We start from the raw sequence: 57671 nt of genomic DNA on the forward strand, positions 1-57671 counted from the left end.
CTATGCTCAACTCAGCATCTTTCAACGTACCAGTGACCACTTCAAATTGCACCTCGATGTTATACAGGTCGTTATGGTTGCCTGCCACGGGTTCGGACATAGCTAAAGGTAGTCCCTGCCTTTCACTAAGGTACAGAGCATTGGTGGTTTTATGTTTCTTACGGGCTTGGTATTCTACTTGTTCCCCACCCCTGATGGCCCAGGTATGACTACCATCCAGGTCCACACTGGAAAGGTCGAGTTTTGATTTATGCCGGTTCAGGAAGATTACCCAACAGTCCTTCCAAAACCCGCACAGGCACCATTTCCGGTAATGGTAGTAAACGGATTGCCAACTGAGCACTTTACTGTCGAAAAGGGCTTTTACAGGCAATTGATGCCACTGGACACCCGTTTTGAGCTTGTAAAGGATGGCGTTAACAATCTCAACCAATGGAACCGTCGGAGCAAATCCTCGATGAGTCTTAGGTATGTATGGCACTATTTCCAATTCTATCGTATCTTTGTCAAGTACAGAGTACATAAAGGGTTGGTTTTGATAATTGTATGTTTCGCAACACAAATATCTTCAACCCTTTTATATTTTTAAAAAAAGTTTAAATCACTTCAACAAGCTACAAGGAAACTCCAACAAATAATGGAGAAAAGAAATGAAAGAGAATATGAATGGGTAAAACATACACTGACGATTATCGCAACAGTTTTTGGTTTAATCATAGCTTTGAAAGATGGATCCTCAAAAACGCAATTAGAGCAAGTTATTTTCATAGTCACGATTATATCGACTGCGCTTTGCATTCTATGCGGATTAATATTTTTATATGCAGATACGGATACACGACATTCCTTGGCGGTCCAATACGCGGAACACATATTTCATCCCTTGTATAATGGCGAATCATTCCCGGAGGAAGTCGTACCAAAAAAGATTTTCTCCATTTTAAGAGTCTGTTTTTTTGTCTTTCTTATTTTGTCCATCTTAAGTTTGTCCATCTTAAGTTTGTCCATCTTAAGTTTGTCACTATATGCCATATTTCAGGATTCAATTTTACAGTAAAGCCATTACTTTACGAAACCGGAAGGATTTCATCTTTCATTGAGGTTCATTTACATTACCGGAAGCAATTCGGAGATTATTTTTAATTATGTAAAATTCTGATATATAATACAAAATAGTGGCGTGGAGTCATCCTGCCACTAAAAGCTTATTACATAAAAAATCAAAGCAATTTTTCCAACCAAATTCCTTATCGTACTACTAAGAACATCACAACTTCACCATCTCCGGGATCAGCGCAAAAGCCATTCCCATCCGATTTTCGACCGTTTTTACGGAAATATTGAGTTTTTCGGTGATTTCCTTATATTTCAGCCCCTCTCCAATTAACATGTGATAAAAATTTCTATCCACCTGGGCGGGAGTTCCTTAGCTTTTTAAAGTTCCCCAAGCCGTTGTTCTATGGTTTAATTCCCCCCAGTACTATGACCAACCAAAGGCATTCTGTTTCTTGATCCTTTTGGTAAATCTGGAAAGTATATAAATATCTATTTGTGATCATTATATTTAATGAGCTATGGCCTCAAATGAAAGTAAACAGGACTTAGAAATGTTAAAATTTAAGCTTTAACACAATGTTGTACCTATGTTGTACCCAAGGAAAAATTTGAGCATAAAAAAAGGCCTTCAATTTCTTGAAAGCCTTGATTTTACTGGGTAGCGAAGACGGGATTTGAACCCGTGACCTCAGGGTTATGAATCCTGCGCTCTAACCACCTGAGCTACCTCGCCATTTTTTAAAGACCGCTTTTTCGCTGAAGTAGCGGCAAAACTGCCTTTGCGGCTGCAAATATAGAAACAAAATCGGGTACGGCAAACACATAATGAAAAAAAAATATTTTATCATTTTCGGTTAGGTTTTTTGTAAGAAATAATTATATTGTCATTCTTTAAAAACGGAACAGATATGCAGGATAAAATAAAATACGAACTTGAATTTCAAATACATTCTTCGCCCCAGCTCTTGTATCAATATATCTCCACACCATCAGGATTGTCCGAATGGTTTGCCGATAATGTGAATTCCCGGGGAGAAATATATACGTTTATATGGGACGACAGCGAAGAACAGGCTAAAATGGTGCGGAAAAAAAGCGGGGAATCCGTGAAGTTCAAATGGCTTTCGGCCGAAGATGATGCCTTTTTCGAATTTAAGATCGTAGTAGATGAGATTACCAAGGACGTATCGCTTATGATCACCGATTTTATCGAAGAAGACGAGCTTGACGAAGCAAAAATGCTGTGGGAAAACCAAGTCTCCGATCTGAAGCACGTTCTGGGTTCTGCGTAAGGTTATTTATGTTTTTACCAGTATATTTGCCCTGAATAAATTTTCAGGGCTTTTTTTATGATCAATTTCAACGGCGATTTACTGCCTTCCACATCACACTTCTTAAACCAGGAAAACCGGGGATTGCGCTATGGAGACGCGCTTTTTGAGACCATACGGGTAGTAAATTCGAAGATATTCTTTTGGGAAGAACACTATTTAAGGTTTATGGCCTCTATGCGGATTCTCCGCATGGAGATCCCGATGAACTTTACCATGGAGTATCTGGAGAATGAGATAAAGAAAACTCTCGAGGCCAATGCCATGTCGGGCAAGGCAGTGAGGGTAAGGCTGGGGGTGCACCGTGAAGGGGGAGGACTGTATCTGCCGGAATCCGGAAACGTGGCTTATATTATTGAAGTACGTGAACTGGATAGTCCCTTTTATACGCTGAGTGGGGAAACCTGTACGGTAGAACTCTTTAAGGACCATTGGGTGAATTCCGGTTTATTATCTACATTAAAAACAAACAACAGGATTATTAATGTTCTGGCGGCGATTTACGCCGAAGAAAACGGTTACGACAATTGCCTTCTCCTCAACGAAAAGAAAAGTGTCGTAGAGGCGGTTAACGGGAATATCTTTTTGGTTAAGGGCAATACGATTAAAACACCTCCGCCGGAAGACGGCTGTATTAACGGGATATTGCGAAAACAGCTGTTAAAAATACTGTCCAAACTGGAGGGATATGCCGTGGAGGAAGCTTCCGTTTCTCCGTTTGAATTACAAAAGGCAGATGAGTTGTTTATCACAAATACGATTACGGGAATACGTCCGGTAACCAACTACAGGAAAAAGCAATTCCAAACGAATGTAAGCAGGGACCTTCTCGGAAAATTAAACCTGCAGGTACGCCTTGGCGGCGGTAATTAAACCACTGCGGGCTGCAAATCCGGAGGTTAGGGAAATGACCATAGTCCGGTTATCAAGTCAACACTCAATAACCCGGTAACCTAATTAACTTAACAACAATAAAGCAGGGGGGTAGTAACTTGCTTTCGGTAATCAGTTGAGATTAGGATTTTCGGGGGCATTGGACCATAAAAGGTAATCCCCTCCGAATTCCACCATTTTTTCCTTCCAGAAGGAAGAAGCCGATTTGCGGATGACACTGCTTTTGTATGTGTTTTCCGACACGATCCAGGAGTTGGATTGTAATTCCTTTTCGAGTTGGAGCGTCTCCCAACCGGAATATCCCAGGAAGAATTTTATATCGGAATTTTTAATTCCGCCGTTGTTTATCTGATCCACTATGACCTCAAAATCACCTCCCCAGTAGATCCCGTTGGATATTTCGATGCTATTGGTGATGAGTTGCGGCACTTTATGGATAAAATAAAGATTATCCTGTTCTACGGGACCTCCGTTGTAAATTTTAAAGGATTTGACAACTTCCGGAATGAGTTCGTTCAGGCGAAAGGAGAGAGGTTTATTGAGAATAAAACCAATAGACCCTTCGTCATTGTGTTCTGCTAGCAGGACTACGGACCGGTTAAAAGAAACATCCCCTATGATAGAAGGTTCGGCGATCAGTAAATGTCCTTTTTGTGGCTTAAGAGCAATCATAGGCATTTTGTTTCTTTAAATCTAAAGAAAAAAAAGATAAAAACAAATATAAGTTTGGAGAAATTGAGATTGAGATATAAAAAAACACCTGCTTTTACAGGTGTTTAGCATTTATTTTAAAAAAGGAGATGACTAATTAACCGCTTTGCTAAGTTCAGCTCCCGCTTTAAATTTAACTACTTTTTTAGCAGCAATTTTGATGGTTTTTCCAGTTTGCGGATTTCTCCCTTCTCTGGCAGCTCTTTTAGAAACTGACCATGAACCGAAGCCTACCAAAGACACTTTATCTCCCTTTTTTAGGGTTTTTTCAATACTTCCCAGGAAAGACTCCAGGGCCTTCTTGGCCGCGGCTTTGGTGATACCGGCATCAGCAGCCATGGCATCAATTAATTCTGTTTTGTTCATAATATAAGAATTTAAAAAATTAATTGTTGGTTAAACATCGTTTTTAAAATGGTTACACAAATTTATACGGATTTCATTATAACGCAAGTAAAATAAGGGGAAATCCCTTTTTTTGTTAATAACTTCGGAAAATTGTTGATAAAGTGTAGCTTTTTTCTTTGCATTTGCTGAGCCCAGTAATTATAAGCCCTTAGCTTACATTGGCTTCCGGTCCGAAAGCATATCCGTTAAGTACATCGGTAATGTGCATTTTTCGTTTTCCGGGAAGCTGGATTTCCAGCAGCCGTATGAACCCGTCTTTAACGGCAATTTTCACTTCGTTCTTTCCGGTAATGACCTTTCCGGCAGGTTCGGAGTGCCCTGTTTTTTCTTTTTCTGCACGGAATATTTTTACCTGGTCTTCCTTTTCTCCATCGGTAAGTATGGTCCATGCTCCAGGATAGGGACTAAGTCCGCGTATATGATTGTAAATTTCGTCGATGTTTCCGTTCCAGTTTATCTTACAGGTATCCTTATGTATCTTGTTGGCTGTTTTCAGTATTTCCGGTTCTTCCTGTTTTTGGGTTACCACTTCACCTGCTTCTATCTGCCGTACAGTAGCAAGTACGAGTCCGGCTCCGGCATCCATCAGTTTGTCGTGCAGGTCTCCTGCATTTTCTTCGGGACCAATATTGGTTTTCGTTTGCATAATGATTTCGCCGGTATCTATCTTGTCATCGATAAAAAATGTGGTTACCCCCGTAACCGTTTCGCCGTTCATAACAGCCCTGTTGATGGGAGCGGCTCCCCGGTAGTCGGGGAGGAGTGAAGCATGGAGATTAAAGGTACCGTACCGGGGCATTTGCCATACGGCACGGGGAAGCATGCGAAAAGCGACAACCACCTGCAGGTTGGCTTCCAGAGACTGCAACCCGGAAAGAAATTGTTCATCCTTTAAGTTTTCGGGCTGCAGGATGTTAAGATTTTGTGATGCGGCGTATATTTTTACGGCAGACTCCTGAATTTTTCTGCCTCTGCCCGCAGGTTTGTCCGGGGCGGTAATAACACCTACTATATTATAATCGTTTTCTACCAGTTTCTTTAGGGTTCCCACGGCAAAATCGGGAGTTCCCATAAATACAATTCTCAAGTTTCTCATTGTTCTTGATATTAGATTTGAAGTTCGGGAATACACCTTAGCGTATTCATATCCCTTGTTTTACTCACTAAGTGAGATTTGAAATACTACGGCGTCTGCGCCGAAACTCTTTTATAGTATTTTACAGGATGTTTAGTCGCTATCCGGATACTCCGGACTGGTTAACTTCGTATTCGTTTTTATCGTTTATACGTATCTTTCCGGCTTCCAGAAGTTTCTTTAAAACATCCAGCACATATTTTTCTTTGAAGGTAAGTATTTCCGTCAGTTCTCTCGAGGTCATACCTTTTTGCCTGAGGGCTTTCACGGTTTCTTCTTCAATGATCTTTAGTACTTCACCGGAAATACCGTTTTGTTTTTTACGGATGCACACGGAGCATATACCACAGTCCGTACCGTTATTTTCGTCGAAATACGAAAGTATCCGGATACTTTTGCAGGTTTTATCGTCTTCTATATACCGGATAACCGAGTCTACCTGTTCGTATTTCTGTTTATTCTGTTTTTTAATGCCCTTGGCAATGATGTTTATGGTAATATCATCTTCACGCGGCACGAGAAAGGTAATACGGGCGTCCGTGTGTTCCGCGTTATAGGAAATGATTTCGTCTTTAGCCAGTTGTTCCAGCACCGCGATCACCCTTTTTTCTTCCGAAGCGGTTTTTTGGGCTATCAGTTGCGGGTTCACCTTGATTTCGTTATCAAATATACCGCCATATGTACGGAGGATAGCCTGGATTATGTGTTCCGAACGCTGGTTTTTGTCCATGTACTGAAATAACCGGTGATTGGTTACTGTGAATTGTACGGTGGTTTTCCTTTCGAATTGTTCGGAAAGCGAGATAACCGAATTGCGGTCCAGCAGTTTAAGTGCGTTGTACGTAAGTACCGGGTTTAGATGGTAGGTAGAGCAAAAATGGTTGAAGTTAAAGGAAAAGGTAGTGTTTTCTCCTTCGCCATAAGATATCTGAAAATAGTTGTTCAGTTTTTTGTACAGTAGTTTAATAAAAGCGACATCGGGCAGGTTATCCAGGAACTGTTTTTTCAGGTGTTGTTCGTCCTGGCTGTTTTTGAGGATCACGGCAAACGCTTTTTCCCCGTTTCTGCCTGCTCTGCCTGCTTCCTGGTAATAGCTTTCCATATTTTCCGGCAGGTGCATGTGGATAACTGTTTTTACATCCGGCTTGTCAATCCCCATGCCGAAAGCGTTGGTGGCCACCATTACCTGTGTGGTGTTGTTCAGCCACCGGCGAAGTTTATCGCTTTTCTCTTCGGCGGTGATTCCGCCGTGGTAATAATCGGCGGTGATATTATTGGCATTGAGATGCGCCGCTATTTCCGATGTGGCTTTGCGGTTGCGGACGTATACGATAGACGAATCCCTGTTTTTACGCAGTATTTGTTTGAGCCTGTACAGTTTGTCTTCTTCTTCGAAGACCATATAGGCGATATTGGTGCGTGCAAAGGACTTCCGGAACACGGTAGCCTCCTTTATCTGCAGGTTTTCCAGTATATCGTCTACAACTTTTGCCGTTGCAGATGCTGTAAGGGCTACTGTTGGTACCTGCGGAAACATCTCTTTCAGTATGGCACAGTTGCGGTAAGCGGGACGGAAATCGTTACCCCACTGGGAGATGCAATGTGCTTCATCGATAGCAACCAGGTTTACGGGCATCTGCCGGATCCTTTCCAGGACTATTTCCTGTTGCAGTCGTTCCGGGGAGAGATAGAGAAATTTATAATTCCCGTAAATACAGTTGTCCAGTATACTGTCTACTTCGTCGTATTTTAATCCTCCTGCCAGGGCCGCGGTTTTAATGCCTTTGGCTCTGAGGTTTTCTACCTGGTCGCTGATAAGGGCCACCAGGGGAGACACCACAATACAAATGCCTTCCCTGGCCAGTGCGGGGACCTGGAAACAAACAGACTTTCCACCGCCTGTAGGAAGGAGCGCAAGAGCGTCCTGTCCGTCCAGTAAAGCATTGATGATCTGCCTTTGCGGATGCCGGAAGGAGTCGAACCCCCAGTACTTGTTCAATATTTGAAGCGGTTCTATCGTAGCGCCGGGTTTTAAGGTTGTATTTTCGGGTTATCTCCCGTATTTATTTTGAAATGCCGGAAAAATGCACTCCCGGCAATCTCTTTATCTGCTCATTTGCGGAGGATCATTTCCAGGTGTTCCAGTATAAAATCCGCCCTGTAGGGTATGGGCCCCGTAGGGACTTCTATAAAGTTGTATCCGTAATTTTTATACGTAGCTTTTATAAAACGGTGAATGGCCTCGGCCTGTTTAAAATCTTCATAGCGTTCCTTATCAGACACATAAATAGCTTCCCACGGAGGGAGTAAAAATACTTCATCATATTTACAATGCCGGCACACTTCCCTGAAAAAATCCGGATAGGACGAACCTGCATAGTCCATATAGGCCAGGACATCGGGCACGCCGCGGTCTATAAAAACCCTTTCGATACCGAGCGCTCCGGCATCCGTAAATTGCTTTTTTCGCCCTTCCAGCAGTTTGGTACTGAACAACAAAGGCTCCGTCAGGAATAGTTGATCTATACCTTGTTCCTGTGCTTCGGCCGTGACCTGTCTCGATATTTCCGGAAAACAGGTGTGTCCTCTCCGGGTAAATTCATCCAATACAGATGATTTTCCCGTTCCGGGTCCACCTGTTATTACAATCTTCTTCGTATTCACCGTATTTTATTGGTCTCGGTTTGCGGGTTTAAAACCCTGTTTCCGATAGTTATTGGGTTATTTAGTTAATGGGTTATTAGGTGTTTCCTAACGGATGGAATAACCTAATAATCTTATTTTACCATCATTCCTGTACCCGTGGCCAAACGGACTTTCGGTCTGTTCCAAACCTATGACGGGTATTAACCTCATGATAGTAGTATTTCCATAAAAGATGCAAAATAAGGAAATGCCGGTGTAACTAAAAAATGAAAATGCCTTCCGGGGCATATATTCCCCCCGGATTCCCTGTTTTTTTACTCCCGGGCCTCAAAATCTTGTTCTGTGACCGGTACAAGTTGTGAATTGCAAGTTACAAATTACAGTTAGTTGCATGAGCGTAAGCGGCTGAGTGCCCCAGCGCAGCGATGGGTGTATCGAAGCCCCGGGCGTTCCGGTTTGTAATTAAAGTTTTTTTAATGCGTTTGCCCTGGGTTTAATGTAATATAGCGGAGAAAATTCCGTTAGAAGATGTATCTTTGCGATATACGACACTTAATATTTGGAAATTCAGACATGGGTTCGGAAAAGGAAGAGCAATTCTACGAAAGATTAAAAGAAGAACTGAATAATACCACTACCTGGCCATCCAGTTATTTATACAAATTCATAATCCCGACGGACAAGGAGAAAATAACGCGGATCGAAGACATTTTTGACAACAAAGGGGCAGTGATAAACAGTAAGAAATCTTCTAACGGGAAATATACCTCGGTTTCGGTTCAGTTGATCATGGAAAGTGCAGATGCTGTGATAGAAAAATATAAAGAAGTGGGTGAGGTAGAAGGAGTAATCTCACTTTAAGAGCATGTTTAAAAAGAATTCAATTGGAACAAAAATCATCATTTCCTGCCTGCCGGCAGGTTCGCTAGAATCAATCCTTTTTAAACATGCTCTAAGAGGGGAAAAAAAGAAATTCCGGATTCCGTTATTCTTTTTTATCGGTTGTTTATTTGTCGGATAATAAGGAATCTTAATCCGGTTTTGGAAAAAAATTAGTATTTTGCACTCCGTTATTTCACTTCGCCCCATAGTTAGTCGTACTTCAATAACATAAATTATTTAATACCTTATAATATTTTGACGGACAATTTAGAATATAATACAGAGCGTGAGAGGCTCATAATTCCCGAATACGGGCGGCATATACAGAAGATGATCGATTATGCCATATCCATAGATGACAGGGATGAGCGCAATAAGGTTGCCAGGGCCATTATCGGTGTTATGGGAAATCTTAACCCTCACCTGCGGGATGTTCCCGATTTTCAGCATAAACTCTGGGATCAACTTTTTATCATTTCCGATTTCCGGCTCGATGTGGATTCCCCGTACCCGAAACCGGAAAGAGAACTCCTGGAGCAAAAGCCGGAACCCCTGGAATACCCGCAAAACCATCCGAAATACCGTTTTTACGGCAATAATATAAAAAGGATGATCGATGTGTGTAACAGCTGGGAAGATAGCGATCTGAAAGAAGGATTGAAATTCACTATTGCCAATCACATGAAAAAGAGCTTCCTGAACTGGAATAAAGACACGGTTGAGGATGATGTTATTTTCGGACATCTTTACGAACTGAGTGATGGTAAAATCAACCTGGCCAAATGGGACGAAGATCTTTCGGACAGTGATGATCTTATGCGTGGAAAAACCAAGCACAGCACCGGAAAAACCAATCCGAAGAACCGAAGTAACGTCAACGGGAAGAATAACCGTAATAAAAAACGCTACTAGAACATATTAGTCAAATCCCGATTTCAATTTTATTTTCTTTACGGTAAGCGGAAAGGGGAGGAGTTGAAATTTTTTAAATACCATGGTCTTTAAATGGGTATATTCAAAATAGAAGGAGGTCACGCCCTGCAAGGGGAAATCATCCCGCAAGGTGCAAAAAACGAAGCTTTACAGATATTATGTGCCGTTTTACTCACGGAAGAAACGGTTACCATTCACAATATTCCCGATATACTGGATGTCAATAAACTGATAAACCTGCTCGGAAGCCTGGGAGTGAAAACCGAAAAACTGGGCAAGGGAGCGTATAGTTTTACGGCAGACAATGTAGATCTGGATTATTTACAGGCGGAACAGTTTAAGGAAGACGGCAGGGGACTCCGGGGATCGATCATGATCGTTGGCCCTTTACTTGCCAGGTTTGGCATGGGATACATACCTAAACCGGGCGGGGACAAAATAGGCCGCAGGCGACTGGACACGCATTTTGAAGGACTCATAAAGCTCGGTGCGAAGTTCCGCTACAACCGGGAAGAGTATTTCTACGGTGTGGAGGCCGAAAAACTTTACGGGACGTATATGCTGCTCGATGAAGCCTCTGTGACCGGTACGGCCAATATAGTTATGGCCGCTGTTCTTGCGGAAGGTACTACTACTATCTACAATGCGGCTTGCGAACCTTATTTGCAGCAACTCTGCAACATGCTGAACCGCATGGGAGCCAAAATAAGCGGAGTAGGTTCCAACCTGCTCACCATTGAAGGCGTGGAAAAATTGCACGGCACTACGCATACCATGCTCCCTGATATGATTGAAATAGGCAGCTGGATAGGCCTCGCCGCCATGACGCAAAGCGAACTGACCATTAAAAATGTCGGTTGGGGAAGCCTGGGGCAAATTCCGAATGTGTTCCGTAAACTCGGAATTACACTAGAAAAAAGGGACGATGATATTTATATTCCGGCACATACGGAAGGATATGAAATACAGAGTTTTATCGACGGTTCCATACTAACCATTGCCGATGCACCCTGGCCCGGTTTTACCCCGGACCTGTTGAGTATAGTGCTGGTAATAGCAACACAAGCCAGGGGAAGTGTGCTTATACATCAGAAAATGTTTGAAAGCCGCCTGTTTTTCGTGGATAAACTCATAGATATGGGGGCCAAGATCATTCTCTGCGACCCGCACCGGGCTACGGTGATAGGCCATGATTTTCAGTCCAAACTGAAAGCAACCACCATGACATCTCCGGACATACGGGCGGGAGTAGCCTTGTTGATCGCAGCGCTTTCCGCCAAAGGAACTTCAACAATACACAATATAGAACAAATAGACCGCGGATACGAACACATAGATGAACGCCTGCGGGCCATAGGTGCACGTATAGAGCGTATATCGTAGTTTTTACAGGATAGAAAATTTAAGAAAAGCCGGATGATCTTTGGAAAGAAAGGTCATCCGGCTTTTTGTTGAATGGAATGCGGAGTACAAACTTATTTATGGGATGAATCTTTTAGGGAGGGGCCTTATTATGTAAAATAGAAGAAAAGGAGAAAGTTCACTAAAATTATAATTTCCGGGATAGTGAGTTAACCGGAATATTCTTTCGGATATAAAAGATCTAACATTATAGACCAGTGCATAATTTTCATATTCCGGATAGTTTGTGCGGAAACTTTCAAATACACAAGTTTTGAGAAAGTGTCTTTAAGGGTGAAAATTTTAAGAAATCAGGATTTGAGAAATTTGCATACAAAATGATTCACATAATCATTACTACGGTCATTTGGCATAGTGCTCATATTTTTGATATTCCGTACCAATGGCCGGAAATTTTCAAATACGCGAATTATGAGAGGGTTGTTTTTCTGTCGTAATTTATGCGTCTTATTAAAATTCCAGGTATAGAGTAGTATTCGAAATATTCTATTTTACATAATATAAATTATAGTTCAAATACCTGTATCTTGTAATTTACCCAAAAAGATCGGGCTTTCCTGAGCGTTTAATCTTTTAAAGAAAAAAGTCAAATTCGGCTTTTTAAGAACGACCGGAATTTTAACTATAATTTGCCGTGGCGCCTGTGCTGAGTTTATCGAAGTATAAAAATGCCGCTTTGCCGACGTGCTATTGCTTTGTAAAAATTAAATGCTTTAGGCATTTATTTTCACACACAAATGCGAAGCATTCACGAACTCCTATAAAAAAACAAATGGAAACAATGTGAGTAATTTCCAGCCGCCTGGCCAGCGCTAAAAAAGCAGAACGTTTTGGCTGTTGCCTGATAATTACGCTATACTAAATATTTTGTCCGTGAAAAGTTTTAAGCAAGTTATGGCCCGGGTGTCCGTAACCGCTAAAAATTTTCCCTGCCGCATTTTCCCTTGTAAAATTTCTTAGCCGTTATTCGTTCTCGCTTCTGTTGGACGTTTCCCAATTTTGATACATCCTAATAGTATGTCAAATAGAAATTACAATCTGTTTTTGATGTTCTGTATTTCGTATTGGCTTAATTCCTTATTGATTATTCTTGTGTAACGATATTTTCTTCATCGAAGAAAGGTTGCACGTTGTGTAGTTTCATGTACTTGTCAATCTTCTCAATTTCATTCAACGGAACAAATTCAAGAAAATCGGAATCATGAATAGTTTTCCAGGTCTTATGCTGATTCGGATGAGTCTTTTTCGAGGGTTCCTTTCCAATTACGTAATACTGACCATTGTTATTGCCGTTCAATTCAAATGCTTTGGTAAGTCCTATGAATCTTGCTACATCATTATCAAGAAAATAATTTCTCTTAAAGAAATCGAATGTATGACCGGCAACAGGTTTTTCATTTTTACCAATAAAATCAACGTCTGTCGATGCAAACAGATTAGGAATCTCGTTTGATGTCAGGTGGCGGTCAATATTTACGTGGGTTTGAATCTTGGGATAGAGGTTTTTCCTGACTTTCTGAAAAATGGTTTGCTTTTTCACAACTTCTTCCAGGTGCTCCAATTCAAATACATATTTCTCAAACAGCTTTTCAAACAGTTCCTTGTTTACTTTAAGATTGATCGGCTTTGGTTTTGAGAATGAAAGCAGATTATTAGAGTATTGAGACAAATAGCTGAAGTAACTTTCTTCAATGAAGCGTACCGATTTTTCATCATTTAACCGGAGCTTTCCATTTTCAACCTTACCATCAAGTTCCGTGATTTTGCTTTCAATGTTTTTCAGGTAGGATTTCAACAAACCAAAAGCCGGAGTAGGAATTAACTGCTTGACAATATTGAGCTTTGGAACGGAATAATGGAAGAAGACCTCACTGTCCTGCCTCAAAAACAAGGCAATACTCACCTTCTCGTCCAGTGATGGACGAATAGGAACATACAGTATGGAATAAAATGTGCTCATCTTTTCTATTAATGAATGCCAAGTTGTACGTATTGTCTGAATATTTGTTCGGTCTGTTGCAGCCAATTCTTATCAAAAATCTGTTCAATGTAGTTTCTGACTTGTGCTCTATCTATGCCCCAAGAATCCGGCAGATCTGCCAAAATATCCTCCAAGTTTTCATGACATTCGTTACTACAAAGATACAAATCTTCGGCCAAATTGTCTAACGCTGCGTTTAATTTCACTCCCTTGCTGAATAGAATCTTGGCTGCATCTGTTGTCAGAAGCGTTTCATCCTGAGTAAGATGGTAGAGAGGCATGTTCAGACCACCACTGTTAAAGCAAGCCACATGGTCAATAGCATTAAAGGTATATGTTCCGTCCTGTTCGGGCTTCAAAATCAGGTTGTAGTTGTTGTGGTTCCTGTCCTCATTAGAAATCCATAAATCAAACAAGCCAATCTTTAGAAAATCTTCCCGGGAATTGATCTTGGCCAGTTCATAATAGTTACTCTTAAAGATCTCAAAAAACTCATCCACCTCCTTTGCATGAAGAAGGAGTTTTGAACCAAAACAATGCTTCCGAAAAAAGCGAGTTTGCAAACGGCCTCCAATCATAGTATTCGGTATATGTTCAGGTAATACCGTTACCAAGCTCATTGGAGGGGTGGACAGCCCCCAAAGGTTTAGGAATCTTGAAGCAATAAACTCATTGAACAGGGAATTAACCGATTGATCGTATTTACATACCCAATCTTCAATATCATCACAGGTAACCAATACCGGACTGCTGCCATTGGTATCATAAACTTTGTGTATAGCTTCTATGGATGTACGGTACTCTACCACTATTTAACCCTGTTTGAATCTTGAAATCAAGTACTCCAGTCTTTTAAAATGAGATAATCTTGTCTTCTTTCAAATATATAGAATTTTAATATATAAATGATTTACGGGAAATCGCATTAAAATCTTTAAAACATTATATTCTTCAATTTTGAGATATTTTTACTTAACACAATTCGTATATTTGAAATTATGAACGCACGTCTTACCCAGGAACAAAAAATAAGAATTTTAAACTCCGATGATGTTTATAAGGTCATGCAGCAAGTTTTGTTGCGTGAAAATAAAATTAGGCGAAATCAGGAGTATTTTGGGGTGGTCGGGTTAGATGCCATTAAAAATATACCGGTATTAATAATTTGTTTATCAGTAAGTTATGGAGATTTAGATATCCTGCCACAAGACCGTATGCCCTAACCGTTAGCTACAATCAATAATAAACGTATGAGAAAAGTATCTTACTTGATATTATTAATATGTATAACAAGTTGCTCGAATAATGATGACAATAATATTGATGACAATAATGAAGAAATATCTATTTGCTTGGAAAAAAAATTCCTAGAATCTTTTGTTATTGAGCCCAATGACTGCGTTATTTTTAATGATAACCCGAATATGACTTTTACATTTCTTGGGTTTGAACCTTATACCAAAACACACCCCACTAATGTTCCTCATGCTAGAATAAGTGCAAGGTTAGTCGAAGAAAACGATACTTGGGAGTTCCATACGGGAATGATTTATGAAGATTATGAATTGGAAGGAGCTTCGTTTTCAGGAAGAGTACATACTGGAATTAATAATGTTAGCTATACAATTTTTTTCGATGATATTGAGTTTACAGAAACTGAAACACAAATCATATTTCATAAAGCAACAATAAGATTTGGATACTATGATTCTGAATTTGATTAAAAACTCGCATAAACCAATAAAAAAATACAGTTGTAATATCACTATTTTCTACTGATTTTAAAGTGGTGTTAAATATTCCATTCTGTATTTTTTCATTTCTTCGGGGTACAATTCAGACATCAGGCTAAGATAACGTTCCATATTCATTCCTGTATTACCAAGTCCCGTTGATCTCAGTATAATTGTGTCTTTCTCTTTCGGATTTGTAATAATAAAAAACGGGCTGGCTGTTTTCTTGGTATAGTTAATGTCAAAATCCAACATCATCTTTTCCAGATTGAGGGTGTCGTTTTTAAATTTATAGAGAACTTTCGGAAAGCGAATGATAGTATCGTCTTCCATCACAAATTTTTCTTTTAGCTGTAAATATATACTGTCATTGCTTTTCGTGATTTCAATTTGATCAAATTCCTCCCACAAGCACATTGATAAATTTACTTCAATATTCAAAGTGTCATTGTTTTCCATTTTATGAGCAAAATCGGTATAATTTTTTACTACTCTAAAATCTGATTTTTTAAGCTCATTTTTTTGTTCACAACCAAATACAAATGCCAGACTTAGAATCAATATTTTAAATCTTTTGGTTTTCATCTACTTGAATTATTAATAAGGAAATGTTTAGCAACCGTAAATTATAGAGGAAGACATCAAAAGTTAGGCCAAATAACCCATTCCACACACATTGCCCTCCCCTCCTACTACCACTCCCGGCAAACCTGCCTGCCGGCAGGCAGGGAGTGTTCCATTACATTTTTAAGGAAGTTCAGAAAGGAAAACTTTTCAGAAGATCATAAAAGGCAGGATGCTTTTTTCTCAAATCGACGATAGGAGATTAGCTGTGCTGAACCACTGCGTTAGGTTTCACGAACTCCGCTTTATTCAAACAATAAGAGTGTGAGTAAAGCAAAGTCACCCTTCGGCTTTAGTGGTCTCAGTAAAAGTCAAACCTATGCACTTTAGTGCATCTCGCTTTAGCTTCTAAAAATTTTTATCTTTGAGTATGGGAGATCAGCGAGTCAATGGTCATACGGTATCACGTTTAACAGTACACATAGTGTGGAGCACTAAATATCGTTTCGGCGTTTTAACGGGGGATATCCAACGCCGTTGCCGCTCCATTTTGATCCAGGTTTGTGACGTAGAAGGCGTACAGATTCTCAAAGGAGTTGTGAGTAAGGATCATGTTCATATGCACCTCGAGTATCGTCCCTCACAATCTATCAGTGGCTTAGTAAAGAAGTTGAAAGGGCGCAGTTCCCGGAAATTACAAGAAGAATTTCCCTCCTTGAGGAAGCGTTATTGGGGTCGTCATTTTTGGGCGATCGGATTTGGATGTTGGAGTACAGGCAATATTACGGATGAGATGGTCAATGAATATTTGGAGCATCATCGCACTTCAGATAATGATAGCGATGCTTTTATATTAGAGTAATCACGTACTGCTGACTTTAGTCAGATTTAAAAACCTATGGACTTCAAGTCCATAGTGGTTTAGTTTATCCTTAGCTTGTCGAAAGGCTAAGGGAAGGTACCGTGCAAGTAATTGTAGTTCAGATAAATAACTTTTATCGGCTAAAAGTGACCAATACCCATGTTTGCTCATGGAACTTATTGTTTGTTAGCATTCTTTTTTAGTTTTTCCAGGTGATTCAAGTATTGTTCCGAACTCGGTAATTCCAGTTGACGGGAAAGCTCATAGGCTTTGGACAATGTCACCATAGCTTTTTCTATCTGATTATCGTTCTCGTATGCTTTTGCAAGTTCATAAAAAAAATGGGGGGAGTTGGGCCGTAGTTCAACGCATCTTTCTAAAATTTCTATACCCTCCGCTACCCTTTCTTGTTTTATCAGGTAAGGACCAATCAAGCTTAGCCTATTTCCACTATTCCATCGTTCTGCTCTTGGTAAAATCTGGAAGCCATATTTTTTTGATAGCCGTTCATAGTATTTATCCATATTATGCATGGCATTTCCCGGTTCGTTTACGATGTTTCGATACCTGGCAAACCATTCTTTTTTTGGAAAAACCATACCTAAAGCTTCGATCAATGCCGGAAGTGCCACATCGTAGTGTCCCTCATCGGGAAATAGTTTTGAGATATATTTAAAATTTTCCGATTCAAGGGGTGAAAGAATGCTGTCCAGTTCGATAAGGTTCTCTCCGATTTCGGGGGAGTTTCCTCCGCCATCACCATCTGCAGAGGTTACATACAGGTAGTTTTTTCTACCGGGATGATTCTTCACTTCATCCGCAATCAAATCAATAAAACGTTCCCCTTCCGTATAGCCCATACCTAAAATATCTCCGGAAGCAATGGCAATATGAGCGTCAAACAATCCCGGTTCTTTTACAAAAGTGTGATGAACATAAATGGAGGTAAAAGAAAGCCCCATGATGAGTCTGAAATCGTTAGCGCGGTATTTTGATCTGAGATAGGGAAAAAGTTCTTCTTTCAGGTGTTTGGTAAAAGGATCCGGGTTTTGGTCTGCTAATTTCTCCGTTGGCCAAAAGGTACTTCCATTGGTATAGACAGCAGGAATATATGACATGTCCAAAATGCTGACCACTATCGTTTCGGGCATCCTTTCTACTGAACTCAAATGCTTTACCACACCAGAAACCATGTAAAAGAATTCATCTTCAAGAAGTAGAAGTACGGGATATGTATGATCATTTGATACTTCATGGAAACTTTCAGGAAGATAAATATGCATCTTCCGGTTCTCATTTAAGGCCTCTGAATAAAAACTATCCTGTTGGGCAAAACCCAAAGGAGTTGATGAATTTTGTTGACTAACCTGACCTACGAGGACGAGGCTATGAAAATTCAGCAATACGATGCTGAGAAAAAGGTAGTTAAATTTCATCGTTTTCGTTTATGGTAAGCGGTGTCTTAATTTCAGGCCCATAAATCTCTTCTTTTCTTCAAATATACAGAATTTTATAAAGTCCGGATTTACGGGAAACTACATTTGAAATCAGGGCTAAACACCCCATTCCATACACATTACCACTTCGCTCCTATCGTCGCTCCGGGCAAACCTGTCTGCCGGCAATAAAGGCGGGAATCTACCTCTTTTTCTCCTTTTTCTCCGATATGCTCATTATAGCCATTCTTTTTGCTCTTTATCACCAATAAGGGTTGCCCCACCCAAAAAAATATAAAAACCCGGGGTGTGTATGTAGCAGGGTTATTTATAGGTTCGTGTGCCGTGTTTTGTCCACATCGATTTTGCAAATTTTCTAAAAACCTCCGGGGCGTTGCCAAAGGCATTGTCAAAGACATAGCTGCCGCCGAAGGATTCTCCATTCGGGGTTTTTATCGTTTCTTCTCCCCGCATGGCATACTTTTGCCTTCCCTCGTACATGATGATCTTTACGATGTCCGGCCCTATATCGCCCCGGCAGCCTGTCTTATACATCAACCATACTTCACCTGTGCCATTCCCGTCCAGGTCGGTAACTTGTAATGTGCGTTCTATAAAACCGGCAATTATATCTACGGGGCAATTTTTAACATAATCATAGACCTTCCAGGTATGTTTCGTATTGCCAATGCTGTCCGAGAAATGATAGGCGAACAATTCGGCATTGTTACAGCGGTCACATTCTTTAGTTTTTCCGGGGTAAATACCCGTTTCCGTTATAATTACCAGGTTTTCTCCCTTGTTGTCTGTCCAGCGCACGGCATCCTGTATCATCCCTTTGTATAAAATATCTTTGGCAAGGCTCGTGGTATCCACTTGCTGCGGGCTTATCTGCCCCCAACCCGATAATGACCATATCGATAAAACAGCCATGAAGGCCAGGCTTAACAGAATATTTTGTTTTTGTTCAAATCTGCATGTACTTCCGAAAGGTACGATACTGTCTTTTAATTTAGTCCGAAACTTGGAAGCATATATTTTGTCAAATGAGGTCCTGTCAATTTTCATTCCATATTTTTTCAACTTACAGACAACTTGATCATATTCATTACTTTCCCAATGTTTCTGCAATTGGTTTAAAATGTTTCAAATATATAGAATTTCAACAAACATAACGGCGTGAGTAAAGCAAAGCTACCCTTCGGCTTTAGTTTATCCTGAACTTGTCGAAGGGCTCAGGGCAGGCGCCACGCAAGTACATTATAGTTCAAATGATTCAGAGGTCATAGAAATAGCTCTGCTTACACATAATTATAATGTTTTCTTAATTACAGGCTTTCTTCAATTATATTCAGTACCTTACTAAATATCCTAATCCTAAAAAAACAATTATGAGCATAGCAAGTAATTTCAAAGCGCTTCACCAAAACGACACGCCATTATTATTGGCCAACGTATGGGATGCACATACGGCAAAATTAGCACAGGAAGCCGGCTATACGGCATTGGGAACTTCCAGCCATGCCATTGCCAACTCTTTAGGGTTTAAAGATGGAGAAGAGATCAGCTTTGAGGCCTTATTTTTTGTCGTGAAGCACATCGTAGCTGTTGCCAAAGTGCCCGTATCGGTCGATTTTGAAGCAGGATATGCGGACGATCCGAAGCAGGTGGCAAAGTATGTGAAGCAACTTGCGGATATTGGTGTGGCCGGTATTAACCTGGAAGACGGCGTTGTAAAAGAGGGTAAACGTATACTCGGTGATGCGACAGTATTGGCGGCAAAAATTAAAGCCGTTAAAGCAACCACAGCTATTTTTATAAATGCCCGGATAGATACGTATACAACCAAACATCCGGACAGCTTTAACGAATCGGTTTCCAGGGCTCTGATCTACAAAACAGCGGGTGCAGACGGCATATTTTTACCGCTGATAGAAAAAGAAACGGATATTAAATCATTTATAACGAAAGTAGATCTGCCGCTGAATGTATTTACCACACCAAAATTACCGGATTATGAAACATTGGGAAAACTGGGAGTAAAACGTATCAGTCATGGTGCTAAGCAGTATGAATTACTGATGAAAAAATCCGAAGAGATATTTAAAAATTTTCAACAGACGAAGGATTATACCTTAGTGTTAGGCTCATAAGCCATCGTCTTTTCCTGAATTTAAGGGACGTTTTGGAGAGAAAACTTTTCGGAGAAATTTTGGGAACTCTGCTTTATTCAAATAATAAGAGTATGAGTAAAGCAAAGCTATCCTTCAGCTTTAGTTTATCCTGGCTTGTCAAAGGGCTCAAGACAGGCGCCACGCAAGTACATTATAGGGAAAATGACAGCCGATATGGTATAAATTAAAGAGACAGGCTGTTTAGGCCGTGTTTTTTGTCAAGGTAATTGCATAAAACTTGCGCCGATAACTTTCAAAGTGTCGTCAGAACGTTTCCAAACTCTAAAATATCTAAACTGTCCCTCTATAGGTGTTTCCATTATTTTTCCTTTTGCAGTCATTGTTACAATGGAAATTGCAGTGTTGCCTGTTATTTTAATGTCCTCAATTACTGTTGAAGCGTCTTCAATAATCATTGTTTTCACTCTATGAGAGCTTAAGTCCATTTCTTTAGTTATAATTTGCCCTGTTGGTGCAATTGCAACTAAGTCATTGTGTAACAGTTGGTCAAGCAGGTCCACATTACTTACAAGTTGAGCCGAAAAAAGTTTGTTTTCCGCTTCAACGACGTCTTCTCTGGTAATTTTTGTTTTGTTCATATCTGATTTATTTGACAGGTTCGTATCTTCCGGCATACCCTTGCCTTACATACACTCACTTTTCCGATGCATTTTATAAAGGTACGAATTATAACATGTTATTTAGGGCAATCTCAAACTTAGCTGCTTCTGCCTCAGTAAATATAAATATTTGTGGACATCATTATAAATTGTTCGTGTAATCTTCCCTGAATATATAGCCTTTTTTTTGCCCTGATACAAAAGAAGTCATATCACGTGCAGCGTTGAATCAAGTTTTTTTAATATCTGACATCAATATTAAATCCAATCCCCATCTATTCTAATGGCAGGGTGTTTTTGGTTTTTATCCGGGGTGTCCTATTCCTTTCCGTCGCATTAATATCCACACACTAAAGTTCATTTGCTACATTTTCATTTCTTTTCACAGCGAGTTCGGCAACCTTTTCAGCGTGGGTATCCCCCCAGTTCTGCATAGCTTCAATAACCGTAAGAAGGGTTTTTCCGAACGCGGTAAGGGTATACTCAACCCTTAACGGATAACCTTCGAAAGTCTGCTTGGAGACAATTTCATAATCCAATAATTCACATAGTTGCTGGTTTATCACCCGTAAAGTAGCTTGTTTAATGGCTTTTTGAATTTGTGTGGGCCGGTTGATTCCGTTAGCTATACAATCAATGATACAAGGTTTCCATTTTCCACCGATAACTTTCATAGTAACGGTAACACCATAATCAAATGTCTGAGGTATTTTGTTTACATACATAAGCTGTCCCCCGTTAGGATTACCAACGTAAAGTTACAAATAAATCCGGTGTACTTTCTGTGAAGGGATAAGGATAAATTTATCCATAGGATTCTTTCCGCCCATATTTCATATTGTTTTTAAGCCAGGTAGCTTTGTAAAAAAAATCATCAAATATGAAATATCTATTTCTTTTCGGAGCAATTATATCGGAGATTATCGGTGCACTGGCAACAAGGCAATCGAACGGGTTCACCAAACTACTTCCTTCATCCATAGCAATTTTAGGTGTCGTCGGGGCATATTACCTGTTGTCGTTGTCTTTAAAGAGCGGTATGGCCATAGGAGTAGCCTACGGAATCTGGGCTGCAGTGGGTATTTCCACGTTAGCCATATTAGGGGTTTTTCTTTACCAGGAAACATTAACTCCGGTACAGTTAATCGGGATAATACTGATTATAGGAGGAGTTTTAGCATTGGAACTGGGCAAGGGTTCCGTAGGATTCGGTTAATTTGCTGTCACAGTCCAACTATATCAGGCCAGCTGTTGAAAACTAAAAAACTTCAAAAAATAACATTTTGTATTCTTGTATTTAGCATATAAATGTAACTTTATAAAACAGAACAACTCCAGACGAGTTCATATACGCAACAACACCGGGCAAATGGAAGCAGGACAAAAATCAGATAGACAAATAATAGAAGCCGCCCTGGATGATTATGTCACTCATTGGAATAACAACGATATGGATTCCTGGGGAAACCTGTTTACCGATGATGTGGATTACATCAATCGAAAAGGAGGCTGGTGGAAAAACAACAAAGATAATATTGACGGCCATAAACAAATCCACAAAATGTTAATGGAAACGGGGCAGCCCAAAACCTTTGGGTTGAAAGTCGGTAAAATAGAATTTCTAAAACCGGATGTGGCCGTTGTTCAGGCATTGAGTACATGGCCGGGGTTTAAGCCATTGGGATCTGGAGATGAAACCTATACTTTAAAAGGCATTCTTACATGCATTTTTGTAAAAACAAAAGAAAAATGGCTTATTAAGACTCTGCACAATACGCTGAGAGATTAAATCGAAATTTTTAAGAAGGGAAAATAAGACGCAATACACAATGTGGCTTACCTTGTTGCGGCAGGAACCGTATGGGCCGGATGTACAAATAAATCGTATAAAATCAGTAATGGAGAAAATTAATATTGAAAACGAAACCTTTCTGGAAATTGAAGACCAGGGCTCAGGTCCGGTATTAATTCTGATACATGGCTGGCCGATTACTTCATATCATTGGAGAAAAAATATACCGGAATTAAATAAGGCCGGGTATCGAACGATTACTGTAACACTACGGGGACTTGGCGGCCAATCTTCGGGAAAAGGAAATTGGGAAAAAGAGACACTCTCCAAAGAAGTCATGAAGTTGATTGATGTTTTGGAAATAAACGAATTTTCTATCATCGGGCATGATTGGGGAGGAACCATTGCGTATATGATTTCTATGGATTATGCCTCCCGGACCCGGGCATTGATAATTGAAGAAGAGCTTTTACCCGGCGTAAACAGAAATATTCCTTTGCCCGGCAGAAAATTCTATCCCACCTGGCATGCTCCTTTTAACCGCGAGGAAGGACTTGCGGAAAAACTGGTGCCAGGGAGGGAATCCTATTATTACGGTTCATTTCTGGATTCCAGTGCCGGGCCAAACGGGATGGATAAAGAAGCCAGAAATGAATACCTGAAGTCCTATTCCAAACCGGAATACCTGGCGGCTGCAGTTGGATATTACAGAACCCGGGAGGAGGATATTCTGGCATTACAATCGCGGAAATTTAAAACAATTTCATTCCCGGTTTTAGCAATTGGCGGAGAATATGCTATGGGATCTGCTGTTAAAGAAGGCTTAGAGCAGGTTATGAATGACCAGGTGGAGTTTTTGATGGTAAAAGATGCCGGGCATTACCCTGCCGAACAATCCCCGGAAGTAGTCAATAAAAAAGTTATGGAATTTCTGGAAAACGCTTATAACACATCAAAACGAAAAGAGTGAAAAAGGATAAAACTTAGACAGTCTCTTAATATTCTTTGTAGCATACCGCTATATCATTACTAAAAGGATTTCATTTCTTTATTCAGTTCATGTATTAATCTGTCCTCCAATTTTTTTCCTCTAAGGTCTTTTGCTATTATTATGCCTTCAGGATTAATCAAAAAAGTAGAGGGTAAAGCCATAACATCATATAAAGCAGACATTTTACTATAACTACCATTCCTGTCAATAACGCTTGTTCAGGATATGGAATCTTTTTCATTTGCCTTTTTCCATAGTTTTATATTGTCATCGGTAGAAAAACTGAATATTTCAAATCCTTTCTCTTTATATTTATCGTATAATTTAACCAGATTAGTGTTTTCCTTTCTACATGGGACACACCAGGACGCCCAGAAATCCAATAGTACATATTTGCCATCTAATTCTGATAGTTTAATGTTTTTCCCTTCAGAATCCATACCGCTAATATTTCTATACTTATCTCCGATAGTAATGGATTTATTTCGAATGTAAGTTTTTATAACCTCACCATATTTGGAATTTTGATACTTTTCGGGAAATTTATTGAAAAATAATTCAAGTGAATCTTTATTGAAATCGTTCCTTAAAAAAAACAGTTCTTTGATTGTGTAAAATGAGGGAGCTTCTGAAACAATGCTTCTAACCCTGATATCAAACATCTCACTATCAATATCTTTTATTTGAAGATTTAATCTTCCGAACTCTTCTTCGGAACCTTCTGATAGAGAGGACATGGATTTTATTATTAGTGTGGTTAAGCTATCTCTTTTTTGAGCAAGATTTTTTTGTTCATCACGATATCTTGTATAAACTTCATTCAAAGGAGTTCCTTGAATAGTTGAAAAAGCGAAATTTTCATTATTGCCATTTATTTTTATCATTCCTCGCTCAATCCAGAGTACCAATGATTCAATTTTAGCTGCCTGAATTCGCGCACTAAATGGTTCTTTTACACTGCCGGTAAAACTTAATTTGCCATCATAAATTTTTGCCGAATCAATGAATTCATTTTTGTCCAAATTCAAGAGTTTGAAATCCGTACCATCCCGGAATCCATTTAAATTCAATTGGATAGAAAATTCAGGTTCTGTTTTTTTATTACAGGAGATTGTTGTAATGGAAAAAATGATTAATAAGAATACTATTTTATTCATGATTTTTGTTTAGTAGCGATACGTTAATTTTTAGTCCTTTCATTGTAAAGTACTGATTTGAATTTGCCTTTGTGAACTTTGTGCAAATCTTTGTGCTCCCTGTGATTAAATATCAACCACAAAGCGATGTCCTGAGCGATGCCGAAGGAGGTTCCAGGTATACACAAAGAACAGTAAGTTGACTTGTTATCAAAATTTAATGCTTCAGTACTGATTTTTGTTCGTGAGATTTATAACTCGCCATGTATGTACTTAACAAATATACATTTGTACCTCGGCTAAGGTTAAATATACTGAATTTTAAGAAGTAATGGTTTTTATGAGAACCACAACACAGATTAGCTGGCATACTCTATTTTACACCCTCCCTCCTATCACCGTTCCGGACTAAAAGTTTAAAAGAAAGTCCGGGAAGAAAACAGTAAAAACATCATGAAATCGGACTACTTGCAATTTAGATTTAAATAAGTATCTTCGCCGATATTTGAAATGAGTCTAAATAAAATGAAAGCTTTACTATTATCACTTGCTTTGGTTTTTTGTGTAAACGGATATTCCCAGGGATACCAGCTTAAGGGAAAAGTTACCGATATAAATGACGTACCCCTGCCCGGAGTGAATATTTTTGAAACAAAAACCGGTTCCGGAACACAGACGGATGAAAACGGGAAGTTTGTTTTGAACTTTTCTGTAGAGGGTATATGCGAACTTACGATTTCACATATCAGCTTTACTACCCGGAAATTAAAGGTAAATATCGGAAGTTCGGTTTCCGATCTGAATATTGTGATGGAGGAATCCGGTGTTGATCTGGATGAAGTGGTAATCGTTTCCAACAGGGATAAAGAAACTCGCGCCGAAGTACCTTCATCCGTTTCTGTCCTATCGTCAAAGCAAATACAGCAAATGAAGCAGTATTCCAATGTCATTTCCGACATAGTTTCGCGGATTCCCGGGGTTTCGTTAGCCAATAACAGGCAACAGACCCGGGGGCAGAAACTCAGAGGTCGTAATATGTTGGTTTTAGTGGATGGAATTCCCCAGTCCACTCCCCTTTTTGTGACGGATAACCTGAATTACCTGGACCCTTCTGCCGTGGAAAGGATTGAAGTGGTCAAAGGCTCTACTTCCATATATGGGAACGGGGCCCAGGGAGGTATCATCAATTATATAACCAAAAAGGGCAATACCGCTAGAAAGATGGAATCCCATACAAAAATCGGGGCCTCCTCCTTTCTTGTAAAGCCAAACCACACGACAGGAATGGATGTGTCCCAGTTTTTTAACGGACAGGCAGGCAAAATAAATTACACCGTCGGGGGTGCTTACAAGCAATTCGGTATTATGCGTAGTGCAAAGGGGGAGATTTCATCTCCCAAAGACGGGCTGGGAGAAACCGAGTGGTACAACCTTTTTTCCAAAATCGGCTTTGATGCGGGTAATGGGTACAACCTGGAATTGATGTACAACTACTTTGGAAATAACCAGAAATCGGAGCTGAAACAAGTTCCCGGTGTCTATGGCGAAACCCCTGCCCTTGGTGTTTTTGGAGAGAGAGATCCCGGTTTGGCGGGTCAGGGAGTGAAGTACAATCACAACCTCAGGTTTTCCCTGAATAAGAGCGATATCTTTAAAAACACCGATCTGACGGCAACCTATTACCTGCAAAAATTCAGGACCATCTATGCCAGCTATGATTACTATACAGACTTGTCGCAAGGTTATATCGAAGGGCAGCCGGAGCTTACATCCGATCAGAAGGGACTAAGGGTCAATTTGAACACGGATTACGCCTTGTCCGACCGTTTTAAAGGAAATATCATTTACGGGCTGGATATACTGAGCAATAAAACTGCCCAGCCCATGACGGACGGAAGGCTGTTTACCCCTGAAATGGATATGAAAAATTACGCCGGCTACCTGCAGGTCAAAGCAAAAATAGACGATTTTATTTTTAAAGGTGGCGGAAGATATGAAATCATCAACATCCATGTAGATGATTACACCACCATATATCGTGACAATGGGGAAACCACCGGCGGCGGACTTGATGTAAAAGGAGGAAAACTGGATTATAACGCCTTTACCTACAACCTCGGATTGCGTTATAACAAATGGAGATTCCTCCAGCCCTATGCGAGCTTTTCCCAGAGTTTTTCCGTCGGTGAACTGGGCAGGATTTTGCGAATAGCTACAGATCCGAATATCATAAGTGATAATATAAGAGAGACCAAGGCCGTGATAACCGATAACTTTGAACTGGGACTGGAAGGCCGCCTGACAAGTAAGATCAGGTATGGGGCAAATTATTTTATCAATAAGCAGAAGTTGGGCACAACCTATATTATAAATCCCGAAACCAACTTTTTCGAGTTATCCAGGTTGCCCGAAAAAATATACGGTGCCGAGTTTGAATTGAATGTTATTTTGAACACCAAACTGGATGTTGATCTTTCGTTATCCACCATCGAAGGTAAGACCGACAACAACGACAATGGAAAATTCAATGACAGTGAAGACGAATACATGGATGGCTCCAGGATAAGCCCTTCTATTTTCAGGGGGGATATCAATTATAAGGTTACCCCGAAATGGCATGTAAATCTGGCGGGAACGTATATTGGAAACAGGGACAGGTTTGAAGCGAATGAAGGAGGCGGTTACTCGTACGGCCGCGCTCCTGTCAGGAACTTTTTCCTGGCCAATCTTTTTACGTCCTATCAACTTACCAACAGCACCAGCCTGCTGGTTGGTATAGAAAATTTGTTTAATAAAGACTATTACCCGTTAATTTCGCAATGGTCCGCCAGGGATGATGATTTTATTAAAGGCAATGGGATCAACTGTAAGGTATCCGTAAGTATAAAATTGTAGCCTATAGTTTGATAAGGATAACAGCCGGCTATTCTACTTTAACAATCAAACGCTTCAACTCCTCGGGAGTTATATAAGGATCGTACTCCATTTCCGGGGCATTTATGGCCGGACCGAGATTTACAGGGGTTGTGTAATTTCCGTCTTCAAAGCGACTCCTGTAAATATCGTGAGAACCGTATCCGCCAGGCCTGTTTGACACAAGATAAAGATTTCCGTTAGTACTAAGGAAATATAAAATTCAGTGCTCTCATTTACCGGTTCTGTTCATTTTCCCTTTCCGTTACTTAAGATCAGGAAACTATCCCAAATATACAGATTTTTAAGAAGTTATAATTTATTTGTCACAATCCCCCCTCTTATATGGCATTTTTGCACAGCCAGGGTTCCCGCTGTAAAGAATAACTTTGTACTTCATAGGAATTGGCAAATTGTTTTCGGCATAAGACAAGCAGATTAAATTAGGTTTCTGGGTTACTTGAGTTACTGAGTTATTGCGAGTTGGCTAAAAAACCGATAGCCTTCATGGGGACTATTAATCCAATAAACTATTTTGAATTATACACATAGATGCTATTTGTATTAATCTCATAAACCAAGAGTTAAATATTTGTATGCTTATAAAATGAATAGGCATTTCAAAAGAACCTGACTTTTGTGGGCTTTGTGAAAAACTTTGAGCCCTTTGTGGTTTTCCCTGGCACGGGTCTTATTTTATCACAGAGATTCACAACGTATTGTAGAGAAATTAAATGTATAACTCAAAACTATTTTTTAACTTATACTTGATTGTGAACGATATAATCCACTGAACAACAATGAAGAAAAAAGCACTCCTTCTTTTCATAACCATATTTTCCACATGCCTGGTAAATGGGCAAACTCCCAATGGCGGGGTTTATACTTCCGATATTGAAAATTTCTGGCTGGCTTATGACAGCATCCGAAAAACACCTGGAGAAAGGGAACAGCTAAGCATAATGAAAGAGGTTTATATCCGTAAAGCTACGGCAGGACTGGAAGCTTTTATGACATTGCGGAATTTTGACGAAAAAGACCTGGTTTCCGTTATTAATAAATACCCGGAATTCTGGAAATCCATCCGATCCAACACCCTGATCGTGAAAGATAAAGAGACCGAAATAAGCAGGTTTGTCACAAAATTCAAGCAACTTTACCCGAAGTTTCGGGAAGCGAGTATTTATTTTTGTATTACGGCCATACGCTCCGGGGGCACTACCAGAGATTCTCTTGTTTTGATCGGAACCGAAATAGCGACCGGGAACGCTGCAACCAATGTTTCCGAATTTCCGGATAAACGATTGGAAAATTTCTTCAAAACGCAACAATCAGACAATATTGTGCCCGTTGTCATACACGAATATGTACATACACAGCAAAAGACAGAAGGGAAAAATCTGCTTGGGCAATCCATATACGAAGGGGCTTGTGAATTTATAACGGAGCTTGTTTTAGGAAAAGAACTGCAACACATCTTTCTGACATATGGCAGGGAAAATGAGGATAGCTTAAAGGTGAGATTTAAGAAAGAAATGTTCTCCGAAAACTTTGAGAGCTGGCTGTACAACGGTAGTTCGGCAAAAGTCGGGGATTTGGGTTATTTTATGGGATATGCCATATGCAAAGCATATTATAAACAGGCTAAAGATAAAAATAAAGCCATTGCCGAAATCATAACTTTAAATTATGCGGACAATAAAGCGATAAAAGGTTTCTTGAAAAAATCAAAATACTTTACATCCCAATATTAATCTTTGATTTTCATTGGCTTGACTACCATTCACCCTGTAATGATGTTATGTAAAAGCTGGCTATCCCCTGTCCCGCGGTTCAATATTCTCTTTTAGGATTGGCACCTTCTCCAAATCGTAAATCATGGTGGTTACATCTGCCTGAAACCATTGCCGGAACATTTTGTACGTACGGTTTTTAGGCCAGTATTTTTTGGAATACCACTCATCCAGTTCCATTCGGAATAATTTATCAAAGTTTTTTTCCAGCCATTTTTCCAGGTCATCAATGGTATCATCAACCAAATAAATGTTGGATTCTTTAATTTTTTCCACTTTATCTTCGGAAATAAAGCTGTTGACCCAATCCAAAAAAGGCTGTTTCGGTTTTAAAACAATAGCATGGCGATCGATATAGTTCTCTTTAAAACCATCGTCGTTGATTAGACCGGATTCTTTGTCCCGTTCTTTTTCCAGCATGTAGGTCGCTTTATCTAAGGTCCGTAGGACGAGTTCCTGTTCCCCTTCATCTTTCCCTGCGGAAAACCTGAATTCCGTAATAAAACGGTCGTATTCTTTATAATGAGATACCTTATAGGCAACCATCTTCTTTAACAACTCTACATTTATTTCTATATTCTCCCCCGGTTTAGGAGTAATAATCCTGTCAAATTCTTTTTTGGGTACGAATACTCTCATATTGCCCATATTCCAGGCGTTTATACTAAAATGTAAAATATATTCGGGACCCTGGTCCGGGGAGAAATCATCTTGAAAAGGAATAATAAATTCATTTAACAAACCGGAATATTTAATATCTTCTTTTCCGGGTATTTTACTGTTTTCAAACAGTCTCCTTATTCTATCTTTTTTACTAGCCATTTTTTTTGATTTAGAGTAGGTGATGAAATTTATTAATCGTTCAAATTTTGCATTGCTCAAAGGCAACACTTTAAATATACAAAATTTATAGATTATAAAGTATTCAGGTTAAAACACTTGGCTATACAGGTGAGATTAATATTCCGTCCCGATGACCATCGGAATCCTTCGGAAATCAATTCATTATCCTGGTTTTCTCATATATGTGTTGCGGGTTTTCCGGGGTGATTTACTATATATATAAGAATAAATTTTATAAAAAGATTAACATCACCTGATAAAAATATGTTAATATACATCCCCTCAATAACCCAATATCTCATGGTTTTAAACCCGTTCAAACACAAGCCTGTAATGGTCCATGATCTCCTGTTCAAAACAGATACGGTTGGGACTGATGCGGAATACATCTACCTGGTGCCTGAATTCTTTGTCCGTAATGTATTTTGGCAATAAGGAAAGATAAAGTCCGTATTTTTTCAGGTTGAACTTCCTGAATCTTTTTCGCCACTGCCCGATCGTTTCTATATAATCCAGCCGTCCACTGCTTTTTGAGATCAGCTTAAAACCGGGTGAAGCATTTTGTATAACCATTTCCGGTCCGTACGGAAGCCAGGATCCCGGAAATTCTTTGATCATCAAGGCCATAACATGAGCAGCCGAGCCTTTTTTAGCGCGGATATCAATGGCCTCAAAGTCGGGCATATTCTTGCTGAAAGTCATGGTTTGCATATAAAATCTGCCGCCAACCGGCAAGAGTTTGGTTAACGTGCTGAAGAAATCCCTGTATACCTGTTCCTGTTTTCCCGCTTTCCATTCTTCGACAGAACAGAAATGCTCAAGACCGCCAATGCAGGTAATCGCGTCGAATGTTCCGTAATCTTCCGGTTTGATATAGCGGCAATCCCGTACCAATACCTTCATGCCATTCTTCTGGCAGGCCGCGGCCTGTCCCTCGGATAAGGTAAGCCCCATACCTTCCGCCTCTCTTTCTTCGGTAATGAATTTTATAAAAGGTCCCCATCCGCAGGCCATGTCCAGTACTTTGCTCCCCTTGCCGATATTAAGGCTGTCAGCAATAAAGCGATGTTTTGCTTTCTGCGCTTCTTCGAGTGTCAGGGAAAAATCACCGTCGTATTTCGCCCCGCTGTAATCGCCCGTTTCGCCCATACTCAAACGGAATATTTTGTCTATGGTGGTGTAGGTGAAATCCAAATCATTTTTATCAGCCATCTTTCTCTTTTTTACATACGCCCACTTTCCTGTGAAGTATGTCTAAAAGTACAAATTCGAAAGCGATTCACAGTACTTTATTTGATTATAAAGTATTTAAGACAATTATCTACTCCTCCAATATCTTCAACTGGGCTATGATCTGCGCTTTGGTAACCGGGTATGGTTTGTTGTTCCTAATCGTTTGATAGGCCGCTTCAAAGATACCGGAATAAGAAGCCGGGGCGGAAAGTACTTTTTCCGTGTGTTTCACATCATTGTCGTCCAGCCAGGTGAGTTCCCCTTCCCTGCCCTTGTCTTCCATCCCGAATCCGCTATCACCGGGAAATACGCCTTCCAGTAACTGCTTTTCCTGTACATCTGTACGGTATTTGGTATAAGTTCCCCTGCTGCCGTTGAGTACAAATGCCGGCTGCGGGCTTAGTACCAGCAAACTTGTAGTGACAAATACCTGTAACCCCTCCGGATATTCCAGGTGAATGTGAACATAATCATCCACTTGTGTACCCGGCCTGTTTTTGGCGAGGGTTTTTTGCCACTGTACCGGGATTCCGAATAAGGAAATAACACCGTCCAGAAGATGAGACCCCAGGTCGTACTGCAATCCGCTTCCGGGCACGGTTTCTTCTTTAAAACGCTTTTCGCCTATAGTGTATTTATACCGTTCAAAACGAAAGTAAACTTCTACCGGTTTTCCCAGTTTTCCGCTTTCCAGTACTTCTTTTACCGATAAAAAATCACTGTCAAAGCGGCGATTGTGATAAGGAAGTACGTGACAATTGTTTTTGGCGGCTTCCCGGAACAGGTGTTCCGCTTCTCCGGAGGTTACGGTAAACGGTTTTTCCACCAGCACATGCTTTTTCTGCTGTAAAGCTTTGAGAGCAAATTCATAATGTGTATTGTTCGGGGTATTGACCACCACCAGTTCTATTTCTTCATCATTCAGCAGGTCGTCAACCGAAGCGTAACTTTTAATATCCGGGTATGTCTTATGCGCTTTCTTTTCGGATCTCTCCACTACGGCGGTAAGATCGAATCCGGAGTGCTCTTCGACAAAGGGAGCGTGAAAAATTTTTCCTGACATTCCGAAGGATAGCAGGCCTGTCCTGATTTTCTCTTTTATCATGGTTTATAAGTTTCTGTTCCGGCGTTAAAACCCGGGGTTTTCAATTATTTCAAACTTAAGAATTTTTATCCGTAGCCCTTTCCTCTTTTTGTTAGATTTACCGGTCGTGCAGCCCTTTTCCGCTGAGAATTTTAGGGATACATTTTTCTATCCTGGATTCCCGGGTGGCAGATTGTTTGGCACCGGAAAAATGAAGGATATACCCCCTTTGCCGACCAGGTGTTAATGCCTCAAAAGCGGTTTTCAAGGCAGGGAACTCTTCAAATTTGTTTTGTAATTCTTTAGGGACAGGTTCCGGATTCTTTTTAAAACTGACTTTCAAACCCGCTTTTTCCACTTCAACGGCCTCGTAAATATATGTTTTCAGAATGGTTTTCATTTCCACTATTTCCCGTACACCGGTAAACGGAACGATCCGCCCCGACTGTGTATTCTCCCCGGGTTTTCTCAGGATGCCGTTGACGTCATTTAATAAAGCCCCTTTGAAAAAGCTCAACGCACAATATTCTTTAAACGCCCCTATTATTACGATGTTATTTTCCTGAAAAGTATAACAGGGAACCCCCCATTTCAATTCTTCCTTCAGTCCGCAATCCAGAGCAATCGTTCTCAACTGCTCCAGTTCTTCGGTCCAGTCATGGACTTTACACCCGGGAGTCCCTCCAAGGGGACAACGCCCGCAACCCTCCGCTATATAGTTATCAACTTTCGGATTCATTCCGTTCTCTGTTACTGTGTAGAAATGGTTTTCCCCTCTATCGGGATACCATTTATTTTCTTATAGATTTTATCGATCGTTTAATCCTTTTCCGTTGAGAATCTGCTCCGTATATTTTTCTATTCTTGACTCCCTGGTACTGGATTGTTTAGGAGCCGAAAAATAAAGCAGGTAGCCTCTTTGCCGCCCCGGAGTCAATGCTTCGAACGCAGTTTTCAAGGCAGGCATCTCGTCCAGTTTTTTTTGAAATTCTTCGGGAATCGGGAATTCCGGTTTTTTTTTAAGGTCCACTTTCAAACCGGCCTTCTCCACTTCTATGGCTTCGTAGATATAGGTTTTGAGAATGGCTTCCATTTCCACTATTTCCCGAACATCGGTAAACCGCAGCTGCCTGGCCGACTGTACATTTTCTGTTTGTTGAATCAGGATATTATGAGGGTCTTTCAATAAGGCACCCTTAAAGAACAGGACCGCACAGTACTCTTTAAATCCATGAATGAGAACTATGTTATTGTTTTGAAAAGTATAACACGGATTCCGCCATTTGAATTCTTCGGTCAGTTGACAGTCCAGGATAATTTTGCGCAGCAATTCAAACTCTTTTTGCCACTTTTTGGTTTTATGAATATAATCATCAACTTTTGAGTTCATTTTATCAATCTTAATTTAGAGGTTAAGCCCTGCTCCCGGCCATAGCGGGATTAGTTTCTATAAATTTCAGCCACAAACAGATAAGAGGATTAATTTTCCTGAAAAATATTCGTGTCTCTGTCAAAAACGGGTTTTTCAGTCTGCTGTTCAGTCATTTATCGGTTTTGCTACAAGGAGTTTTCTGCCCGGAGGACGGAAATACCACGATACTATCGTCAGTGTCAGCAATAACAGCGGTCCGAAAAGATCTTTCGGGGCATCTCCGGTGACCAGGTGGGAAAAAACGGCTCCCGACATGGCAAAGAAAAATCCCGCGTAAGCCCATTCCTTTAGCAGGGGAAACCTGGGAATAAGTATAACAACTACTCCGAGGATCTTCCAGGCACCTAATATGGTTAGAAAATAGGCTGGGTAGCCCAAACGGGTTATCATATCTACTTCTTCCTCCATTTTTATGAGCTGTACAATGCCGGTGGAAAGCATTCCCAGTGCAAGCCACACGGTGGCAATCCAATAGACAATCTTTTTTCTTCTGGTCATAATGTTTTATTTTAATTGGTTTCCGGGTTAATTTTTCTAAACTTTTATTTTGCTTGGTTGCTGAGTTAATGGCAATTGCATTACTACTTCCTAATCTCTTGTTTTACAATATCCTGTAATCGATTGTGGGCCATATTTATGCCCTGGGCAAACGGTAACTGTAACATCTGGTCCCGGAGAGAAACCGATTTGTATACAATTTGCATATGGAGTTTACTGGTGGTGTCCGTAAGTTTTTCAAATTCCAGGAATTCCAACTGAACGGCAAAAGGGGAGTTCTCCATTTCAAATGTCCGCGTGATCTTGCGATCAGGGTAAAACTCGTGGATGACCCCGTTAAACCCGTGCTTGTTTCCATGAGGATCGGTGGTTTCAAATTGGTAGCTGCCATGCTTTTTGCATTCCAGTTTCAGTACTTTCGTCCCCATCCACTGTTCCACAATATGTGGCTCTACATACGCTTTGAAAAGTAATTCCAGCGGCAGGTCAAATTCCCTGGTTATCTGTAGTTCCTGTTTGCCTTCTTCGGCATGGATTTTAGTCTTTCGTTCCATATGGTTTTAGCTGTGGGTTTGATAGTTCTTCATTACGGATTCGAGTTTATCGAACCTGTCATCCCAGAATTTTCGGAAAGGTTCTACAAAGTCTGCTATCTCTTTCATTTTTTCCGGATTGAGGTGGTAATAAACTTCCCTGCCGGTTTGCTCCTGTTTGAGCAAATCGCATTCGGTAAGTATTTTCAGGTGTCTGGATACGGTGGGCCGGGCAGTATCGAAATTTGAAGCTATAGTACCTGCCGTCATGGACTGTGTGGCCACCAAAAAAAGAATGGCCCTTCTTGTGGGGTCCGCTATGGCCTGAAATACATCCCTTCTTAAATTCATTACGTAGTTATTTGACTACAAATATATATGTAGCTATTTGTCTACGCAAATTTTTCCGGTTTTTTTATAACAATTATTTTCCTTTGAGCTCCTTCAATATGGCAATTCCATTGTTGTTTTCCGGGTTTATTTCCACGGATTTCTTATAGTTCAGGATAGCCATTTCTTTATTTCCGGCAGCAAGATAGGCTTCTCCGAGGCTGTCGTATACATTCCAGTAATCGGGGATGGAAAAAGTTTAACGACGAGTTCAATAAATTACCCCACTGGTGCCCGCTTAAAATAATTTGATTTTTATGTATTTTTTCTATTGCTTTTTCAATAGTCACTACCTGTTCCCAAGCATTGAGGGATGGAACCTCCATCTTACTGCCGGGAAGATCCGGCGATTAAAACAATCATGCGTGTTTGTGCTTTAAAGATTGTTTCCAGCATGTCGGTTTCACTTGTGCATATTCATGCTCTTTGAGATTATTGTACTCTGTATTCACAAACAGCTCTTTACAGGTGTTTTATCCGGCAGGGAAATGTACCCGAATGTCTCTGACTTCACAGTCCCCGTTCGGTTAAACCCCCGGGCTACAACCAAAAGCATCTCTGCCGGTGTAATACCGGTAGGGACATAACTGTCAAACGGATGGCGCCACCGCCGGTTTCCCGGCAACTTCAGAACGGGTAGCCTGCCTGTAAAGATATGCCTGCCTTTGTCACCAGACCGTCATATCGTATCCCCGGCCGGATAATCCGGAGCCATTTTTTGCCATTTAAGGGAATACGTATACGCCGAACCGGTTTGTGTTAGCCGCTAAAGTAGTTGTATAGGATATCATAAGCAACCCGGTTAGCGGTCAACGCAACTGCGTATGCAGCAAACGGAATCCCTTACGATTTCCTACCCATTCCCTTAAGCGGTCAACGTAACCCGGTTAGCCGCTAAAGCAATTGCGTAGGAATTCACAAGCAACCCGGTTAGCGGTCGACGCAACTGTGTATGCAGCAAACGAAATCCCTTAAGCCGCGTACCCATTCCCTTAAGCGGTCAACGTAACCCGGTTAGCCGCTAAAGCAATTGCGCAGGAATTCATAAGCAACCCGGTTAGCGGTCAACGTAACTGTGTATGCGGCAAACGGGATCCCTTACGATTTCATACCCGTTCCCTTAAGCGGTCAACGTAACTGGGTTAGCCGCTAAAGCAGTTGGGTATAACATCAGAAGCAACCCGGTTAGCGGCTAAAGGGAACAGGTAAGCCGCTAACCGGACCTGGTTCGGTGTATACGCAATCCCTTAAATGACCGTTTTCCGGGCTTAAAAACGGAAAGAAACGGAGCGTTTTTCTGTGGGCTCCGGTACAGGAGGGTATGGAAAAGAAACGCGCTTATGATGAGTAGCCCGAAAGATATTGTGGTACAAAGATGTCTTTAGATGATTTCCACCTGTGCCAAAGCTTTTTCCACAGGGGTTTCTCCCTGATTGAATTCTATAATCTTGCCAATGGTGTGATCTTGTTTTAATACCTCTACAATCACTTTTGCCACATCTTCACGGGGCACTCCCTCCTCTTTTTCCGGGAAAGAAACATTGATCTTTCCGTTTCCGGGGCTGTCGAGTAACATTCCCGGCCGGACTATGGTATAATCCAGGTCGGTGGTCTTTAAAACAAAATCGGCATAATGTTTTGCTACGTAATACGGCTCAATGCCGGAAGTTTTCCAGTATTCGCGTTTATCGGCATTTAAAGCGCTTACCAGAATAAAGCGTTTTACATGGGCTTTTTTTGCCGCTTCCATCGCTTTTACGGCCCCGTCCAGGTCTATGGTAAGCGTTTTATCATCTCCCGTATTGCCCCCGGACCCGGCAGTGAACACCACAGCGTCCGCCTCATGCATGGCTTTGGCTATATCATCTACACTGCCTTCAATACTTCCTATATGGATGGTTACGCCTATTTTGTCAAAAAATGGTTTTTGTTCGGGATTGCGGATAAAGGCGATAGGGTCAAAATCGGGGGAATCCTTTAGTTTGCCGGAAAGTATTTTACCCACTTTCCCATTAGCTCCGATAATCAGTATACGTTTCATTTTTATTCCTTTTTTAATTCCGGTATTGTCGGTAGGGCTACTCCGCCCCTGTTTTTAACATCCGGGAAAATTTTCCAATAAGTTACGAACTTCCGGACAAAATATGAAATCGGGTTTAGTACATGACAAAAATTGTTTTTACCAGGTTTCTCGGAAAATCAGTTTACCCCCTCCCGATAATTATCGGGACTAAAGGGAGCCTGATTTTCCTCGTCCCGATATTTATCGGGATGCTCCCTTTAGTGACAGTTGTTTATGTGTTTGAAATTCAATTTTTCATAAAAATGTGTCATGAGTAGCCCTTCGACTTGGCTCAGGATAAACTAAAGTCGAGAGGTTTTGGGGGATTAACTCCTATAAAAGAGGTCTCGACTACTCCCGACAACCCTCGGGACGACCTGACAGGGGTTGAGTTAACTATCTGTTATTCTGCATGATACAAATCGAACTCACGTTAACCAGGTTATTCGGTGATTAAATTATTCAGATACCCCCTCATTAACTCATTACCCACTTTAAACCACCAACACCCCCCAATAAAAAAGCCACCGCCTGTCATAAAACAAACGGTGGCCGGTAACGATAGAATATGGTCTTGTTTATGCCGAATTCCTGCTGGCGTTGATATTACCGAACAAGGAACGGGTTACCATTTTTTCATAGATCTCCAGTTGTTTGGGATCTGTCTTTCCTTCTTTGCGAAGTTCCTGTATCCTGCGGAGCGCAAATTGTTGTATGGTAAGCAAAGGCAATACGATCTTTTCGCGTATTTCTATGGATGCTTTCCCCGATTTGGTGTTTTCCATCAGGCTTTTGTCCCCGGTCACTTTCAGGATCATTTCCTTACTGCGGAGGTACTCTTCGTATATGATTGTCCAGAATTCGCCGTACACAGGATCGTCCTTCATATATGCCGTAAGCTTAAAGAAGGATTTGGTAAGGCTCATCATGCTGTTTTCCAGAAGTGTGCGGAAGAAAGCGGAGTTTCGGTAAAGGGACTGTACCCTTTCGAATTCCCCTCTTTTATCCAGCGCTTCGATAGCTGTTCCCACCCCGTAAAAACCGGGTACATTTTGTTTCAGCTGGCTCCAGCTTCCTACAAAAGGTATGGCGCGGAGATCTGAGAAATCGAGTTTATCAGATTTTCCTCTTTTGGACGGACGGCTCCCGATATTGGTTTTCGCATAAAATTTGAGCGTACTCATCTCTTCCAGGTACGGCATGAATTTAGGATGCTTTTTGAAGTCTACATAAGCCGCATAGCTTATGTCCGCCAGCTCCTGCATGACATTTTTATCTATGTCGTGGAGAATGTTTTCTTCGTCGGCAAATACTTCGTTTACCACGCCGGAACTGAGAAGTTGCTCCAGGTTGTACTGGCAGGAATCCAGGGTTCCGAAATTAGAACTGATGGTCTGCCCCTGTACGGTAAGCTGTACTTCTTCGTTTTCTATGGTAGGCCCGAGAGAAGCGTAGAACTGGTGTGTTTTCCCTCCTCCCCTTGCAGGCGGACCGCCACGACCGTCAAAGAAGACCACTTTAATACCGTATTTCCTGGATATTTCGGTAAGCACTTCCTTGGCTTTGTAGATACTCCAGTTTGCCATCAGGTAACCACCGTCTTTGGTACCATCGGAAAATCCGAGCATTATGGTTTGTTTGTTCCCTCGTTTTTTCAGGTGCTCCGAATAAACCTTATCGGTATAAAGCGATTCCATTACCTTATCGGCAATTTGCAGATCGTCTACGGTCTCGAACAACGGGATGACATCGAGAGAAGGATTTTTCCAGTCACACAGGCGAATCATGGCAAAAGTTTCCATAACGTTCAGTGCGCTGCCGTTATTACTTATGATATAGCGGTTAGCTCCCAGCTCCCCGTTACTTTTCTGGATTTCTTTAATGGCATAGATAGATTCGAGAGTAGACCTGGTGATCTCCTCCTTAAAGAGCTCCGGGTTCAGCTTTCCGGTTACTTTCCCGAGAACAGCAATTTGTTCTTTTTCGGAAAGTTTCTCGTAATTGTCCGGGAAGATATCCAGTCCGAGTACACGGGATTCGCTGATGATATCCGAAATCACCGTATGGTGCACACGGGAATCCTGGCGGATATCGAGGGAAGCAAAATAAAAACCGAATATCTTAACCTTGTTGACCAAATCGCTGACCTCTTCTACAAACAGGGATTGATGCTCATTGGTGAGTATATCCCGGATCTCCTGCAAAGACGAAAGCATTTCATCCGAAGTTAAGGTAGGGTTCTGAGCGGAAACATAGATACTTTCGTAAATCTTCTGTTCGAGGTCGCCCATCAGTTTGTCCACTACTTTAAAAGTGATCCTTCGCTTCAGTTTGCGGATATCCCGGTAATAGTTTTTCAGTATGGTAAGGCGTAATCTCTCCGCAACTTTCAGGGTGATTTCACTGGTGACAAAAGGATTTCCGTCCCGGTCCCCTCCGGGCCAGAACCCGAGGTTGACGATCTGGCTGTTCAGTTCTATCTCCTCAAAAATATTGTTCTGTATATAATTGTATATTTTGCTTACGGATTGGTAGAACACATTTTCCAGGAACCAGATCAGGCTTACGGCCTCATCATAGGGTGTCGGTTTTTCCTTTTTAAAGAACGGGGTTTTTCCGAGCTGGGCCAGCAGTTTTTCTATAACGCTCAGGTCATTGTCTCTTATGGCTTTGGTCAGGTCTGTAATGATCCCTAATACCGGTCCGGGATAGAACTGTGTCGGGTGGGCCGTGAGTACGGGCCTTACTTTGAATCTTTGCAGAAACTCCCGTAGCGCCGCCGTCTTGTTTTTACCCTCGGCCTCTTCTTTAATACTGCGCAGTGTACCGCGGCCATCCATATTATTAATTACGGGAAATGCGGCATCTTCTATGGCGTCAAACAATACAACCTGCCGTTCTATATATTGAATAAAACGGAAGAGCAGGTCGTTTTTCTCCTCTTCATCCGGATTGTCATAGAACTTGGTGAAGAAGGCTTCTACAATTTCCGAAGGATTTTTGTTTTCTTCATATCCTTTTTCGCATATTTCACTGAATAAAGGCAGTAAAACCCCCGTATTGGTTATTTCATCAAAAGGTAAAGTCATCAATATACTGTTGTATATCTGATATTTAGACAATACACTTTCGTTAAAACGTTCAATTTTCGGTTTTCTCAACATAAATACTCTTCTTTTTTTTCCATTCGAAGATACAAAAAACCCTCTCCAATACAGAATCGGAGAGGGTTCTTTATGTGATATGAACAAAAATTTTACATTTCGTTAAAAATGGAGTGCATCAAACGCTTTTTGTCGTTAATGCTTTCTTCCAGCGAAATCATGGTTTCTGTACGGGCCACCCCGTCGATATCGTCAATCCTGAAGATAATGTCTTTGGCATGCTTGGTGTCTTTTGCCCTTACCTTACAGAATATATTGAATTTTCCTGTAGTAACATGCGCTACGGTAATATTCGGTATCTCATTAAGACGCTCTATAACGAATTTTGTCTGATGCGTTTTTTCCAGAAATATTCCCACGTAGGCTATAAATGCATACCCCAGTTTTACATAGTCCAGGGTAAGTGAAGACCCCCTGATAATACCGGCCTCTTCCATTTTTTTCACCCTTACATGTACGGTACCTGCAGAAATCAACAGTTTTTTCGCAATATCCGTAAACGGTGTACGGGTGTTATCGATAAGCATATCTAAAATCTGGTGATCTACTTCGTCTAATCTAAACTTTGCCATAGTAATCTTTCTTTAACTAAATAAATTTACATTTGCTTTTGTCCAAAACAGAATATTAAAATGCAAAAAAATAAAAAATATTCAATATATGCACGTAAAACTTTGGATATTTTGTTAAGAAAGGGTTAATTTAAAGAAATAATTTAATCAAAACACTTGTTTCTAATTTATTTTCTTCTATAGGAAGAATGGCCGGGTGATCTGCTACGAATTCTTTATGACCGTAAAATCCTTCTAAATCACCGGTTTCTGCTATGTATGGTGTAAATGCTATTTTATGGTCTTTAAGCTCCTCCTTATATAATATACCGATGTCTTTACGGATGATTTCCTCTCCTGTTTTAACCGGGAAACTGCGGATGAATATGTCGAAAAAGCGTTTGTCATTTTCCGGAATGTCAAAATAAGCTTTATACCCAGTGCCTTCCACGGCATTGCCGGAGATAAAACGCAGCGCTGTGACCAGTGCACAGAAAACATACTTACGGGTAACATCCCTGTCGTAATCTTCCGGGTAATGTCCTGCTTCAAACAGCAAAGTAGGTACACCACGGGTCTGAAAAGCATCGCCAACACAGTTTATATTGAAAGTATCATCATACCTGCCTACCTGTCCCGGGATATATTCCTGCAGTACTTTATTGACAGCCGCTATGATCTCCATGCTTTTTTGCCTGGGAAGGGTAATATTGCGTTCTTTATCCGTTGCGGGTGATAAAAAGGATAGAGTAGCCGGACTGGCAGTCGTTCCGGTGTTGAATATGGTACGCTGGTCGTGCAGGTTAAAACAGAAATGAGGTTTAACTTTGTCAAACACATGACGCAATGCAAAGCTTTCCGGCTGAGACAAATCCGCAGCATCCCTGTTCAGGTCAATCTCGTTGGCATTTACACGGGTATACGCAAGCGCTCCGTCCGGGTTCAGTATAGGTATAATATATAAGGTGCATTGTTCCAGAATTTCATCAGCAGTTTCGCCTCCCTGCTTCAGAAATACCAGGAAGTCCATTACGGCCTTGGTGGTTGTGGACTCATTGCCGTGCATTTGTGACCACATCAGCACTTTTTTGCTACCGCTTCCTATACGATATAAATATATAGGCTGACCGGCAACCGAATGTCCGACAACAGACAGTTCTCCCATATCCGTGTATTCCTGTAACAAGGGAACTATATCTTCGGAAATAATATATCTTCCCGCCAGTCTGCTTTCCCGGTTATTGTTATGCCATTCTAATAATTCCATAGATTCATTTTCAGGATTACAAAAGTAAACAATAGAATATTTACATCTGTAAACAAGAGAAAACAACAAGAATGTTTACAAGAATATACAAAGATACTTCCTGCCCCGGGGCATTACTACCATTAAATGATTGCAGATTAACTCCCAAATATAATTGTTATCTAAATAATAGTATATCAGTTATTAAAAACATACTAACTATAGTGTAAGTTTAATTAATTATGTTGATTTGCACCTTGTTTTTTGCTTTAATAGCTAATTATGTTTACATTTGTAACGAATCAACCCCTAACACATCTGTTTACAATGGTAAACACGGAAGATTTTAATAACAGACTACAGGAGGTACTGGACTTTTACGGTTTAAGCGCTTCTTCTTTTGCGGACAGGATAGGCGTGCAGCGCTCTTCCATATCGCACATTCTTTCGGGCAGGAATAAACCGAGCCTGGATTTCGTTCTCAAAATCCTTCACGCTTTTCCCGAGGTGGAGTTGTATTGGCTCTTAAACGGCAAGGGAGTTTTTCCTGTGGATAAACAGGCAGAAAATAAGAAAGAAGTGCCGAGGGAAAAAATACAGGATGCGCCCGACCTGTTTTCTTCACCTTCCCCGCTTCAAATGCTTCCGGGAAACGGTTCTCCGGATATTCCCGGCAAGGAAGTGGAGCGTATTGTATTTTTCTATAAGGACGGTACATTTAAGGAATACAGGAACGATAAAAAATAAGGTGGAAAGATTTATTTTCGGGGTATATTCCATACATTTTAATCTGTATATTTGTTGGAATATCAAACAAAATCACCTTTAGCTGTGGATGTATTAAGAAAAACCGCCTGCCTGTTGTCTCTTCTTGTTTTATTTGCTTCCTGCTATAATGTGGAGCGAAATTGTAAGGATTTCAGGACGGGGACTTTTGAGTTTAATTATATGCTGGACGGGAAAGAGGTCAAGTCCAGGTTTGTTCGCAACGATTCCATTAACATCGATTATATAGGAGAACACATAGACACCGCTTCGGTGTCGTGGGTGAATGACTGTGAGTTTATTATGCGAAAACTGCATCCTTCTTCCATGCGGGAAAGAAAGGCGGTGCAGGTCAAAATACTTACCACGGATGAAAATTCGTATACTTTTGAATATTCTATCGTAGGTGACAGTAAAAACAAGCAGCGGGGAACCGCTGTTAAAATAGAGTAATTCCGTATGTTTGATATTTTTTCTTCCCCGGATGCCTGGATGGCGCTGCTAACACTTACTTTCCTGGAGATCGTTCTGGGGATTGACAATATTGTTTTCATATCCATTACGGCAAACAAACTTCCGGAACACCAGCAGCGTAAAGCCACTAATGTCGGGCTGATACTAGCCATGGTCCAACGGATATTATTACTGTTTGCCATCTCATTCCTGGTGGGATTGAAAGCACCTTTTTATCATTTGGAAACCTCCTGGATTTCCGTGGGGCTTAGCGGGCAAAGTATTATTCTGTTTGCCGGCGGACTTTTCCTGTTATATAAGAGCACCTCCGAAATTCACGAAAAAGTGGACCTCCCGGAACACGGTGAGAAAGAGGTCAGGTCGAAAAAGATCACTTCGCTTTCCAAAGCGATAGTGCAGATTGTTATCATAGATTTTATTTTTTCCATAGATTCCATTCTTACCGCGGTGGGAATGACCAACGGCATAGGAGAAAAGCCCGGAGATGCCCTTATCCTGATGATAATCGCCGTAGTCATATCCATACTTATTATGATGATCTTTGCCAATCCTATCCGCAAATTTATCAATCGTCATCCTTCGGTACAGCTCCTCGCTCTTTCTTTCCTGATACTTATAGGATTTATGCTTATTGCCGAAGCAGCACACCTGTCACACACCAGGGTGTTCGACCAGGAAATCGGCGCTATTCCCAAGGGATACCTTTATTTTGCCATCGCTTTCTCCCTGCTTGTAGAGTTCCTCAATATGCGATTGCGCAAAAGGATGGGAAGCGAAAAGGTGGAATCGTGAAATAGAGATTAGATTGGATATAAGACTAAAAGGATATTTTTATAAAATCCAATATCCCCAATCTAATCTCTCACATCTAACATCTAGCCTAGCATCTCACATCTACTAAGAGATCATTTCCAGGAAATCGTGTTCGGAGATAAGGGGGATTCCCAGTTTTTCCGCCTTTTCCCGTTTACTCGGCCCCATATTGTCCCCGGCAACAACATAACTTGTTTTGGAAGATATGGATGAAGCTACTTTTCCGCCGTTATCCTCGATATGCTTTTTCAGGTCATTCCTGGAAAGGATTTCGAATACACCGGATACCACGAAAGTCAGCCCTTTTAATGTATCGGTCTGGCCTTGTAACTTTTCCGGGGATATTTCCATCTGAACACCGTAGGAACGTAACCGTTCCACGATTTCCAGGTTTTCTTCGTTCCGGAAAAATTCCACAACACTTTCTGCTATTTTAATCCCTATTTCATCCACGCCAACGAGATCTTCAAGGGTGGCGTTCTTAAGAGCGTCAACAGAAATGTATGCTTTGGCCAGTTTTTTAGCCACGGTTTCCCCGACAAAACGGATTCCCAGTGCATAGAGAACCCGTTCAAACGGAATTTCCTTAGACTTCTCCACTCCTGCAACCAGGTTTTCCGCACTCTTATCCGCCATACGCTCGAGCGGAACGATCTGTTCTTTTTCCAGTAAATAAAGATCGGCGTAGTTTTCTATGAGCCCTTCTTTATATAGCAATTCTACGGTTTCGCTCCCAAGCCCCTCGATATCCATGGCTTTACGGGATATGAAGTGCTGTATTCTTCCGGTTATCTGCGGCGGGCATCCGTAGTAATTAGGACAGTAATGCTGTGCTTCGCCTTCTTTGCGGATGAGTTCCGTTCCGCATTCCGGGCAATGGGTGATATAAGCTGTGGGTGCGGAATCAGGGTCCCGCCGGGTGAAATCCACCCGGATGATCTTCGGGATGATCTCCCCTCCTTTTTCCACAAATACCGTATCGCCTTCGCGTACATCCAGTTTTTCAATCTGGTCTGCATTGTGTAGTGATGCCCGTTTTACCGTGGTACCCGCAAGTAAAACCGGTTCCAGGTTGGCTACAGGGGTTATAGCCCCCGTCCTTCCTACCTGGTAGGAAATACTGTTCAGGACGGTAGACACCTGCTCTGCCTTGAATTTATAGGCCATGGCCCATCTCGGTGCCTTGGCCGTATATCCCAGTTCTTCCTGTTGTGCAATATTATTAACCTTGATAACCACTCCGTCCGTTTCGTATGGCAATTCGTGACGATGCACATCCCAGTAATTCACAAAATCCATGACCTCCTGTGTGCTGTGGCACAGTTTGGCTACGGTGGGGACTTTAAATCCCCATCCCCTGGCCTTTTCCAGCCCCTCGAATTGTTCCCGGAAGTTCAGGTTTTCCCCGATAATACTGTACAGCAAACAGTCCAGCGGACGTTTGGCCACTTCCGAATTATCCTGGAGCTTAAGGCTGCCGGAAGCCGTGTTCCTCGGGTTCATATAAGGATCTTCCCCGGCCTCTACCCGTTCCCGGTTCATTTTAGCGAACCCTTCCCTGGGCAGTATGATCTCTCCGCGGATATGAAATTTTTCCGGGTAATCTCCGTGCAAACGCAAGGGTACGGAGCGTATGGTTTTTACATTATTGGTCACATCATCTCCCTGGAACCCGTCTCCCCTGGTCACAGCCCGTGCCAATTCCCCGTTTTCGTAGTAAAGGCTTATAGAGGCCCCGTCGTATTTCAATTCGCAAACAAACGCTACGGAAGCATCCCCGAGAATGCGCTGTATCCGTTTTTCCCAATCCTCCAGTTCTTCTTTGGAATACGAATTGTCCAGCGAATACATCCGGTAATCGTGTACTATGGTCTCAAAGTTTTTGGTGATCATCCCTCCTACGCGTACCGTAGGCGAGGAAACATCGTAAAATTCCGGATGTCTGGCTTCCAGGTCCTGGAGTTCCTTTAATTTCATATCGAATTCATAATCCGATATCGTAGGATTGTCCAGTACGTAATAATTATAGTTGTGTTTTGTGAGTTCTTCCCTCAGGTCCTGTATCTTCTTTTGAACCGGATTCATATGCTGATTTGTTTTGTGTATGTCCTAAATTCGCGGCAACCTCCTCTGAAGAAAATATTGTGCGATATAGCCCGCAAGATACCGAAGTTCTGTAAAAATGTGAATATATCACACCTAAATTATTGCGGATTTATGTATCAGTTTTTGATTTTTACTGTTCGGACCAGGGCAAACGCATTAAAGAATAATAAGGGGTTTAACATATCCGTGAATCTCTGTGGAAGTCTTCGTGTGTCTCCGTGTTATAACTATTGCACAAAGTTTCACGGAGAAGCACAGAGTTACACAAAGCAAAAAAATAGATATTAAATAGCATTGACAATCAATAATTTAAATTCCTAATGCGTTTGTCCTGCTATTCGGACTTAATGCTGATGTTTTTTTACAAAACCCTTAACTACCATACGGCTTTCAGCATCCGGTCATTACCGGAAAGGTCTTTTTTTAAACGGATGTTTTTAAACCCTTTGCTCCTGACCATTTCCATCATTTCTTTACCCAGATATTGATTGATCTCAAAGTACAATACCCCTCCCTTTCGTAACCCGTTTTGTGCCAGGTCAGCTATTTTTTCATAAAAGACCAGGGGGCTTTCATCTTCGACAAACAAGGCGAGGTGAGGCTCGTGGAGCAATACATTATTCTTAATTTCTTTTTTCTCCAGGTTTCTGATATACGGAGGGTTCGAAACGATTATATCAAGTTTATATTCACCTATATCCGGGGCTTTTAAAACATCCTTTTCTATAAAATCTACGGATACACGGTGTCGTTTTGCATTTTCTTCTGCTACTCTCAGTGCTTCCCTCGATATATCTATAGCGGAAACTCTTGCTTTCGGAAGATTTTTAGCCAGGGAAACGGCTATGCAGCCACTGCCTGTGCCTATATCCAGTATAGCCGGTTCTTCCGCTTTCTGTGTCTGGCAATCTTTTACTATCCAGTCTACCAGTTCCTCGGTTTCCGGTCTTGGAATCAGTATGTTTTTATCCACCCGGAATTCCAGCCCGTAAAAGACAGTTTTTCCCAGGATCTGCTGAATGGGCTGATGTTGTTTTAACCGGGAAAGAGCTTCGAAAAGAGGCTGTTCTTCCTCTTTGGTTAGCGTGATTTCCGGTTGTAGTGCAAGAGTGAGCTTCGTGATGTTACAGTATTCTTCCGTCAGCCTGAAAAAAAGTATATCCGCTTCTTCACGGTCATAAATATCTTGAAGTTCCGATTGAAATATTTTCCGAATTTCTTTTAGTATCAATGGGTTGATGAGTTAATGAGATAATAAACTAATGAGTTAACAGGAGACTCAATGACCGGAAAGTTTTTCGCTGCTGCGAAATCTACAGGCTTACATCAAGATCTTTCAACATCCATACCGGGCAGGAACAATGTCCGGTGTTTCCCATCGGGGCATCTATATATTTAAAGCCTGATTTTAAATATAGTTTTTGCGCGGCTTCCATATACGGCATGGTTTCCAGGTAGCACTGTTCATAACCGTATTCTTTTGCTTTTTGCAGGCATAATTCAATCATTTTTCTGCCTAGTCCCATTCCCCTGGTTTCCTGCAAAAAATACATTTTCTGTAATTCACAGACATTCCCGTTATAATTGGCCAAAGGAGCAATACCACCGCCACCTGTAATTTTATTTCCCTGGTCTATCACAAAGTAAACAGAGCGTTCGGTATTGTAGGTTTCAAACATACGGTCTACCGATCTGTCTTCGTAGGCCGTTCCCTTTTTCGGAGCGCCCATATCATCTACCAGTACTTGCCGGATGATACGTGCCATATGCGGATTGTCTTCCGGCTGTATTTCCCTGATGGTCATAGGTTTTCTTTTTTTTCTATTCGTAACAAACAAACATTGCCGCTGTTATTTAAGGCAAGTCCTGCTTAATGTGTTATTTTTGTTAGCCGGAGCCGGTACTTTTTCCCGGTACCAAGCAATTTTTTGAGAACGTGAATATACATGAAAAATACTTAAATCGCTGCATTCAACTCGCCAAAAACGGCCTTGGCACTACCTACCCGAACCCTTTGGTGGGAAGCGTTGTGGTGCATGATGATAAGATTATAGGAGAAGGCTGGCACCACAAGGCCGGGGAACCTCATGCGGAGGTTTATGCCATACGTTCGGTAGCAGACTCTTTCCTGTTAAAAGCGTCCACAATCTACGTAAGCCTGGAGCCTTGCAGTCATTACGGCAAAACCCCGCCCTGTAGTGATCTCATAATTGCATCCGGTATTAAGAACGTGGTTATCGGAACTATAGATCCTTTTGATGCGGTAGCCGGGAGAGGTGTGAAAAAATTAACGGAAGCCGGGTGTAATGTCACCGTAGGGATTCTGGAACCGGAATGCAGGGAACTCAACAAGCGCTTTTTTACCTATCACAACCAAAAAAGACCTTATATCATTCTCAAATGGGCGGAAAGCACGGATGGTTATCTCAGTCCAGCGCAGCGAAAAGAAACGGCCCCCGTATGGATAAGCAACACCTGTTCCCGGCAACTCGTACACAAATGGCGCAGTGAAGAACAGGCCATCCTGGTTGGTACCAATACGGTTATACAGGATAACCCCCGACTGGATACCAGGGACTGGGCCGGGAACTCACCGGTACGGGTGGTTTTGGATCGTGAACTCCGTATTCCGCGGGATTTTTCGGTTTGGGATAAACGTGTGAAAACCATATTCCTGACCGGGGGAAAAACGATTGCGGACGAAGAAAATATTATCACCGAAACCATAGACTTTTCCGGAAATATAGCGGCACAGGTGTGTGAAGCACTCTACAGGCACGGACTTCAAAGTGTTATTATCGAAGGAGGCAGGCAAACGCTTCAAACGTTTATAGATGCAAAACTATGGGACGAAGCCAGGATTTTCCGGGGAAACATCATGTTTAACGACGGGACCCCGGCGCCGGAATTACAGGGATATCTACGGGCCGAACGGGATATTGAAGGAAACCAGTTGCGGATTGTGAAACGGGAAAAAGCGGAAGATTGACAGAAAAAGATACCTATAAAACCATAACCGGGCCCTCCCCGGAAGTATTGTTTAAAGATAAAAACAGCAAGTTTTTCGGCTATGCCTATCCCGTGCACACGGAAGAAAAGGCAAAAGAATATATTGATTTGCTTCGCAAAAAACATCATGCGGCCAGGCACTGGTGCTACGCCTGGCAACTGGGTACGGAAAACGTACAGTTCCGCGCCAATGACGACGGGGAACCCAATAATTCTGCAGGAATGCCTATTTACGGCCAGGTACAATCTTTTGAAGTGACCAATATACTTATAGTCGTGGTCCGGTATTTCGGGGGAGTGAAACTGGGCGTAGGCGGACTTATCCATGCATACCGTACGGCGGCGCAAATGGCCCTGGAAGCTTCAGATATAAAAGAAAGGACCATAGATATATTTTACCTGCTCACCTTTGATTATAAGGACATGAATAAAGTAATGCGGGTGATCAAAGAAAAGAACCTTACCATTGCAAACCAAAAACTGGAACTGGATTGCCGTATTACCATTTCCGTCAGGAAAAGGGATGCCGGGATGGTTGCGGATATATTCGGACAGATCTACGGGGTGGAGATCACCCGGATTGATGACTGATGGTTTTTTATCGTAAAATAAGAATCCCAGTTTCTCAGGGCCTGATTCCTGAAATCAATTCGTATATTTGTATAAATCATCATATTCATGAGAGAAATAACACTTAAAATACCGGATAAAAAGTTCTCTTTCTTTATGGAGTTGATCAGGCAACTTGGTATTCAGGTCGCTGAAGACATTGAAATACCTGAAGAACACAAGGCTATTGTAAGGGAACGGATTAAAAATTCCAAACCCGAGAACTTAATTCCCTGGGAAGAAGCCCGTAAACAGTTTACCTTTAAAGACAAATTATAGTAATGGCTTATTCTATCGTTATAGAACCTGTGGCCATTCAGGATATACAGGAAGTCATTGACTATTATGATGAACAACAACCTGGGCTTGGAGAGAAATTTGAAGGCACTCTTAATAAACATTTGATTGCATTAAAGAAAAATCCTTTCTTCCAGGTTCGTTATGATAATACGCACTGTCTCCCTTTAAAAAAATACCCTTACATGATACACTTTACTGTTGATGAAAAACACAAAGAGGTTACAGTGAGGGCCATATTCAATACTTCAAGAGATCCGAAAATCTGGAAACGAAAAAAATAATCCATACTGCGGACAAAATCCCCCTTTTCCTCTCTTTTTATATATTTCAACAACGAAAATCCTCTCCGAATTTAATCTTGATTCTAAAAGGATTCATTTTAAATAATTAATTAACTTTGCACCTTCAAATAAAGGCACTACAAATACCAATATAAAACAGGACTAATTCAACAACATGATGATCCTTTTCTTCGGAAACCCAGAACAGAAAGTTTTTGCGGTTCAGACCAGTAAAGAACTCACCAGGGAAGATAATTTAAAATTAACATGGTTGTTTGGCGGCGAGCCTAACATCGAAGCGGCGTCTCTCGACGCCTTTTTTGTTGGCCCCCGCGCTACCATGGTCACCCCCTGGAGTACCAACGCCGTAGAGATCACCCAGAACATGGGTATTTCCGGTATTATAAGAATAGAGGAATTCCTCGGCGTAACGGAAAACTTTACGGATTTCGACCCGATGCTTTCGCAAAAATACAACGGGCTTAACCAGGATATATTCACCGTTAATATACAACCGGAACCCATTAAGGAGATAGACGACATCGCAGCTTACAACCGGGAGGAAGGGCTGGCTTTAAACGAAGAAGAGGTTGGGTACCTCCGGGAACTGTCCGAAAAACTGGGTAGAAAGCTTACGGATTCGGAAGTATTCGGTTTTTCGCAGGTGAACTCGGAGCACTGTCGCCACAAGATATTCAACGGCACCTTCGTTATTGACGGTGAAGAAAAACCGGCATCCCTCTTCAAACTCATCAAAAAGACATCCGAAGAGAACCCCAACGATATTGTTTCCGCTTACAAAGATAATGTAGCCTTTGTTAAAGGGCCCAGAATACAACAGTTCGCTCCCAAAAGCGCGGATAAACCCGATTTCTACCAGGTCAGGGATTTCGACTCCGTTATTTCCCTGAAAGCGGAGACCCACAACTTCCCTACTACGGTAGAACCATTCAACGGTGCAGCTACCGGATCGGGCGGGGAAATACGGGACCGCCTGGCAGGCGGACAAGGATCTCTCCCCCTTGCAGGAACAGCCGTGTACATGACTTCCTATTCCCGACTGGAAGACGGACGCACATGGGAAAAAGGAATGCCGGAACGAAAATGGCTCTACCAGACACCTATGGATATACTTATTAAAGCATCCAACGGGGCTTCGGATTTCGGTAATAAGTTCGGACAACCGCTTATCGCAGGTTCTCTTCTCACCTTTGAACACCAGGAGGAAGCCGGAACAGATGGCAGGAAACTCGGTTATGACAAAGTAATCATGCTTGCCGGGGGAATAGGTTACGGAAAAGCGGACCAGGCTAAAAAACTAATTCCTGAAAAAGGAGATAAAATAGTTATTCTCGGTGGCGATAACTACCGTATCGGTATGGGAGGGGCAGCAGTTTCTTCTGCGGATACGGGAGAATTCAGCAGCGGGATTGAACTGAATGCCATTCAGCGTTCCAACCCGGAGATGCAGAAAAGAGCGGCCAATGCCGTACGCGGTATGGTGGAAAGCGATACCAATGCCATCGTTTCCATCCACGACCACGGCGCGGGGGGGCATCTGAACTGCCTTTCGGAACTGGTAGAGGAAACCGGGGGCAAAATAGACCTGGACAAATTGCCCGTAGGTGACCCTACCCTTTCGGCCAAAGAGATCATCGGAAATGAATCCCAGGAACGAATGGGACTGGTTATCGCAGAAAAAGATGCCGCAACACTTCAACGCATCGCGGAAAGGGAACGCTCGCCCATGTACCAGGTGGGAGACGTTACCGGGGATCATCGCTTTACTTTTGAATCTTCCTCCAATGGACAAAAACCGATGGACCTGGAACTGGCCGATATGTTCGGAAGCTCTCCGAAGACCATTATGAAAGATAAAACGGTAGCCGCAACGTATGCGGACCCGGAATATAAGACAAGTCTTATCGAAGACTACCTGAAACAGGTGCTGCAACTGGAAGCCGTAGCCTGTAAAGACTGGCTTACGAATAAAGTGGACCGTTGTGTGAGCGGCCGGGTGGCAAAACAGCAATGTACCGGGCCGTTGCAACTACCGCTTAATAACTGCGGGGTGATGGCGCTGGATTACCAGGGTAAAGAAGGAATTGCCACTTCCATAGGGCACTCCCCCGTTTCCGCACTGATCGACCCGGTTGCCGGAAGCCGTAACAGTATAGCCGAAGCGTTGACCAATATCGTATGGGCCCCGCTTAAAGACGGGCTGAAAAGTGTTTCCCTTTCCGCCAACTGGATGTGGCCTTGTAAGAACGAAGGCGAAGATGCCCGTTTGTACGAAGCGGTACAGGGATGCTCGGATTTTGCTATAGCCCTGGGGATAAATATCCCTACCGGGAAAGATTCGCTTTCCATGAAACAGAAATACCCGGATGACGAAGTTATTGCCCCCGGAACCGTAATTATCTCCGCTGCCGGGAACTGTAACGATATAACAGCGGTAGTAGAACCGGTACTGCAAAAAAACAGCGGCAGCATATACTATATTAACCTTTCTGCCGATAGCTTTAAGCTTGGCGGATCGTCTTTTGCACAGGTATGCAATAAAATAGGCTCCGAAGCGCCTGGCGTACAGGATGCGGCGTATTTCAAAAAAGTCTTTAACACGATACAGGAACTCATTAAAAACGGTAAGATCATCGCCGGGCACGACATAGGAAGCGGCGGACTGATCACCACCCTGCTGGAAATGTGTTTCGCGGATACCGACCTGGGTGCTCAGATAGACCTTTCCGTCCTGGGAGAACCCGATTCCGTAAAAGCTTTATTCAACGAAAATATCGGTATCGTATTCCAGACCGTTTCTCCCGAAGCAGAAAACGTGCTTGCGGAAAATAATATCGAGTTTTTCCGTATAGGTGAGGTTGTGGAAGGAGACCGACTGCAACTGAAAAACGGAAATGACAACTTTTCGTTCGGTATCAGTGACCTCCGGGATACCTGGTACAGGACTTCTTTCCTGCTGGATAAAAAACAGAGCGGGGAAATCAAAGCGCAGGAGCGTTTCGATAATTATAAAAAACAACCACTTAAATACAGCTTCCCTTCTTCTTTCGAAGGAACAAAGCCTGCCTTAGCAGGTGCAGCACGACCAAAAGCGGCTATTCTCCGGGAAAAAGGAAGTAATTCCGAACGGGAAATGGCCAATGCCATGTTTATGGCAGGTTTTGATGTAAAGGATGTACACATGACCGACCTTATCTCCGGGCGTGAAACCCTGGAAGATATTCAGTTTATAGGCGCCGTGGGAGGTTTTTCGAATTCGGATGTACTGGGTTCCGCCAAAGGATGGGCAGGGGCTTTCCTGTACAATGATAAAGCCCGAAAAGCCCTGGAGAACTTCTTTAACAGGGAAGACACGCTCTCCCTGGGCGTATGTAACGGTTGCCAGTTATTTGTAGAACTGGGATTGATAAACCCGGAGCATGAGGATAAACCTAAAATGCTGCACAATGAGACACATAAATTCGAGTGTACCTTCTCTGCGGTGGAAATACAGCCCAATCATTCGGTAATGCTCGGCTCCCTGGCAGGAACAAAACTCGGTATCTGGTCCGCTCACGGAGAAGGTAAGTTTTCTTTTCCTTATGAAGAATCCAGGTATAACATTGTAGCGAAATACGCTTATGAAGGATACCCGTCCAATCCCAATGGGTCGGATTTCAATACGGCCATGATGGTTTCGGATGACGGGCGGCACCTGGTGACCATGCCGCACTTTGAGCGTTCCATTTTCCCGTGGAACTGGGCCCATTATCCGAAAGACAGAAAAGACGAGGTTTCTCCGTGGATCGAAGCTTTTGTGAACGCCAGAAAGTGGCTGGAAAACCTGAAATAAGGATATATCAGAACTATTTATAATGCAAAGGGGCTGTTTTCTATAGGAAAGCAGCCCTTTACTTTAAAAGCCTATTGATCTTTACCCATGCAAAAGATCTCATATCTCACATCTGATATCTAATCTCTATTATTTCACTCCCGACAGCGCTTCCGCTACCGCATAACTGTCTTCCTGTAACCTGTATTTTACGATTTTTCCGTTTTCTACGGTGATGTGTATAGAAAACATCGAATCCACAATTTTCCCGGTTTTCAGCATTTCGGTAGAGAATTCACCGGTAACAACCGCAAAGTTCCCTTCCGCAAGGATATGCTCCAGCCGGGCATCTACCGGTTTGGTACTTTCCCATAAAAGCATAAAGAATTCTTCGATTTCCTGTTTTGATTCCCTCCTGCCGAGCCAGGGGGCCAGTTGTGCATTTCCAGGGATATACCAATCTACCTTTTCCGCAAAAAGTTCCAGTAGTTCCGGGAGTTTACGTTGTGTAAGGGCCTGCAGAAATTGCTGTACCAATTGCTGGGTTTGTTCTGTATACATGAGGTTTATAGTATTAAGGTTTATCCAAAGCTTTAAAACAATATTTTTTCTTTTTAAAAGAAGTTTAGAATGGATATCCTATGCCAAAGTTGAGTATGGGCTCTTTAAAACCAAAATCCCATCGTTCTCCTTCGGGCAACCACGGTTTGTGCCACGGTGCGGCAAGGTCCAGGCGGATCACAAAACTCTGTATATCCACACGTAGTCCCGCTCCGCCACCTATACCGAGTTCCTTTATGAAATCTCCTGTAAATTTTCCGCCGGGCAGGGCATCGTTTTCTGTGGTATTCCAGACATTTCCGGCATCGACAAAAAGAGCCCCTTTCAGGTAGGAAATGATCGGAAAGCGATATTCCATGTTAAATTCCAGCCGCAGGTTTCCTGTCTGGTCAAAAAAAGTGGTGGTCTGGTTGCCGTCTTCATTTTCCGGGTTAAATGTTCCAGGCCCCAGGGATCTTATACGAAAAGCTCTCACGCTGTATGGCCCCCCGGAAAAAAACAATTTGCTGTATGGCATAATCTCCGAATTTCCATAAGGTATCCCCAGCCCGGCAAACAAACGGGTAGCTAATTTCTTGTCGCGCCCCAACCTTAAATGGTGCCGTATATCCACATCCAGTTTGGCATACTGGGAATATTCCAGTCCGAGGAAAGTACGTGGTCGTTCGTTATCTGAAGAACTGAACAGGTCCAGCATATTTCCTGCTATATCCAGGGTGGAATTCAGGAAAAACTGGTGCCTCTTATACTGGTCTACCATACCATTATAGGTAAAGGAATAAGTAAGTCCTGCTATAAACTGCTGATCAAAACTGTTCCGGAGAAAAGGATTTTGTTCCAATATATCCTCAAATTCCTTTGTAGTATTGGCCAGGTTTACATAATTAAGTGATATGGGGTTAAATTCGTGAGTAATATAACGATTGGCATCCCAGATATATCCAAAGGTCGAAGATGCGGTTATCAGACTATACAGATCGCTTCTTCGGAGGTAATCGATCCCCACGCTGATCTTTGTTTTTGGGATGGCATATTCAAACCAGTTTTCTTTGATCCGGATGGGCGATAAAACCCTAGGGAAGATAAGATCTGTCTTCAGGCCCAACTGTAAGCTGTTCAGCCCGGTATTACTTCCCCCGGCCAATTGCATTTCATATCCAACACTTGCCGTAGTATTGAGGATCTCCCCTCCTTTAAACAGGTTCCGGTTAGTAAGAGTAGCAACCAGGTTGGGGCCCATAAAGTTATTCGATTTGGCTACGGCCTGTAATTCGGCCCGTAAAGATCTTTTGTTCATGGGGGACAGAAAAATATTTGCCGCAAGGGCACCTGTGCTGTCCGTCGCCAGGGAATCGATCTCATCATACCGGATATTGACAAACTTGTATGCCCCGATGGAGGTAAGCCTTCTCCCTGTGTTCCTAGAAATATCGGGGCTGTATAACCCGTCTTTTTCTATGAGAATAAAGGGGTCGAGTTTCTTTGGCAGGAAGAAATTTTCTCCGGGCTGAATATAGTTTTTATGGTTCAGATACACCGTGTCCGGCGCTATAGTATCATTGGAGACTACGTAATTCGGATAGACAGTAACTTCTTTTATACGGTATGGAATAGTTGATTTTTTAGGGACATCTTTTTTCAATCGAAGGAAAAGATCGAATTTTTTGTCCTTATACTGGTTGGTGTCCGCTTCAAAAATAAGGAAATCAGGATTGAAATTATAATATCCTTTGGCTTTGACCGCCTTGTCCAGGCGTTCTCTTTCCGATTTCATAGCGCTCAGCTCAAACCGCATGTCGGGTTTTATGATCCATTTCCGGATGTTTTTTTCTATTTCCTTTACCACCGGGACGGTATCCGCATCAACGATATAGTTTTTCAGGCGATACGGTTCGGAAAGTTGTACGGTGTAAAACGCACTTGCTTTTTTCTTTTTTTCGTTCTCTTCCAGCCTTGAAATTATATCACTGTAAAAGAAGCCCCGGTTTTCCAATCGATTACGGATGATGTCTTCCGTCTGGGAAGGATCTACATTGGAAGCATAGACCGGTTTTTCTCCTATTTTTTTATTTAAAAACCGGTTTATAAATCCCGGTTTTTCCTTTTGGGACTTATAATGTGCCCGAAGCCCCCAGTACACTCCCAGGGCTTTGCTATTGGGCACCGGACGGAGTACTTCCTCCAGTTCTGCCTGAATATCCCCTATTCTTTTTATGCTGCCCTTTAAGGAATCCGGTACATAGATTTCCAGTTCGGCACCGGTGTAGAGCAATTCTCCCTCCGGTATATACTTTTTTATGCCACAGGTAGAAAATACAAACAAACATAGGCTTATAAGGATTTTTTTTACAAAAAGCCACCCGGTCCTTTTCGGTATTTCCAACACCTTTGTTTTCATATTATTTCTCCTGTCTTATTTGTACCTTTTTACGCCTGATTATTCAAAAATGAGAGTTTTAATTTTTCTCATTA

57 protein-coding genes and 1 tRNA gene (1 of these 58 running past the window's edge) are annotated in these 57671 nt (G+C 41.8%); 22 read left to right on the top strand and 36 right to left on the bottom strand.

Annotation, left to right across the window (positions count from 1 at the left end):
* The 3 genes from ACVBDU_RS19235 to ACVBDU_RS19245 all read right to left on the bottom strand — a co-directional run.
* On the bottom strand, positions 1-523 hold a 523-nt coding region (locus ACVBDU_RS19235), incomplete at its 3' end, for a transposase (RefSeq protein ID WP_447181341.1).
* 744 nt (positions 524-1267) lie between these two features.
* Positions 1268-1390, bottom strand: a complete 123-nt coding sequence (locus ACVBDU_RS19240; RefSeq protein ID WP_447181342.1) for a sigma factor-like helix-turn-helix DNA-binding protein — start codon at positions 1388-1390, stop codon at positions 1268-1270.
* A 325-nt stretch (positions 1391-1715) separates the two neighbouring features.
* A tRNA-Met gene (locus ACVBDU_RS19245) sits at positions 1716-1789 on the bottom strand.
* Positions 1790-1964: 175 nt separating this feature from the next.
* On the opposite strand from ACVBDU_RS19245, the gene ACVBDU_RS19250 reads away from it, so the two are divergent.
* Complete coding sequence (locus ACVBDU_RS19250; RefSeq protein ID WP_447181343.1) at positions 1965-2348, top strand: START-like domain-containing protein; 384 nt, start codon at positions 1965-1967, stop codon at positions 2346-2348.
* 57 nt (positions 2349-2405) lie between these two features.
* Positions 2406-3260, top strand: coding sequence for an aminotransferase class IV (locus tag ACVBDU_RS19255; protein ID WP_447181344.1), 855 nt, complete (start codon positions 2406-2408; stop codon positions 3258-3260).
* Positions 3261-3392: 132 nt separating this feature from the next.
* Here the strand turns inward: ACVBDU_RS19255 and ACVBDU_RS19260 are convergent, their stop codons facing one another.
* The 5 genes from ACVBDU_RS19260 to ACVBDU_RS19280 form a co-directional block, all read right to left on the bottom strand.
* Positions 3393-3953 (bottom strand): YqgE/AlgH family protein, encoded by a 561-nt coding sequence (locus ACVBDU_RS19260; protein WP_447181345.1) that lies wholly within the window; start codon positions 3951-3953, stop codon positions 3393-3395.
* A gap of 132 nt (positions 3954-4085) precedes the next feature.
* Entirely contained in the window at positions 4086-4358 is a 273-nt protein-coding gene (locus ACVBDU_RS19265) for an HU family DNA-binding protein (protein ID WP_123214684.1), read from the bottom strand.
* Positions 4359-4548: 190 nt separating this feature from the next.
* Positions 4549-5496, bottom strand: a complete 948-nt coding sequence (gene fmt / locus ACVBDU_RS19270) for a methionyl-tRNA formyltransferase (RefSeq protein ID WP_447181346.1) — start codon at positions 5494-5496, stop codon at positions 4549-4551.
* A gap of 139 nt (positions 5497-5635) precedes the next feature.
* Complete coding sequence (locus ACVBDU_RS19275; RefSeq protein WP_447181347.1) at positions 5636-7534, bottom strand: RecQ family ATP-dependent DNA helicase; 1899 nt, start codon at positions 7532-7534, stop codon at positions 5636-5638.
* Between the two features lie 113 nt (positions 7535-7647).
* Positions 7648-8199: an AAA family ATPase gene (locus tag ACVBDU_RS19280; protein WP_447181348.1), complete on the bottom strand. Its 552-nt coding sequence runs from the start codon at positions 8197-8199 to the stop codon at positions 7648-7650.
* A gap of 555 nt (positions 8200-8754) precedes the next feature.
* On the opposite strand from ACVBDU_RS19280, the gene ACVBDU_RS19285 reads away from it, so the two are divergent.
* The 3 genes from ACVBDU_RS19285 to murA all read left to right on the top strand — a co-directional run bounded on the left by ACVBDU_RS19285 (position 8755) and on the right by murA (position 11379).
* Positions 8755-9042, top strand: a complete 288-nt coding sequence (locus ACVBDU_RS19285; protein ID WP_447181349.1) for a DUF493 family protein — start codon at positions 8755-8757, stop codon at positions 9040-9042.
* 276 nt (positions 9043-9318) lie between these two features.
* A complete protein-coding gene (locus ACVBDU_RS19290) occupies positions 9319-9975 on the top strand; it encodes a DUF4290 domain-containing protein (RefSeq protein ID WP_447181350.1) in 657 nt (218 codons plus the stop codon).
* Between the two features lie 93 nt (positions 9976-10068).
* Positions 10069-11379 carry a UDP-N-acetylglucosamine 1-carboxyvinyltransferase gene (gene murA / locus ACVBDU_RS19295; protein ID WP_447181351.1) on the top strand — a complete coding sequence of 437 codons (1311 nt, stop codon included), beginning with the start codon at positions 10069-10071 and terminating at the stop codon, positions 11377-11379.
* A 1123-nt stretch (positions 11380-12502) separates the two neighbouring features.
* On the opposite strand, the gene ACVBDU_RS19300 is transcribed toward murA, so the two are convergent.
* Entirely contained in the window at positions 12503-13378 is an 876-nt protein-coding gene (locus ACVBDU_RS19300) for a hypothetical protein (protein WP_447181352.1), read from the bottom strand.
* Between the two features lie 8 nt (positions 13379-13386).
* A complete protein-coding gene (locus tag ACVBDU_RS19305) occupies positions 13387-14208 on the bottom strand; it encodes a HipA family kinase (protein ID WP_447181353.1) in 822 nt (273 codons plus the stop codon).
* 189 nt (positions 14209-14397) lie between these two features.
* Between ACVBDU_RS19305 and ACVBDU_RS19310 the strand changes: the two genes are divergently transcribed.
* Positions 14398-14622, top strand: a complete 225-nt coding sequence (locus tag ACVBDU_RS19310; RefSeq protein ID WP_447181354.1) for a hypothetical protein — start codon at positions 14398-14400, stop codon at positions 14620-14622.
* 27 nt (positions 14623-14649) lie between these two features.
* A complete protein-coding gene (locus ACVBDU_RS19315) occupies positions 14650-15123 on the top strand; it encodes a hypothetical protein (protein ID WP_447181355.1) in 474 nt (157 codons plus the stop codon).
* A gap of 57 nt (positions 15124-15180) precedes the next feature.
* On the opposite strand, the gene ACVBDU_RS19320 is transcribed toward ACVBDU_RS19315, so the two are convergent.
* Positions 15181-15717: a hypothetical protein gene (locus ACVBDU_RS19320; RefSeq protein ID WP_447181356.1), complete on the bottom strand. Its 537-nt coding sequence runs from the start codon at positions 15715-15717 to the stop codon at positions 15181-15183.
* A gap of 409 nt (positions 15718-16126) precedes the next feature.
* Between ACVBDU_RS19320 and tnpA the strand changes: the two genes are divergently transcribed.
* Positions 16127-16558 (top strand): IS200/IS605 family transposase, encoded by a 432-nt coding sequence (tnpA, locus tag ACVBDU_RS19325; protein ID WP_447181357.1) that lies wholly within the window; start codon positions 16127-16129, stop codon positions 16556-16558.
* A 176-nt stretch (positions 16559-16734) separates the two neighbouring features.
* Here tnpA and ACVBDU_RS19330 read toward each other — a convergent pair whose 3' ends face one another.
* Both ACVBDU_RS19330 and ACVBDU_RS19335 read right to left on the bottom strand, forming a co-directional pair.
* Positions 16735-17994, bottom strand: coding sequence for an alpha/beta hydrolase (locus ACVBDU_RS19330; RefSeq protein WP_447181358.1), 1260 nt, complete (start codon positions 17992-17994; stop codon positions 16735-16737).
* A gap of 324 nt (positions 17995-18318) precedes the next feature.
* Positions 18319-19062 (bottom strand): M949_RS01915 family surface polysaccharide biosynthesis protein, encoded by a 744-nt coding sequence (locus tag ACVBDU_RS19335; protein ID WP_447181359.1) that lies wholly within the window; start codon positions 19060-19062, stop codon positions 18319-18321.
* Positions 19063-19385: 323 nt separating this feature from the next.
* On the opposite strand from ACVBDU_RS19335, the gene ACVBDU_RS19340 reads away from it, so the two are divergent.
* Entirely contained in the window at positions 19386-20147 is a 762-nt protein-coding gene (locus ACVBDU_RS19340) for an isocitrate lyase/PEP mutase family protein (protein WP_447181360.1), read from the top strand.
* Between the two features lie 239 nt (positions 20148-20386).
* Here the strand turns inward: ACVBDU_RS19340 and ACVBDU_RS19345 are convergent, their stop codons facing one another.
* A complete protein-coding gene (locus ACVBDU_RS19345) occupies positions 20387-20767 on the bottom strand; it encodes a nuclear transport factor 2 family protein (RefSeq protein ID WP_447181361.1) in 381 nt (126 codons plus the stop codon).
* Between the two features lie 371 nt (positions 20768-21138).
* On the bottom strand, positions 21139-21513 hold the full coding sequence (locus tag ACVBDU_RS19350) for a winged helix-turn-helix transcriptional regulator (RefSeq protein ID WP_447181362.1): 375 nt from the start codon (positions 21511-21513) through the stop codon (positions 21139-21141).
* A gap of 155 nt (positions 21514-21668) precedes the next feature.
* Here ACVBDU_RS19350 and ACVBDU_RS19355 point away from each other — a divergent pair, with 155 nt between their 5' ends.
* The 3 genes from ACVBDU_RS19355 to ACVBDU_RS19365 all read left to right on the top strand — a co-directional run bounded on the left by ACVBDU_RS19355 (position 21669) and on the right by ACVBDU_RS19365 (position 23550).
* Positions 21669-22004 carry a DMT family transporter gene (locus ACVBDU_RS19355; protein ID WP_447181363.1) on the top strand — a complete coding sequence of 112 codons (336 nt, stop codon included), beginning with the start codon at positions 21669-21671 and terminating at the stop codon, positions 22002-22004.
* A 153-nt stretch (positions 22005-22157) separates the two neighbouring features.
* Positions 22158-22577 (top strand): SgcJ/EcaC family oxidoreductase, encoded by a 420-nt coding sequence (locus ACVBDU_RS19360; RefSeq protein ID WP_447181364.1) that lies wholly within the window; start codon positions 22158-22160, stop codon positions 22575-22577.
* Between the two features lie 109 nt (positions 22578-22686).
* A complete protein-coding gene (locus tag ACVBDU_RS19365; RefSeq protein WP_447181365.1) occupies positions 22687-23550 on the top strand; it encodes an alpha/beta fold hydrolase in 864 nt (287 codons plus the stop codon).
* A 239-nt stretch (positions 23551-23789) separates the two neighbouring features.
* Here ACVBDU_RS19365 and ACVBDU_RS19370 read toward each other — a convergent pair whose 3' ends face one another.
* Positions 23790-24728, bottom strand: a complete 939-nt coding sequence (locus ACVBDU_RS19370; protein ID WP_447181366.1) for a redoxin domain-containing protein — start codon at positions 24726-24728, stop codon at positions 23790-23792.
* Between the two features lie 504 nt (positions 24729-25232).
* Between ACVBDU_RS19370 and ACVBDU_RS19375 the strand changes: the two genes are divergently transcribed.
* Entirely contained in the window at positions 25233-27602 is a 2370-nt protein-coding gene (locus ACVBDU_RS19375; RefSeq protein ID WP_447181367.1) for a TonB-dependent receptor, read from the top strand.
* Between the two features lie 28 nt (positions 27603-27630).
* Here ACVBDU_RS19375 and ACVBDU_RS19380 read toward each other — a convergent pair whose 3' ends face one another.
* Positions 27631-27804: a hypothetical protein gene (locus tag ACVBDU_RS19380; RefSeq protein WP_447181368.1), complete on the bottom strand. Its 174-nt coding sequence runs from the start codon at positions 27802-27804 to the stop codon at positions 27631-27633.
* A gap of 616 nt (positions 27805-28420) precedes the next feature.
* On the opposite strand from ACVBDU_RS19380, the gene ACVBDU_RS19385 reads away from it, so the two are divergent.
* On the top strand, positions 28421-29374 hold the full coding sequence (locus ACVBDU_RS19385) for a gliding motility protein GldB-related protein (RefSeq protein WP_447181369.1): 954 nt from the start codon (positions 28421-28423) through the stop codon (positions 29372-29374).
* A 60-nt stretch (positions 29375-29434) separates the two neighbouring features.
* On the opposite strand, the gene ACVBDU_RS19390 is transcribed toward ACVBDU_RS19385, so the two are convergent.
* The 13 genes from ACVBDU_RS19390 to ACVBDU_RS19450 form a co-directional block, all read right to left on the bottom strand.
* Positions 29435-30235: a hypothetical protein gene (locus tag ACVBDU_RS19390; protein ID WP_447181370.1), complete on the bottom strand. Its 801-nt coding sequence runs from the start codon at positions 30233-30235 to the stop codon at positions 29435-29437.
* Positions 30236-30562: 327 nt separating this feature from the next.
* Complete coding sequence (locus ACVBDU_RS19395; RefSeq protein ID WP_447181371.1) at positions 30563-31468, bottom strand: class I SAM-dependent methyltransferase; 906 nt, start codon at positions 31466-31468, stop codon at positions 30563-30565.
* Positions 31469-31577: 109 nt separating this feature from the next.
* Entirely contained in the window at positions 31578-32594 is a 1017-nt protein-coding gene (locus ACVBDU_RS19400; protein ID WP_447181372.1) for a Gfo/Idh/MocA family oxidoreductase, read from the bottom strand.
* A gap of 97 nt (positions 32595-32691) precedes the next feature.
* Positions 32692-33312, bottom strand: a complete 621-nt coding sequence (locus ACVBDU_RS19405) for a YdeI/OmpD-associated family protein (protein ID WP_447181373.1) — start codon at positions 33310-33312, stop codon at positions 32692-32694.
* A 69-nt stretch (positions 33313-33381) separates the two neighbouring features.
* Entirely contained in the window at positions 33382-33963 is a 582-nt protein-coding gene (locus tag ACVBDU_RS19410) for a YdeI/OmpD-associated family protein (RefSeq protein WP_447181374.1), read from the bottom strand.
* Positions 33964-34110: 147 nt separating this feature from the next.
* Positions 34111-34503, bottom strand: coding sequence for a DoxX family protein (locus tag ACVBDU_RS19415; RefSeq protein WP_447181375.1), 393 nt, complete (start codon positions 34501-34503; stop codon positions 34111-34113).
* Positions 34504-34586: 83 nt separating this feature from the next.
* Entirely contained in the window at positions 34587-35057 is a 471-nt protein-coding gene (locus ACVBDU_RS19420; RefSeq protein ID WP_447181376.1) for an SRPBCC domain-containing protein, read from the bottom strand.
* 6 nt (positions 35058-35063) lie between these two features.
* Positions 35064-35387: an ArsR/SmtB family transcription factor gene (locus ACVBDU_RS19425; RefSeq protein WP_447181377.1), complete on the bottom strand. Its 324-nt coding sequence runs from the start codon at positions 35385-35387 to the stop codon at positions 35064-35066.
* Between the two features lie 73 nt (positions 35388-35460).
* On the bottom strand, positions 35461-35616 hold the full coding sequence (locus ACVBDU_RS19430) for a tetratricopeptide repeat protein (protein WP_447181442.1): 156 nt from the start codon (positions 35614-35616) through the stop codon (positions 35461-35463).
* Positions 35617-36807: 1191 nt separating this feature from the next.
* Positions 36808-37467, bottom strand: a complete 660-nt coding sequence (locus tag ACVBDU_RS19435; protein WP_447181378.1) for an SDR family oxidoreductase — start codon at positions 37465-37467, stop codon at positions 36808-36810.
* 599 nt (positions 37468-38066) lie between these two features.
* Positions 38067-40652: a phosphoenolpyruvate carboxylase gene (locus tag ACVBDU_RS19440; protein ID WP_447181379.1), complete on the bottom strand. Its 2586-nt coding sequence runs from the start codon at positions 40650-40652 to the stop codon at positions 38067-38069.
* Positions 40653-40744: 92 nt separating this feature from the next.
* Positions 40745-41224 (bottom strand): Lrp/AsnC family transcriptional regulator, encoded by a 480-nt coding sequence (locus ACVBDU_RS19445; protein WP_112372153.1) that lies wholly within the window; start codon positions 41222-41224, stop codon positions 40745-40747.
* A gap of 130 nt (positions 41225-41354) precedes the next feature.
* Positions 41355-42470: a M14 family metallopeptidase gene (locus ACVBDU_RS19450; protein ID WP_447181380.1), complete on the bottom strand. Its 1116-nt coding sequence runs from the start codon at positions 42468-42470 to the stop codon at positions 41355-41357.
* Positions 42471-42776: 306 nt separating this feature from the next.
* Between ACVBDU_RS19450 and ACVBDU_RS19455 the strand changes: the two genes are divergently transcribed.
* The 3 genes from ACVBDU_RS19455 (at position 42777) to ACVBDU_RS19465 (ending at position 44480) form a co-directional block, all read left to right on the top strand.
* The gene (locus tag ACVBDU_RS19455) at positions 42777-43196 is read left to right on the top strand and encodes a helix-turn-helix transcriptional regulator (protein ID WP_447181443.1); all 420 of its coding nucleotides are present in this window, start codon (positions 42777-42779) and stop codon (positions 43194-43196) included.
* A gap of 84 nt (positions 43197-43280) precedes the next feature.
* Positions 43281-43667: a hypothetical protein gene (locus ACVBDU_RS19460; RefSeq protein ID WP_447181381.1), complete on the top strand. Its 387-nt coding sequence runs from the start codon at positions 43281-43283 to the stop codon at positions 43665-43667.
* A gap of 6 nt (positions 43668-43673) precedes the next feature.
* Positions 43674-44480: a TerC family protein gene (locus tag ACVBDU_RS19465; RefSeq protein ID WP_447181382.1), complete on the top strand. Its 807-nt coding sequence runs from the start codon at positions 43674-43676 to the stop codon at positions 44478-44480.
* Between the two features lie 105 nt (positions 44481-44585).
* On the opposite strand, the gene ligA is transcribed toward ACVBDU_RS19465, so the two are convergent.
* The 3 genes from ligA to ACVBDU_RS19480 form a co-directional block, all read right to left on the bottom strand.
* Complete coding sequence (gene ligA, locus ACVBDU_RS19470; protein ID WP_447181383.1) at positions 44586-46586, bottom strand: NAD-dependent DNA ligase LigA; 2001 nt, start codon at positions 46584-46586, stop codon at positions 44586-44588.
* 397 nt (positions 46587-46983) lie between these two features.
* Positions 46984-47838 (bottom strand): peptide chain release factor N(5)-glutamine methyltransferase, encoded by an 855-nt coding sequence (gene prmC / locus ACVBDU_RS19475; RefSeq protein ID WP_447181384.1) that lies wholly within the window; start codon positions 47836-47838, stop codon positions 46984-46986.
* An 82-nt stretch (positions 47839-47920) separates the two neighbouring features.
* Positions 47921-48412 carry a GNAT family N-acetyltransferase gene (locus ACVBDU_RS19480; RefSeq protein ID WP_447181385.1) on the bottom strand — a complete coding sequence of 164 codons (492 nt, stop codon included), beginning with the start codon at positions 48410-48412 and terminating at the stop codon, positions 47921-47923.
* A 131-nt stretch (positions 48413-48543) separates the two neighbouring features.
* Between ACVBDU_RS19480 and ribD the strand changes: the two genes are divergently transcribed.
* From ribD to purL, 5 genes are all read left to right on the top strand, one after another.
* Positions 48544-49596: a bifunctional diaminohydroxyphosphoribosylaminopyrimidine deaminase/5-amino-6-(5-phosphoribosylamino)uracil reductase RibD gene (gene ribD / locus ACVBDU_RS19485; protein ID WP_447181386.1), complete on the top strand. Its 1053-nt coding sequence runs from the start codon at positions 48544-48546 to the stop codon at positions 49594-49596.
* On the top strand, positions 49593-50207 hold the full coding sequence (locus ACVBDU_RS19490; RefSeq protein ID WP_447181387.1) for an IMPACT family protein: 615 nt from the start codon (positions 49593-49595) through the stop codon (positions 50205-50207). Before ribD ends, ACVBDU_RS19490 begins: the two co-directional genes overlap by 4 nt.
* Before the next feature lie 87 nt (positions 50208-50294).
* A complete protein-coding gene (locus ACVBDU_RS19495; protein WP_447181388.1) occupies positions 50295-50504 on the top strand; it encodes a hypothetical protein in 210 nt (69 codons plus the stop codon).
* A gap of 2 nt (positions 50505-50506) precedes the next feature.
* Complete coding sequence (locus ACVBDU_RS19500; protein ID WP_447181389.1) at positions 50507-50806, top strand: type II toxin-antitoxin system RelE/ParE family toxin; 300 nt, start codon at positions 50507-50509, stop codon at positions 50804-50806.
* Between the two features lie 178 nt (positions 50807-50984).
* Positions 50985-54659 (top strand): phosphoribosylformylglycinamidine synthase, encoded by a 3675-nt coding sequence (purL, locus tag ACVBDU_RS19505; RefSeq protein ID WP_447181444.1) that lies wholly within the window; start codon positions 50985-50987, stop codon positions 54657-54659.
* A 129-nt stretch (positions 54660-54788) separates the two neighbouring features.
* Here purL and ACVBDU_RS19510 read toward each other — a convergent pair whose 3' ends face one another.
* The 3 genes from ACVBDU_RS19510 to ACVBDU_RS19520 form a co-directional block, all read right to left on the bottom strand.
* Entirely contained in the window at positions 54789-55199 is a 411-nt protein-coding gene (locus tag ACVBDU_RS19510) for a nuclear transport factor 2 family protein (protein ID WP_447181390.1), read from the bottom strand.
* A gap of 64 nt (positions 55200-55263) precedes the next feature.
* The gene (gene tamL / locus ACVBDU_RS19515) at positions 55264-57522 is read right to left on the bottom strand and encodes a translocation and assembly module lipoprotein TamL (RefSeq protein WP_447181391.1); all 2259 of its coding nucleotides are present in this window, start codon (positions 57520-57522) and stop codon (positions 55264-55266) included.
* A 133-nt stretch (positions 57523-57655) separates the two neighbouring features.
* A protein-coding gene (locus ACVBDU_RS19520; protein ID WP_447181392.1) for a translocation/assembly module TamB domain-containing protein crosses the window boundary here: on the bottom strand, positions 57656-57671 show its 3' portion. The gene runs 5096 nt beyond the window's last position; the window shows 16 of its 5112 coding nt (coding positions 5097-5112); its start codon lies beyond the right edge, outside the window; it ends in the stop codon at positions 57656-57658.

The sequence above is a fragment of the Sinomicrobium endophyticum genome, assembly GCF_052983315.1.

Excerpts from the sequence above, each read along its gene's own strand:
- ACVBDU_RS19240 (WP_447181342.1), bottom strand. The coding sequence starts at position 1,390 with ATGTTAATTGGAGAGGGGCTGAAATATAAGGAAATCACCGAAAAACTC.
- ACVBDU_RS19250 (WP_447181343.1), top strand. The coding sequence starts at position 1,965 with ATGCAGGATAAAATAAAATACGAACTTGAATTTCAAATACATTCTTCG.
- ACVBDU_RS19255 (WP_447181344.1), top strand. The coding sequence starts at position 2,406 with ATGATCAATTTCAACGGCGATTTACTGCCTTCCACATCACACTTCTTA.
- ACVBDU_RS19260 (WP_447181345.1), bottom strand. The coding sequence starts at position 3,953 with ATGATTGCTCTTAAGCCACAAAAAGGACATTTACTGATCGCCGAACCT.
- ACVBDU_RS19265 (WP_123214684.1), bottom strand. The coding sequence starts at position 4,358 with ATGAACAAAACAGAATTAATTGATGCCATGGCTGCTGATGCCGGTATC.
- fmt (WP_447181346.1), bottom strand. The coding sequence starts at position 5,496 with ATGAGAAACTTGAGAATTGTATTTATGGGAACTCCCGATTTTGCCGTG.
- ACVBDU_RS19285 (WP_447181349.1), top strand. The coding sequence starts at position 8,755 with ATGGGTTCGGAAAAGGAAGAGCAATTCTACGAAAGATTAAAAGAAGAA.
- murA (WP_447181351.1), top strand. The coding sequence starts at position 10,069 with ATGGGTATATTCAAAATAGAAGGAGGTCACGCCCTGCAAGGGGAAATC.
- ACVBDU_RS19300 (WP_447181352.1), bottom strand. The coding sequence starts at position 13,378 with ATGAGCACATTTTATTCCATACTGTATGTTCCTATTCGTCCATCACTG.
- ACVBDU_RS19310 (WP_447181354.1), top strand. The coding sequence starts at position 14,398 with ATGAACGCACGTCTTACCCAGGAACAAAAAATAAGAATTTTAAACTCC.
- ACVBDU_RS19315 (WP_447181355.1), top strand. The coding sequence starts at position 14,650 with ATGAGAAAAGTATCTTACTTGATATTATTAATATGTATAACAAGTTGC.
- ACVBDU_RS19320 (WP_447181356.1), bottom strand. The coding sequence starts at position 15,717 with ATGAAAACCAAAAGATTTAAAATATTGATTCTAAGTCTGGCATTTGTA.
- tnpA (WP_447181357.1), top strand. The coding sequence starts at position 16,127 with ATGGGAGATCAGCGAGTCAATGGTCATACGGTATCACGTTTAACAGTA.
- ACVBDU_RS19330 (WP_447181358.1), bottom strand. The coding sequence starts at position 17,994 with ATGAAATTTAACTACCTTTTTCTCAGCATCGTATTGCTGAATTTTCAT.
- ACVBDU_RS19335 (WP_447181359.1), bottom strand. The coding sequence starts at position 19,062 with ATGAAAATTGACAGGACCTCATTTGACAAAATATATGCTTCCAAGTTT.
- ACVBDU_RS19340 (WP_447181360.1), top strand. The coding sequence starts at position 19,386 with ATGAGCATAGCAAGTAATTTCAAAGCGCTTCACCAAAACGACACGCCA.
- ACVBDU_RS19345 (WP_447181361.1), bottom strand. The coding sequence starts at position 20,767 with ATGAACAAAACAAAAATTACCAGAGAAGACGTCGTTGAAGCGGAAAAC.
- ACVBDU_RS19350 (WP_447181362.1), bottom strand. The coding sequence starts at position 21,513 with ATGTATGTAAACAAAATACCTCAGACATTTGATTATGGTGTTACCGTT.
- ACVBDU_RS19355 (WP_447181363.1), top strand. The coding sequence starts at position 21,669 with ATGAAATATCTATTTCTTTTCGGAGCAATTATATCGGAGATTATCGGT.
- ACVBDU_RS19360 (WP_447181364.1), top strand. The coding sequence starts at position 22,158 with ATGGAAGCAGGACAAAAATCAGATAGACAAATAATAGAAGCCGCCCTG.
- ACVBDU_RS19365 (WP_447181365.1), top strand. The coding sequence starts at position 22,687 with ATGGAGAAAATTAATATTGAAAACGAAACCTTTCTGGAAATTGAAGAC.
- ACVBDU_RS19370 (WP_447181366.1), bottom strand. The coding sequence starts at position 24,728 with ATGAATAAAATAGTATTCTTATTAATCATTTTTTCCATTACAACAATC.
- ACVBDU_RS19375 (WP_447181367.1), top strand. The coding sequence starts at position 25,233 with ATGAAAGCTTTACTATTATCACTTGCTTTGGTTTTTTGTGTAAACGGA.
- ACVBDU_RS19385 (WP_447181369.1), top strand. The coding sequence starts at position 28,421 with ATGAAGAAAAAAGCACTCCTTCTTTTCATAACCATATTTTCCACATGC.
- ACVBDU_RS19390 (WP_447181370.1), bottom strand. The coding sequence starts at position 30,235 with ATGGCTAGTAAAAAAGATAGAATAAGGAGACTGTTTGAAAACAGTAAA.
- ACVBDU_RS19395 (WP_447181371.1), bottom strand. The coding sequence starts at position 31,468 with ATGGCTGATAAAAATGATTTGGATTTCACCTACACCACCATAGACAAA.
- ACVBDU_RS19400 (WP_447181372.1), bottom strand. The coding sequence starts at position 32,594 with ATGATAAAAGAGAAAATCAGGACAGGCCTGCTATCCTTCGGAATGTCA.
- ACVBDU_RS19405 (WP_447181373.1), bottom strand. The coding sequence starts at position 33,312 with ATGAATCCGAAAGTTGATAACTATATAGCGGAGGGTTGCGGGCGTTGT.
- ACVBDU_RS19410 (WP_447181374.1), bottom strand. The coding sequence starts at position 33,963 with ATGAACTCAAAAGTTGATGATTATATTCATAAAACCAAAAAGTGGCAA.
- ACVBDU_RS19415 (WP_447181375.1), bottom strand. The coding sequence starts at position 34,503 with ATGACCAGAAGAAAAAAGATTGTCTATTGGATTGCCACCGTGTGGCTT.
- ACVBDU_RS19420 (WP_447181376.1), bottom strand. The coding sequence starts at position 35,057 with ATGGAACGAAAGACTAAAATCCATGCCGAAGAAGGCAAACAGGAACTA.
- ACVBDU_RS19425 (WP_447181377.1), bottom strand. The coding sequence starts at position 35,387 with ATGAATTTAAGAAGGGATGTATTTCAGGCCATAGCGGACCCCACAAGA.
- ACVBDU_RS19435 (WP_447181378.1), bottom strand. The coding sequence starts at position 37,467 with ATGAAACGTATACTGATTATCGGAGCTAATGGGAAAGTGGGTAAAATA.
- ACVBDU_RS19440 (WP_447181379.1), bottom strand. The coding sequence starts at position 40,652 with ATGTTGAGAAAACCGAAAATTGAACGTTTTAACGAAAGTGTATTGTCT.
- ACVBDU_RS19445 (WP_112372153.1), bottom strand. The coding sequence starts at position 41,224 with ATGGCAAAGTTTAGATTAGACGAAGTAGATCACCAGATTTTAGATATG.
- ACVBDU_RS19450 (WP_447181380.1), bottom strand. The coding sequence starts at position 42,470 with ATGGAATTATTAGAATGGCATAACAATAACCGGGAAAGCAGACTGGCG.
- ACVBDU_RS19455 (WP_447181443.1), top strand. The coding sequence starts at position 42,777 with ATGGTAAACACGGAAGATTTTAATAACAGACTACAGGAGGTACTGGAC.
- ACVBDU_RS19465 (WP_447181382.1), top strand. The coding sequence starts at position 43,674 with ATGTTTGATATTTTTTCTTCCCCGGATGCCTGGATGGCGCTGCTAACA.
- ligA (WP_447181383.1), bottom strand. The coding sequence starts at position 46,586 with ATGAATCCGGTTCAAAAGAAGATACAGGACCTGAGGGAAGAACTCACA.
- ACVBDU_RS19480 (WP_447181385.1), bottom strand. The coding sequence starts at position 48,412 with ATGACCATCAGGGAAATACAGCCGGAAGACAATCCGCATATGGCACGT.
- ACVBDU_RS19495 (WP_447181388.1), top strand. The coding sequence starts at position 50,295 with ATGAGAGAAATAACACTTAAAATACCGGATAAAAAGTTCTCTTTCTTT.
- ACVBDU_RS19500 (WP_447181389.1), top strand. The coding sequence starts at position 50,507 with ATGGCTTATTCTATCGTTATAGAACCTGTGGCCATTCAGGATATACAG.
- purL (WP_447181444.1), top strand. The coding sequence starts at position 50,985 with ATGATCCTTTTCTTCGGAAACCCAGAACAGAAAGTTTTTGCGGTTCAG.
- ACVBDU_RS19510 (WP_447181390.1), bottom strand. The coding sequence starts at position 55,199 with ATGTATACAGAACAAACCCAGCAATTGGTACAGCAATTTCTGCAGGCC.